The organism is Bifidobacterium catenulatum PV20-2 (assembly GCF_000800455.1).
Classification (GTDB): Bacteria; Actinomycetota; Actinomycetes; order Actinomycetales; family Bifidobacteriaceae; genus Bifidobacterium; species Bifidobacterium kashiwanohense_A.
Genome location: NZ_CP007456.1, coordinates 346,030 through 403,700 on the forward strand (window position 1 = coordinate 346,030; position 57,671 = coordinate 403,700).

Here is a 57,671-nt window from a genome sequence, read left to right on the forward strand (position 1 = left end):
GCAACGGCGGTGACGGTGGTTCCGTGATCTTCTTGGCCGACCAGAACGCCAACAGCCTGCTCGACTACCGTTTCATGCCCCACCGTGAGGCTGGAAGCGGCACCATGGGCTTGGGCGACACCAAAGACGGTTCCAAAGGCGCCGATCTGATTCTGCCCGTTCCCGTGGGCACCGTGATTTTCGAAGCCAAAGGGCCGCAAGGCAAGCCCAAGCATCCGGGCGAACAGCTCGCCGATCTTCGCCACGCCGGCGACAAGTTCGTCGTGGCCGCAGGCGGCAATGGTGGTCTTGGCAACGCCGCACTGGCCAACCGCACACGTCGAGCCCCGGGCTTCGCATTGCTTGGCGAGCCAGGTGAGGAACGCGATGTCATCCTCGAACTCAAATCCATCGCCGACGTGGCATTGGTGGGCTTCCCGTCCGCAGGCAAATCCAGCCTGATCGCAGCCATGAGCTCCGCCAAGCCGAAAATCGCCGACTACCCGTTCACCACGCTCGTGCCGAATCTTGGCGTGGTCATGGCAGGAGACATGCGTTACACCATCGCCGACGTGCCAGGCTTGATTCCGGGAGCCTCGCAAGGCAAAGGCCTCGGCCTTGAATTCCTGCGCCACATCGAACGCACCGAAATCATCGCCCACGTAATCGACTGTGCCACGCTGGAACCCGACCGTGATCCGATGAGCGACTACAAGGCGCTCGAACACGAGCTGGCCGAATATGCAGACAAGCTGGAACTGCCATTGGGCGCGATCCCAATCCCCGAACGCCCCCGCATCATCATCCTCAACAAGGTCGATATGCCGGAAGCCAAGGAATTGGCCGAATTCGTCAAACCGGAATTCGAAAAACTCGGCCTCAACGTGTATGTCATCTCCACCGCATCCCATGAAGGTTTGAAAGAACTCAACTGGGCGTTGGCAGCCATGGTCGCCGACATGCGCAAGGAAGTCGCCAAACGCGAACAGGCCGAAGAAGAAGCGCGTGTGGTTATCAAGCCGCTTGAAGAGCCTCGCAATCGTCGCCGTCGCAACGACGAAGGCGGCACCGCGCTTGACTTCACCGTGGAACGCAAGGAAGCCGGCAACGGCGACGTCTGGTATGAAGTGCTTGGCACCAAGCCGGAACGTTGGGTCATGCAAACCAACTTCGACAACGACGAAGCGGTCGGCTACCTGGCAGACCGCCTCGCCAAGCTCGGTGTTGAAGACGAACTGCGCAACAAGGGCGCCAAGCCGGGTGATGAAGTACGCATCGGCAAGGGTGCGCGAGCCGTGGAATTCGATTGGGATCCGACCATTGCTGCGGGCGCGGAAATGCTCGACGGTGCCCAGCTTGGCGCACGAGGCGTCGACCTGCGACTGCAGGAACAGGACGGTCGTTCGCAGCGCCGCACCAACGCGGAACGCCGTCGCCAGTACCACGAAATGATGGATGCACGCCAAGCCGTGCGCGAAGCCATGATGGCCGAACGCAAGGCCGGACACTGGGCCGATCCTTCCGTGGACGACGACCGACATGACGAAACCAGCTTCTTCGGACGCGGCGAAACCACCGAATCCGAAAACGTGGAACAATAGAAGCAGCAATACGCCCGCTGATGTGCCGATTGGCATGTCGGCGGGTTTTCTTTTCGGCCATTCGAACGCCTGGAGGAACCATGAACACGCCATCGCAAGCCCAAGTGCGCCGAGCCATCGCCGAAGCGCAAACCATCGTGGTGAAAGTGGGATCCAGCTCGCTGACCAAGCCAAGCGGCCACCTCGATCCGGAACGGCTCAACGCGCTTGTGGCGGCCATCGCACGCGTACGACTCATGGGCGGGCGTGTGGTGCTCGTCTCCTCCGGCGCCATCGCAGCCGGATTCGGTTCCCTTGGCTTCGACGCGCGACCAACCGACGTGGCTGACCAGCAGGCATGCGCGGCCGTAGGCCAAGGCCTGCTCATGGCACAATACGAGAACGCTTTCGCACACTACGGACTACGCGTCGGGCAGATCCTCATCACCGTATCCGACACCATCGCGCCACAGCAATACCGCAACGTGCGACGCACTCTCGAAAGACTGCTCGACCTGGGCGCGGTGCCAATCATCAACGAAAACGACTCGCTCGCATCCAATGAAATCCGATTCGGAGACAACGACCGCCTCTCCGCATTGATCGCCAACATCGTTGTCGCCGACGCCCTCGTACTCCTCACCGACGTGGATGCGCTCTACACGGCACCCCCAAGCGAACCCGGATCGAAACGCATCAGCTACGTGCCGAACGTGGAAGACGCGCTCGCCAACGTGCAGGTCGGCGGCACGGGATCAAATGTGGGCACCGGCGGCATGGTCACCAAAATGGAAGCAGCCCGCGTGGCGGCAGTTTCCGGCATTCCCGCAGTGCTCACCTGCGCGTCGAACGCAGGCCCGGCCATGATGGGAGACCCGGTCGGCACCGCATTCGCACCAATCAACGACCGTGGCTCTTCGCGCCGCCTATGGATTGGCTTCGCGGCCCACCCGCAAGGTACTCTGGTGGCCGACGCGGGCGCATCCAACGCGGTGCGTGGGGGAGCGGCCAGTCTGCTCGCAGCCGGAGTGCTCGAAGTGAAGGGCGATTTCGCCGCCGGAGACGCGGTGTGGATCGACAACGAAATGGGAGAGCATCTCGCAAAAGGCCTAGTAGGATTCGACTCCGAAGAGATTCCGCAAATGCTCGGCCGTAATACCGCCCAGCTCAAGCGTTTCCTCGGCGAAGAATACGCACACCCCCTAGTCCACCGCGACAATCTCGTTTTGGTGTAGAAATATTTATCGGCAGGTGTCCGGAGCGTGTCGCATGCCGACTTCTGCCAGTCCCTACCGGACACCAGACAAAGGAACGAAAAGGAAACAGAAAAATCAACCAAATTCTGCCAGAAGGTTGTTGTTTTTCGGGCGGGAGGGTTAGCATGGCAAGCATGACTATGGCTGATTGGCAGACTCTTTCCGAACGTATTAACCGCGTGGCTCCGAGCGCTACTCTGGCCGTTGATTCCAAAGCGAAAGCGATGAAGGCTGAAGGAATCGACGTCATTGGATTTGGCGCGGGCGAGCCGAACTTCCCGACTCCGGCTCCGATTGTCGCAGCTGCGGCCGAAGCGGTGCAGGATCCGAAGAACTATCGTTACACCCCAACGGCAGGTTTGCCGGAACTACGCAAGGCAATCGCAGAAAAAACGTTGCGCGATTCCGGTTACGAAGTCGATCCGAACCAGGTTATCGTAACCAACGGTGGCAAGCAGGCCGTGTACTCGGCATTTCAAATCCTGCTTGACGAAGGCGACGAAGTCATCATTCCGACGCCGTATTGGACGAGCTATCCGGAAGCGGTGAAACTGGCCGGAGGCGTGCCTGTCGAAGTGTTCGCTGGTGCCGACCGCAATTTCGAACCAAGTCTTGAAGATCTCGAAAAAGCGCGTACCGAACGTACGAAAGCCATCATCGTGAACACGCCGAACAATCCGACGGGTGCCGTATGGAAGCCGGAAACCGTCAAGGCGATCGGTGAATGGGCGGTGGAACATCATGTGTGGGTGATTTCCGACGAAATCTACGAGCATCTCAACTACGATGGCGCAAAAACCACGTATGTCGGCGCTGCAGTGCCCGAAGTGCGTGGTCAGCTGCTGGTACTCAACGGCGTGGCCAAAACGTATGCCATGCCCGGCTGGCGTGTCGGCTGGATGATCGCTCCTCTCGACGTGGCCAAGGCCGCGTCCAAGCTGCAGGGGCATATGACGTCCAACGTGAACAATATCTCCCAACGCGCCGCAATCGCGGCCGTGTCCGGCTCGCTCGATGCAGTGTACGAGATGCGCGAGGCTTTCGACAAGCGCCGTCAGACCATCGTCGCCGCGTTGAACGATATTGAGGGTGTGAACTGCCCGACGCCGACCGGTGCATTCTATGCGTTCGCCGATGTGAGCGCCCTGCTGAACAAGCCGCTCGGCGCAAGCAAGACCTCCTATGCGAGCACGTCCGAGCTGGCTGCGGCATTGCTTGACGAAGGCCATGTAGCGGCCGTTCCAGGTGAAGCGTTCGGTGCTCCCGGCTACCTGCGATTCTCGTATGCGCTTGCCGACGACGATCTGGTCGAGGGCATGAAACGCATGAAGCAGTGGGTCGAAGCCTGATACTGACCTGACTGAAGCTTTTCGTACGATTCGCACCACGGTGACATGCCGGGTGCGAATCTTTTTTTCGTTGGAAAATAGCGGTTTTGAGAGGTTTCTTTAAAAAACGGTTGGACTAAGTCGCAAATACCCGCTATTATTTCGACTTGGCGGTTTTGCCGCTTACTTCTTGCGTGGTTTTTCGCATAAAATCCTCGCCAGCAAGTAGAAACGGCAGAGTACACCTAGGGAAGTGGCGCAATTGGTAGCGCAACGGTCTCCAAAACCGTAGGTTGTGGGTTCGAGTCCCGCCTTCCCTGCCAAGCTTCTTGCAACAAGCTCAGCGGAGGATTATTATGGCGAAGGCAAAAAATAGCGAAAAGGCCGTTAAGCCGAACATCTTCATGCGAATTGGCTTGTTCATCAAACAGATTATCGACGAACTCCGCAAGGTCGTAACCCCAACCAGCAAAGAGCTGTTCTTCTGGGCGCTCGCCGTGTTCATTTTCGTGCTGTTCCTGATGGCACTGGTCACCGGCATGGACTACGGTCTGGGCAAGCTGACCCTGTGGATCTTCGGCTGAGCAACAACTTGAAGGTGAAACTGCATGACTGACGAAGTGTTTTCCGACAACCTCGACGAGGCTCCTGAAGCTGATCTCGAGGCCGTGGCCGCCGTTGAGGCGCTGCCGGCCGAAGGCGAAAGCGTTCAGGAAACCGCCGATGAGACCGTTGAGGCAGAGCCGACTGCCGAAGTCGCTTCCGATGAGTCCGAAGAGGGCGAGAAAGACGACGAACAGGATGCCGGCGCCAAGGCCGTCGAAGACTTCTCCAACAGCCTGCGCACCCTCGAAGGCAAATGGTATGTGCTGCACACCTACTCCGGCTACGAGAAGCGTGTGAAGACCAACGTTGAATCCCGTGTGGCGAGCTTCGGCATGGAAGACAAGATCTTCCAGATTGAAGTGCCGATGGAAGAGGTCGAAAAGCACACTGAAAAGGGCAAGAAGGTCATCACCCGCGTGCGTGTTCCCGGCTACGTGCTGATTCGCATGCTTCCGGATGAGAACGCCCGTCGTATCGTTCGTGAAACCGAAGGTGTCACCGGCTTCGTTGGCCCGACCAAGGAACCGGCGCCGCTGAGCCGCAAGGAAGTCGTTTCCATGATGGCTCCAATGATCGCCTCCGAAGCGCTCAAGAAGGCTGGCGACAAGCCGGCCGCCAACAAGAAGCGCGTCCTTGAAGTCTCCTACGCCGTTGGCGATCAGGTCACCGTCACCGACGGTCCGTTCACCACCATGGCAGCTGTCGTCTCCGACGTTGAGCCTACCACCCAGAAGCTCACGGTGCTCGTGTCCATCTTCGGTCGCGACACGCCAGTGGAGTTGGGCTTCAACCAGGTAGAAAAACTGTCCTGAAATTTAATAGTCGCACGCATTATTAAATTCAGTAAGCAATAAGGATTTTGAAAGACCCCGCATGGTGCGGGGTCTTTTTTGTCTGGGGGAGTGGGCACAATGGGAAAGCTTGTGTCTGGAGGGTTTGGCGTGCCTGAATGAGGGTACGGAATCCGCTAGCACAGCACAGCAATATACGTTGCGGAAGGAACCGGACGCGGGAGACCTACTCCGGTGCCGCTACCACCGCTTCTACAGAAAGAAGAACCATACAATGGCTCCTAAGAAGAAAGTCTCGGCGCTTCTCAAGCTCCAGATTCAGGCTGGCAAGGCCAACCCGGCCCCGCCGCTGGGCCCGGCACTGGGTTCCCATGGCGTGAACATCATGGACTTCTGCAAGCAGTACAACGCTGCCACGCAGGACAAGATGGGCCAGGTCATCCCTGTTGAGATCACCGTTTTCGAAGATCGTTCCTTCACTTTCATTCTGAAGACCCCGCCGGCGGCAGCTCTGCTGAAGAAGGCCGCGGGCATCCAGAAGGGTACCGAAAACCCGCTGACCCACAAGGTCGGCTCCGTCACCAAGGCTCAGGTCCGTGAGATCGCCGAAATCAAGATGGCTGATCTGTCCGCACGCGACGTCGAAGCCGGCATGAAGATCATCGAGGGCACCGCCCGCTCGATGGGTATCACGGTTACCGACTGAGAGGAGAGGGACAAATGGTAAAGCGTTCCAAGAAGTACCGCGAAGCTTCTGAGAAGATCGATCGCAACAATCTTTACACCGCTAACGAAGCCATCGCTCTCGTCAAGAGCATGCCGGAGTACAAGTTCGATCAGACCGTTGAGGCCGTGCTGCGCCTGAACGTGGATCCGCGCAAGGCCGACCAGCTGGTCCGCGGTTCCGTCAACCTGCCGAACGGCACCGGTAAGACCGCCAAGGTCCTCGTGTTCGCCCGTGGCCCGAAGGCCACCGAGGCTCTCGAGGCTGGCGCCGACATCGTCGGTGACGACGATCTCGTGCAGAAGGTCGCCAACGGCTTCCTTGACTTCGATTCCGTGGTGGCTACTCCGGACATGATGGGCAAGGTCGGCCGCCTCGGTCGCGTGCTCGGTCCGCGTGGCCTCATGCCGAACCCGAAGACCGGCACCGTGACCATGGACGTCACCAAGGCCATCAAGGACATCAAGGGCGGCAAGGTCGACTTCCGCGTTGACAAGAACGGCAACCTGAGCTTCCTCATCGGCAAGCTCTCCTTCACCGAGCAGGCTCTCGACGAGAACTTCAAGGCTGTTGCCGACGAAATCAAGCGTCTGAAGCCGTCCACCGTGAAGGGTCGCTACGTCACCAAGGCGACCATCACCTCCACGATGAACCCGGGCGTCCCGGTTGATCCGACGGTCATCGCCTGAGCAATATAGCTTGCAAATAGCTTCTATATAGCTTGCAAAAGACCCGCATCCTGCCCCAACGCGAGATGCGGGTCTTTTCGTATATATCTTGCGATTATCTATCTCATTCAATAAATAATGATCCTGCAATCGTCTGAATATCAAAGGATCTCAATGAAACCAGATATCAGATAGATATTAAAACAGAGAAGTGATTTCAACGATCGCGCATACGGCCAATTGCAAGCGCGGTCGTCAACACGTATGCGTCGCGCGGATCGGTCGCATCCCAACCGGTCGTTTCCGCGGCACGCTTCAAACGATAACGCACCGTATTCGGATGTACGTTCAAATCCTTCGCGGTGTTCTCCAATGAACTGCCGTTCCTTAAAAACGTGGAAACCGTCACAAATGTCGGATCGTCGGGATTGTCGCCATGAAGCACCCGATACACGTTCTGATACAGCTCCTCACGAGCGTAGTCATCGCCCAAAAGCGCCCTTTCAGGCAGCAATTCGTCGGCGCGCAACGGGCGTGACGGCGAGGCCAAAGCGGGAGCTGCCTGCAGCGAGAACAAGGTTTCACGCAACACATGCGAGGCACCGACGACGCCGGAACGTACCGGGCTCAAATACACCGGCTCATCCTCACTGAACGCGGACATGACAGACGTGCACGTCACTTCGGCGGTGGCGGCCCCCATCTGGCAGACCAACACCAGTAGAAAACTGCCGTACGTGCCGACGACCGCATGCTCCCCACCCAAATCACGCACAGCATTGCGCGCGACCAGCGAAGCCGAGGCGGGACTTACCTTCGGTGTGCCGCCAATCGCGAAGCAATCGAAATTTCCACGCCATCCGAGCACGTTCATCAACGAGGCGACGCGATCATCCGTAAGATTCGTCATCAGGCATTCAAAAGCGAGCCGTTCGATGGTCGAGTCGTCGGTGTGCCCTGCCAGAAGGTCGAGAATGTCTGTCTGATCGGAGTTCATAAGCGTCAAGTGTAGCCGTCTATCCAACGAATCGCTGAACGGGCGGCGACAACAAGGTGAGGCTCATTCGGGGAGTGCCGCTATTATGCCGCTTATGAGCGAAGTCAAAAAAACCGGAAAGCGTGGCGAAAAGGTCGGCATATTCCTCAGCTGGACGCTGGCCGTGCTGGCGTGCCTGTGGGTGGCATGGTGTTGCGCCATCGGGCCGTTATATTGGTTCGATGGCGGACTTTCCGATTTTGGCTGGCTGAACGTGCTGTATTTGGCGGTCGCTTTCGCAATATGTTTTTCGATTGTCATCGCGCTGGTCAGATTCGGACACGGCCGTCGCGTGCTTCCGCGATATTTCGTACGTCGGTATGAAAGACTATGCGACGAGATTGCGGGAACGCCAACCACTGTGCTTGGCATTATGTTGCGACACCTGCATGACGCTGCGCACAGTCGTCCAGGGCGTGCCCTCCATGCGATGATCGTATGGCTTGGGCGCAAACTGACCCGTTGCACCGACTGCTGGTGGAAACTCATGCTGGTGTTCGTGATCGGCTGGCTGTGGGTGCCGACCACGCTATTGGCCGCATTCGGCGCCGACATACGTTCGCAAATCCGCGAATTCAGCTGGGCGTTGAACCAGTGGATGGGTCTGAAGCAGCCGTATATCGGCTTCTTCTCGTTCGTACCCATGGATATCTACCCGACCGCGCATTATATGTGGCCGGATAATCCCACGTACCTGACCGATCAGCATAACGTTGTGCTCACCGTGTTCTACGGCGCGGTGGCGGCGGTTTCCCGCTATTTCACCGACTCCAACGATGCGGGCATTGTGGTGCTTGCCGCATTGCAATGGCTGTTCGCCGCATTCTGCTGTTCGGCGACCGCCAACCGATTCTTCAACCTGCCGTGGCGCAGGCTCGGCGTCGGCGCATTCGACTTCTCGCACCCGGAACGCCACGATTGCTGGAATATGCGCGATTACACGCATCCCGAAGCGGGCGTCGTGGCACGCCCCTCCAGACTGCGGGCCGGTGCGAAAACCCGATTCGTGATACTTCTGTTCTTCATGGTGTGCCCGCTTGCGGTGTTCGCCACGATTTCCCTGACGAAATCGCCGCTGTTCGCTTTCGCATTCGTATGGTGGTTCGGCGTGTGGTACGAACTGCATATGACGCACATCAAAGCGCTGTCCACCATCAACGGCAAGCCGACTCGTCTGCGCAAACGCTCGATAATGGCACTCACCATCTCGAGCTGTGTGATGCTCATCAGTGCGAAATACGCGTGGTACATCATTCTCTTCGCCCTGATCCTGGCGCTCATCAACGATCGAAAACGTTGGAAAACCTATCTTGTGGCACTGCTGCTGCCGATCATCCTCATTCATGGCGGCATCGTATTCCTCACCAACACGGGTGCCATCATCGGTGGCGACCCGATCGAAAGCCGGGGCATCCAACTGCAGCAGATTGCGCGCGTTGCCAAATACAATCCAAACGGCATTCCGGCGGACGCAGCGAAAAAGCTCGAACCCGTCTTCAACCTCGACCAAATGGCCGAAGCATACTCCTGGCAGGACGCCGACCCGGTGAAATCCTCCGGTATCCAATCGAAAAAAGTCAGCTACAAGTGGCGTACCGTCACCGAAGACGACATGAAGAACTTCAACAAGGCATGGCTTGAAATCGTCGTCGCGAATCCCGTGATCGCACTCGACGCGTTTTTCGCGGAGTGTTTCGGCTATTTCGACGTGGCCGACTTACCGTACGTGTCGATGGACTACTACGTGGACAACGATTACGTGCAGAGTGGCAATAAGTGGATACACTTGTACAACCACGATTGGCGCGATGCGGTGGCCGGTTTCGCCAAAGGATGGGGCAATATTCCCGTGATCGGCTGGGTGACGCACGGCAATCTGTACGTAACGTTAATGCTACTGGTCGGCGCTGCCGAAGTGGTGCTGCGACGGTGGCGTTCGCTGTCGTGGCATCTGCCCTTGCTGCTGCTCATGGGCGTGATGATTACCGCTCCGGCCAACAATTTCGAACGGCATATGCTGCCGGTCGCGTTCGTGTTCGGTTTCGTATGCCTGCAATTCTGGCGCGAGTCGCGTAATGCGCGGCTGGCGGCCAATGCGAACGTGGCCAGCGAGCATGAGGCCAGCCAAGTGCTGCAGGACGAATAGCGTCTGCGCGATTGTTGTGCTGGCTGTTGCGTTGCGTCGAACATACCATAGTAGATAGGGAGTAATGATGGCGATTTTGGATTCGGCAATGATTATGCCGCGTACTTGTGCTGCGGCGGATCAGGTGCTGCTGCTCGACACCGTGGGATCCACGAATACGTATGCCGCGGATTTGGTGCGCGAGGGAGTGCTGTTCGGTACGCACGGCGCGAATGGCGTGAATGCGGGGAAGTCTGCGTGGAGCGGGCATGAAATCGTGGCCATTGCGGCGAATGAGCAGACGGCAGGTCGCGGGCGTCTCGACCATACGTGGACGAGCGTTCCGGGGGAGTCGTTCATCGTGTCGCTGGTGGTAAGCGTTCCTGTTTCGATTATGCGCGATTTATCCGTCAGCGGTTGGCTGCAAATGATCGCCGGTTGCGAAGTGCGCGATGCGATTGTTGGTGCGGTACGCGATTGCGGCGGCGGTTTTGACGAGAATATCGGAGGTATTTCGTTGAAATGGCCGAACGATATTTTCGTGGACGGACGGAAGCTCGGTGGCGTTCTCGCTGAAATGGTGCCGATTACGGGTTGCGGAGATCGCGTCGCCATTGTGATCGGCGTCGGTTTGAATCTTGCCATCGCGCAGGAACGATTGCCGATAGACATGGCCATGTCATTGCAGTTGATTGTGCATAATCTGCCGGATGCTGCCGTTATGCGTGATGCGATCGCCGCACGTTGGGTGCAAGGATTGCGCTCGCGGTTGGCCGATTTCGAGGAGGATCCCCATCGTGAGGCCGTGCGCGCCAGAGAGGCCATGATTCCGATCTGTTGGACGCTTGGCAAATCTTGCGAAGCGCATTTTGTGGACGGAACCACCCTGCGGGGCAAGGCCGTCGCTTTAAACGACGACGCCTCCCTGACCATTGAGGATCAGGAAGGCGTGTTGCGTCGGGTGAGCACGGCTGATGTGGGCGTGCTCAGCAAGTGAGGAAACGTTCGTAACGAGTTCCACTCACTTCAGCTTGGCAAGACCTGCGACCACGGCGGAAGCGACAACGGCCTTGACCGCGTCGCCGGCAATGAATCCCATGGAAGCCATCGCGACGATCGGCAGCGCAACGCCGGTAATGGCGGACTGCACGATGAAGCCAAGCAGATAGTCAAGCACAATGCAGCCGGCGACGCAGGCGAACAGATAACGTGCGGCGGTCAGCGCACCGTGCTTCAGCGAATCGGTGCGGGCCTCGCCCTTGAGCAGCGAAGTGACGACGGCCGCCGGCAGGAAGCCGATCAGGAAGCCGGCGCTCGGGCCGACCAATGCCATGGTGGAAGCGCCGCCTGCGAACACCGGCAGGCCGACCGCGCCTGCCGCCAGATACATGAGCATCGCGGCACCGGCCTGCTTCCACGGCAGCATCAGCGCGGCCAGCATCACCACAAACGTCTGCAAGGTGATCGGCACGGGCGTGCCCGGAATCGGTACGGCGCCGGCCGCGGAAGCCGCCCACATGAGCACGGCGAACAGCGCGGGCTTAAGTACGGATCCAAGAGTGCCGCTGGTAGCGGTTTTCAGTGTGGTTTTGAGCGTCAGCATTGCGTTACGCACGATAATTCTCCTTGAGTTTGATTGCATTACTGTTGATGAATCGACGATTGGTGACGGCCGAAATGACGGCAATCGCAAAAGTGACGAAAATGCATGGTTTGTCAACTTATGCCCCCAATCGTAGGCTGGCTAAGTTTCGGTAACGTTTGTGGAGCCTTACAAAAAGATCGCGTGTCTTTTGTGGGAAACGAGTTCCCGATTTTTCGTTCGTTCGGCCAAACTTGACGTTATGCCTAAAAATGTCAACAAACTTCTGGTGGCGAATCGCGGTGAAATCGCTCTTCGCGTAGTGCGCACCGCACGTGAGATGGGGATTCCCACGGTTGCGGTGTATGCGGAACAGGATCGCCATGCGCAATATGTGCAGATGGCTGATGACGCATATCTGCTTTCCGGAGACACATACAAAGACACATATCTCAACGAGGATCTGCTGATCGACATTCTGCAGCGCAGCGGTGCCGACGCGGTGCATCCGGGCTATGGATTCCTTTCCGAAGTCGCTTCATTTGCACAGAAAGTGATTGACGCGGGCGCGGCTTGGGTTGGTCCCAATCCGGAAGCCCTCGTGGATTTGGGAGATAAGATCACCGCACGTCGTGTGGCGACGTTTGCGAAAGTTCCGCCGGTTCCCGGTATTTCCCAGTCGATTTCCGACATGCGATTGCTGCTTGATTTCGCGCATACGCACGGTTATCCGCTGATGCTCAAGCGCACCGATGGCGGTGGCGGCCGTGGCATCACGCTGGTGCATAATGATGATGAGCTGCGCGGCTTCTACATGAATCATGACGCTCTGCAGGGCGGCGATCTGAACGAGTACTTCGTGGAACGGTTCATCGACAAGGGGCGTCACGTCGAAACGCAGTGCGGACGCGACTCGCATGGCAACTTCACCGTGTATTCCACGCGCGACTGCTCCGTGCAGCGCCGCAATCAGAAGCTTGTTGAAGAGGCTCCTGCACCGTTCCTTCCCTCCGATGTGACCGACCAGCTGGAAACCTACTCCCGCCGACTGTTCGAAGCGGTCGATTACGAAGGCCTTGGCACCTGCGAATTCATGGTGACCGAACAAGGCAAAGTGTACTTCCTGGAAGTCAATCCGCGCCTGCAGGTGGAGCATACCGTCAGCGAGGAGGTCTGCGGACTCGACCTGGTGCGCGAGCAGCTGACCATCGCCAACGGTGGGGAATTGACCGTGAACCATCCGCTTCGTGGACACAGTTTCGAACTGCGTCTGACCTGCGAGGATCCGGCAAAGAACCTTGCGCCAAGCTCCGGCACGCTGACTTCGCTGCGTTGGCCGTCCGGACCGGGCATCCGCGTGGATTCCGGCGTGGTCGAAGGCGACACCATCTCGCCTAAATTCGATTCGATGATGGGCAAACTCGTGGTCACCGCATCCGACCGCGCCGCGGCCGTGGCACGTGTGCGCCGAGCATTGAGCGAACTGAAAGTGGAAGGCGTGCCAACTCCGGCAAGCCTGTTCGAACAGATTTTCAATGACGACGAATTCACCGCCGAGCACGGTGTCGCATACGATGTCAGCACCAAATGGCTGGAACGTAAGTACCTTAACAAAGAAGCTGCATCGTCCCAAGGAGGGCAGCCGGCATCCGTGTCTGGCACGACGGACTCTCTTGACGTCGATAAGAAGGAATCCAGCGAAACCTTCGTCATCGAAGTCAACAATCGCAGAGTGTCGCTGACCGTGCCAAACGACATCGTCGCCAACCTGACAGGCGGTGCCAAAGCACGCGACGCGAAACGCGCCATTCAGCCTCTGCGCGGGCAGGGACTGCATCATGCGCAGAAGAAACAGCAAAGCAACGACGGCCAATCCGGCGTGATCGCAAGCCCGATGCAGGCCGTCGTAACACGCATCAACGTGGCCGAAGGCCAGCAGGTGGCCAAGAGCGACCTGCTTGTCGTACTTGAATCCATGAAGATGGAAAACTACGTGTACGCGCCGGTCAAGGGCACCGTCACCAAGATTTTCGTGGGGCCCGCGGCAGGCGTGGAAGCCGGTGAAACGTTGATGACCATCGATGTGACCGGAGCGAGCGGTAACGGAAAGCAAACTGACGGAACCGCTGCTGGCAACACTGCAGAAGGGGGTAAGTGATGACCGATATCATCGCAAGCCCGGCCGTTAAAGAAGCCGTGAAAATCGTGATGGAACAGCAGGAACGACTCGGCAAAAACGCAGCTGAAGCCGTCTCTGCGGCCGCAACCGCCTCCGCAACCGACGTGCCGGGCGCATCCCAGCCAATCCGCGCATCCGTACTGCGAGCGGCACAACTCGCGCACGAGGCGGAAGACCATGCACGCAATCGCCAGCACGTCAAAGGCAAGCTGACGGCACGCGAACGTCTCGACCTGCTGCTCGACACCGGTTCTTTTGAGGAAATCGGACGATTCTGCGGCGGCGACATCAACGGTGGTCGTGCGGGAGCGGCGGTCATCACCGGTTTCGGCGAAGTATTCGGGCGCAAAGTCGCCGTCTATGCGCAGGATTTCTCCGTGCGCGGCGGCACTTTGGGAGTCGCGGAAGGCCGCAAGATCTGCCGATTGATGGACAAGGCGCTCGATTTGAAAGTGCCGATCATCGCGCTCATCGATTCGGGTGGTGCCCGCATCCAGGAAGGCGTGGCCGCACTGACGCAATACGGGCATCTGTTCCGCAAAACCTGCGATGCCAGCGGTTTCGTGCCACAGCTTTCGCTGATTCTCGGCCCTTGCGCAGGCGGAGCCGTGTACTGCCCGGCACTGACCGACCTGATCATCATGACCCGCGAGAACTCCAACATGTTCGTCACCGGCCCTGACGTGGTCAAAGCGGCCACCGGCGAAGTGATCAGCATGGACGATCTCGGTGGCGGCTATGTGCACAACGCCACCTCCGGCGTGGCTCACTATTTGGGCGAAGACGAAGCCGACGCGATCGACTACGCGCGAACCGTGCTCGCCTACCTGCCGTCTAACTCCGACCTGCAGCCGCCCACCTACGCGTACGCCGCAACCCGCTCCGACCGTGACGTGGCCAAACGACTCGCCACCATCGTGCCCGACAACGACCGCCAGCCATACGACGTGCTCGACGTGATCCGCTGCATTGTGGACTACGGTGAATTCGTGCAGGTGCACGAACTGTTCGCAAGCTCCGCAGTGGTGGGATTCGCCTGCGTGAACGGGCATCCGGTCAGCATTGTGGCAAACCAGCCGAACGTCAATGCGGGCATCCTCGACGTGGATTCCTCCGAAAAAGTGGCACGATTCGTGCGTTTGTGCGACGCGTTCAACCTGCCGGTCGTCACCTTGGTGGACACCCCCGGATACAAGCCTGGCGCCGAACAGGAACATGCGGGCATCATTCGCCGCGGTGCGAAAGTGATCTACGCCTACGCCAACGCGCAAGTGCCACTGGTCACCGTGATCCTGCGAAAAGCCTTCGGCGGTGCCTACATCGTGATGGGATCCAAAGCCATTGGAGCCGACCTCAACTACGCTTGGCCATCCAGCCAAATCGCAGTGCTCGGCGCAGCCGGAGCGGTGAACATCATCCACCGCAAAGACCTGCAGAAAGCCAAAGACGCAGGCAAAGACGTCGAAGCGCTCCGAGCCAAATACGTGGCCGACTACGAACGCACCACCGTCAACGCGAATCTTTCGCTGGAAATGGGTGAAATCGACGCCATGATCGACCCTGAGCAAACGCGCGAGACCATCATCGAATCGCTCAAACTGCTCTCCAGCAAGAAGCGCGTGCGCAAAACCACCAAACACCATGGCAACCAGCCGTTGTGACGGGTGCAAAGTGCGCGGATGAATCGTAAGCAAACGTAAACGCAAGAATCCATCGCAAGAACACATCGCAAGATTTTTGAAACAAGTAAGGAACATCATGAACACTTTTTTTCTTGATCGACTGAACGGTGAGCCGCACGCGCTCGCCTTCGCCGGACAATCCACTCCATGGCCGGTGGCGCTCGCCGACCAAAGCGCCAATCCGGTGCTCGACGAAGCGCTGCACGCCCATGCCGACGCAGCCCAGGCACTGCTGTACCCGGTGTCAGCCGACCTGCTCGCCACCACCGGCCGCCCGGTCGACCTGTTTGGATTCGAACCGAATCCGGCACGACTCGGCGCTGCCGCAGCGGCTTCCGCCAGCGTTCCGGGCATTGCTCTCGCCCAGTTGGGTGCGCTACTTGACGCTGCTTCCCTCGGCTACAATCCCGCCGTTGCCAAGCCGGTTGCCGTGCTTGGTCACTCCCAAGGCGTGCTCGCCGTGCACATGGTGCAGTCGATTGTCGAAGCGGGTTCCATTGAGGCGGCTTCCGCGCAAATCGATGAAATTCTTGCGATTGCCACGCTGATCGGCGTTGCCGGCACCCGTCAGGCGCGTCAGCTTGGTCTTGCCGCACGTCACGGCGAAGCCACGCCGATGCTGTCTGTCAAGGACATCACCCGCGCCCAGGTGGATGCGCTGATCAAGCGTGTTTCCGGCGCCCGCGGCCCGATCGCCGTGGCCGTCACCAATTCCGCCACGCATTATGTGCTCTCCGGCTACCCGGAGGACTTGGCCGCGTTCGGCGTGGAAGTGGCCAAGGAGCACAAGCACCAGGCCAAGCTGCGCGAAGAGAAGGTGCGTGGCGGTCGCGTGTTCGAACCGGTGCTCGAATACCTTGACGTGACCCTGCCGTTCCACAGCCCGCTTATGGCCGAGGCTGTTTCACAGGCTGTTTCATGGGCGGAATCCTGCGGAATCAACGCCGACCACGCTCGCGAGCTCGCCGCCGAAGTGCTGCTCAACCATGTGGATTGGGCCGCCCGCGTGCGTGCGCTCATGAAATCCACCGATCCGAGCGCCCTGTGGGTGTTGGACTTTGGCCCGGGAACCACCGTTGGCAAACTGTTCTCCACCGTTGCCCAAGGAACCGGCGTCGGCGTGGTGGAAGCCTCCACCGTGGCTGACCGCGGCGAACTCTCCACGCTGGAAACCCTGCCGGAGCGCACCCAGAACTGGACCCGCTTCGCACCAAGCATCATCCATACCTCCGCCGGAGACAAGGTACGCACCGCATTCACCGAACTGACCGGCAAGGCTCCGGTACTGCTCGCCGGCATGACCCCGACCACCGTGGAACCGGAAATCGTGGCAGCGGCCGCCAACGCCGGTTACTGGGCGGAACTTGCAGGCGGCGGCCAGGTGACCGCCAGCGTGTTCGACCGTCATGTCGCCAAGCTGGAAGAAGAGCTTGAAGAAGGCCGTACCGTTGAATTCAACGCGATGTTCATGGACCGCTACCTGTGGAATCTGCAGTTCGGATCCCAGCGTATCGTACCGAAGAAGCGTGCCAGCGGCACCCCGATCGACGGCGTGGTCGTGTCCGCGGGCATTCCGGAATTCGACGAAGCAGTGGAACTCATTCACAATCTCAACGCCGACGGATTCCCGTACGTGAGCTTCAAGCCGGGCACCGTCGACCAGATTCGCCAGGTGGTGCGTATCGCCAAGGCCGTCGCTCCGGTCAAGGTGCTCATCGAAGTTGAGGGTGGTTCCGCAGGCGGACACCATTCGTGGGAATCGTTGGATGATCTGCTGCTGAGCACCTATGCCGAAGTGCGTGAACAGGCCAATCTGGTGCTCGTGGTCGGCGGTGGTATCGGTACGCCGGAACGTGGCGCCGACTACATCACCGGCGAATGGTCCGCCGAATACGGTCGCCCGCTCATGCCGGTGGACGGCGTGCTCGTCGGCACCGCCGTGATGACCGCCAAAGAAGCGCACACCAGTCCTGAAGTCAAGCAGATGCTCGTCAACACCCCAGGCATTCCCGCCAAGGGAGCAGACGCCGATCCATTCGCTCCGCTGGGCGAACAGTGGGTGCCGAGCGGCCAAGCCAAGGGTGGAGTCACCTCCGGCCTGAGCCACCTGCATGCCGATATTTACGAGCTGGAAAACTCTTCCGCGCGTTGCGGACGCCTGCTGGTGCGTGTGATGAAGCATCCGGAAGAGCTGGAAAGCCGCCGTGAGGAAATCATTGAAGCGTTGAACGCCACCGCAAAGCCGTATTTCGGTGACCTGAAGGCCATGACCTATCTCGCATGGGCGCAGCGTTTCGCCGATCTCGCTTTCCCGTGGGCAGATGAAACCTATGCCGATCGTTTCCTGCACTTGCTGCAGCGTATTGAAGCCCGTGTCACCACGCAGGAAAGCGGCGAATTCGCATCGCTGTTCGCATCCCGTGCCGATGTGGAATCCGATCCGCATGCGGCCATCGCCAAGCTTGCCGAAGTCTATCCGCAAGCTGATGAACTGACCGTCACCCCGATGGATGAAGCTTGGTTCCCGGTGCTCGTGCGTGAATATCCGAAGCCAATGCCGTTCGTGCCGGTCATCGACAACGACCTGCTGCGTTGGTGGGGTCAGGATCAGCTGTGGCAGTCCGAAGACTCCCGTTACTCCGCCGATTCCGTGCGTATTATTCCTGGTCCGATCTCCGTTGCGGGCATCACCACCGTTGACGAACCGGTCGCCGACATTCTTGGCCGTTTCGAAGCGGCCATGGTCAAGCGTGTTTCCGCAGAATCGCCAAGCGCAGACAAAACCGCGTTCGCCCAGCTCGGCGCAGCATCTTCCGCAGAAGAATTCATTCGCAAATCCCCGAACATTTCGTGGGTGGGCCATCTCATGGCAAACCCGGCATACGGCACCAGCAACGGTGACGCCAACTACGAAATCCGCAAGATTTCCAGCGAAGGAAACGTCGAAAAGTACGATCTCGACATCCATCTCGATACCTACTGGGACAACGATCCGGACGGTGGCAAGTCCAAGCACGCCGTACGTGACATCGTCATTCCGCTGAACGTGGACGGCAACGAGTCCGGACTCTTCCCGGTGGTTGATCGTGACCGCCTGCCGGAACACGTGTACCGCATGCTTGCCGACACCGCGGGCATCGGCAACACCGCCATCACTGGCGACAAGCTCACCGCCATGCCCGTTATTGAACAGGTGGCAGACAAAGCCTCCTATCCGTTCGGCCAGGCGCATACCAGCTACACGCTGTCCGCCAACCTCGGCTTCGACCACGAAGCAGCCACCGGCGGCGCGCTGCCAAGTAACCTGGTGCCGTCTCGCATCGCGCCGGACGCGCTCGTCGGACCGGCATGGCCCGCCATCTACGCGGCCCTCGGATCCGTGTACGTCAACGGCTTCCCGGTAATCGAAGGCCTGCTCAACGCAGTGCATCTCGACCACCTCATCGAACTGGAAGTCAGTGAAGACGAACTGCTCAAGCATATCGGCGAACAGATTGCGCTGACCAGCTGGGCCGAAGACTACTTCGAATCGGCATCCGGCCGTGTGGTGACCATCCACGTCACCCACAGCACGCAAGACGGTACCGTGCTTGCCAACGAAACCGAGCGTTTCGCCATCCGTGGTCGCGCATACTCCGACGCATTGCCGCCGGAAGCGCCGGACTATGGCGGAATCGACGCGGAAATCGAAAGCACTCCGCGCCGACTGCTGCGCCGCGTCAAGGTGACCGCTCCGCACGAGATGACCGCCTTCGCCCGTACTTCCGGCGATTTCAACCCGATCCACACCTCGCATCGTGGCGCCGCTGTTTCTGGACTTGCGGCACCGCTCGTGCACGGCATGTGGCTCTCCGCAACCGCGCAATACGCGGTGCAGGCGCTTGATGGCAAGGGTGCGCACTACGAAATCGCAGGCTGGACCTACAACATGTACGGCATGGTGCAGCTCGACGATGAAGTGGAAATCTCCATCGAACGCGTCGGACGCGTGGCACACTCCGGCATGGTGCTCGAAGTGACCAGCCGTATCAACGGCAACATCGTGTCTCGTGGCACCGCCATCGTACGTGCGCCGAAATCCGCCTTCGTATACCCGGGCCAGGGCATTCAGCAGCAGGGCATGGTGCTCGACGAACGTGCCAAGTCCCCGGCCGCGCGAGACGTGTGGGAACGTGCCGACAAGGTGACCCGCGAGAAGCTTGGATTCTCGATCCTTACCGTCGTGCGTGACAATCCGAAGGAATTGACCGCCAACGGCGTGACCTACCGCCATCCGGAAGGCCTGCTCAACCTCACCCAGTTCACACAGGTGGCGCTCGCCACCGTGGCATTCGCCCAGACCGCACGTCTGCGCGAAGCTGGAGCCGACATTTGGCCGGCATATTTCGCAGGTCACTCGCTGGGCGAATACAACGCTTTGAGCTCCTTCGCCGGCGTGATTCCGCTGGAAACCGTGATTGAACTCGTGTTCCACCGCGGCTCCACCATGCATCACCTCATTCCGCGCGATGCGAAGGGCCGTTCCAACTACCGTATGGGTGCGTTGCGCCCGAACCAGTTCGGTGTGGGCGATGACGGCGTGCGCGAGTACGTCGAATCCGTATCGAAGGCTTCCGGCGAGTTCCTGCAGATTGTGAACTACAACTTGGCTGGACAACAGTACGCAGTGGCAGGCACCATTGCCGGTTTGAAGGCGCTGAAGGCCGATTCCGACCGTCGAGTGGCCGAATATGGCGGCAAACCGGCATTCATGCTGGTGCCGGGCATCGATGTGCCGTTCCATTCCACGTTGCTGCGCAAGGGTGTGCCGGAATTCCGCGACAAGCTTGACGCGCTCCTGCCACAGACCATCGATTACCGTGGCCGTTTGGTCGGACGCTACATTCCGAACCTGGTTGCTGAGCCGTTCGAAATGACGAAGGAATTCGCGGCCAAGATTCTCGAAGTCGTGCCGTCCGAGCGCATTCAGGCCGCTTTGGATGATCCGCAGATTTGGGATTCCTATGCTGCTGATGATCAGAAGCTCGGTCGATTGCTGCTTACGGAACTGCTGTCTTGGCAGTTCGCTTCTCCGGTGCGTTGGATTGAGACGCAGGCTCTGCTGTTCGGTTCCGCCGAACAGGGTGGCCTTGGTGTGGAAGAGTATGTTGAGGTTGGTCTTGGCAATGCTCCGACACTCGCCAATCTTGGTGCCAAGACGTTGCGTCTGCCGCAGTTCGCCGGTCGCGATGTGACGGTGTACAACGTTGGTCGTGATGAAGGTCGTGTATACATGACTGATTCCGATTCGTTGGTTCCGGAAGAAGAAGCTGACGATTCTGCAGTTACGGCTTCCGCTGCTTCTGCTGCAGTTGCGGCTTCTGTGGTTCCGGCTGCGGCTCCTGCTGCTGTTGCGGAAGTTCCTGTTGCTGCAGCTTCCGCTCCTGCAGATGCTCCGTCGGGTGCCGCCGTTGCGGATATTGCATTCAAGGCATCCGATGCGATTGCCACATTGCTGGCATATTCGGCTAAGGTTCGCCCAGATCAGATCGGTGAAAGCGATACCACCGATACGCTGACCAATGGCGTGTCTTCCCGCCGTAACCAGTTGCTTATGGACATCAGTTCCGAACTGGGTGTGGCTTCCGTGGATGGTGCTGCCGAAGCGACGGTCAAGGCGCTGAGCGCTTTGGTCAACAAGGTCGCTCCGAACTACAAGGCGTTTGGTCCGGTGCTGTCTGATATCGTGCGAGACCGTGTGCGTGGCATGTTCGGTGCCGCCGGTGTGAAGCTCGGCCAGATCACCAAGCGTGTGACCGATACATGGCAGCTTGGCGAAGGGTGGGCTTCCCATGTGGTGGCTGCGCTCGTGCTTGAAACCCGTGAGGGGGCCAGCTCTCGTGGCGGTGATCTTGCCTCGTTAAGCACGGATGCCGCTTCCAATGCGGCCGCTGCCAACGCGCTGATCGATGCGGCCGTGCAGAAGGTTGCCGCCGACAAGGGCATTGCTGTTGCCATGCCGAGCGCCGGTAGCGCAGCTGGTGGGGCAGTGGTTGATTCCGCCGCTTTGGACGCGTTCGCGGCCAAGGTGACCGGTGCCGATGGCGTGCTCGCCTCCACGGCGAAGTTCGTGCTGAACCAGCTGGGCGTTGCCGCTCCGGTTGCCGAAGAAACTGCTGATGAGAACGCGGCTGTTGTGGCTGCTGTCGAAGCTGAACTCGGTGCTGACTGGCCGAAGCAGGTCGAACCTCGTTTCGACGAGCGCAAGGCCATTCTGTTCGACGATCGTTGGGCATCCGCACGTGAAGACTTGGCGCGCGCCTACTACAACAACGATGAATCCGCGTTGAACGGTAGCTTCATCGGTCTTGGCAAGACCATTGCCGACGAAGCCGCTTGGTATGCAGGTAAGAGCGACAATGCGGATCTGAAGGTCGCGTTCAATCGTGTCGCTGCCGAAGCAGGAGAAAACGCTTCCGAATCGGCAGAAAACAGCCGTTTTGCTGGAGATATTGCAGTGGTGACCGGTGTGGCTCCGAACTCCATCGCAGCCCAGGTGGTCAACGGCCTGCTTGCAGGTGGTGCTACCGTGGTGGCCACCTCGCACAGCTTCAAGCCAAGCGTGAAGGCATGGGCCAAGCAGACCTACCGTGAGCATGCGGCGGGCGATGCCAAGCTGTGGTTGGTTCCTGCGAACCTGTCGAGCTACCGTGACGTGGACGCGTTGGTCGCTTGGGTCGGCAATGTGCAGAAGAAGACTTCCGGTGCGACCACCACGATCCTCAAGCCTGCTTACGAGCCGAGTCTGTTCTTCCCGTTTGCGGCTCCGCCGGTGCATGGCAGCCTCGCCGATTCCGGCGAACTGTTCGAATCTCAGGCTCGCCTCATGCTGTGGGGTGTTGAGCGTGCGATTGCCGGACTTGCGAAGATCGGTGCCGACACCGATGTGCAGCATAAGTTGCATGTGGTGTTGCCGGGATCGCCGAACCGCGGTATTTTCGGCGGAGATGGTGCTTACGGCGAAGTGAAGAGCGCATTCGATGCGATTGTGAACCGTGCTCGCGCCGAAAAGGTGTGGTCGAGCCGTGTGACCTTCGCCCATCCGAAGATCGGCTGGGTGCGTGGCACCGGCCTGATGGGCGGCAATGATCCGCTGGTCGAAGTGGTGGAGCGTCACGGTCTGAAGACTTACTCCACCGCCGAAATCGCGGTCGAACTGCTGAACCTTTCCACCCGCGAATCCCGTATCGAAGCAGCCAAGGCTCCGCTTGACGTGGATCTGACCGGCGGACTCGGTAACGAGCCGATCGACATCAAGGCACTGCGTGCGGAAGCCATGGCAGACGCGGCCCAAGCGGAAGCGGCGAATGCCAAGAACGCAATCGCAGGCAACGAATCCGATACCGAGGCCAAGACGCTCATCAAGGCGCTGCCAAGCCCGCGTGCTCCGCGTCAGGCCAAGGTCGATCTTGCCGATTGGCAGAACGTCACCGCCCGTCCGGAAGACGAAATCGTTATCGTGTCCGTGGGCGAACTTGGACCGTGGGGCTCCGGCCGCACCCGCTTCGAAGCCGAACTCGGCATTCACTCCGACGGTCAAGTGGACCTGTCTGCCGGCGCGGTGCTCGAACTGGCATGGAACATGGGTCTGCTGACGTGGAATGACAGCCCCAAGCCGGGCTGGTACGACGTTGACGGCAACCTCGTGCCTGAGGAGGATATCGCGGAACGTTACCATGACGCGGTCGTGGCTCGTTCCGGCGTGCGTCCGTTCGACGAAGGCATGGGCAACGACTACAAGGACGGCACTGACGAGGAAGAGGCCGAGGTGTTCCTTGACCACGATGTGACCTTCTCGGTTCCGACTTGTGAGATTGCCGAAGAGTACGTCAAGCTTGACGAAGCGCACACCAGCTTCGCGGCCGATGCCGAATCCGGCGAGTGGAACGTGACCCGCCATGCCGGCTCCATGATTCGCGTGCCTCGCCGCGCGGCCATGACTCGTACGGTCGGAGGCCAGTTCCCGAAGGGCTTCGACCCGGTCAAGTGGGGCATTCCGGCCTCCATGGTCGGCGACGTCGACAAGATCGCCTTGTGGAACATCGTTACCACGGTCGATGCCTACCTGTCCGCAGGCTTCACGCCGACCGAAATCCTCGAAGCGGTGCATCCGTCGATGGTCGCTTCCACGCAGGGCACCGGTTTCGGCGGCATGGCCTCCATGCGCAAGCTGTACTTGGATCGCTTCCTCAACCATGAGATTCCGACCGACATTCTGCAGGAAGCTCTGCCGAACGTTGTTGCAGCTCACGTGATGCAGTCCTACATCGGCGGCTACGGCAACATGGTCCAGCCGATTTCCGCCTGCGCCACGGCAGCCGTCTCTCTGGAAGAGGGCGCCGACAAGATCGCACTCGGCAAGGCCGACTTCGTGGTCACCGGCGCAATCGACGACATCGGCGTGGAATCCGTGATCGGCTTCGGCAACATGAACGCCACCGCCAATTCGGAGGAAATGTACGCCAAGGGCATCGACGCGCGCTTCTTCTCCCGCGCCAACGACCGTCGTCGTGGCGGATTCGTGGAATCCCAGGGCGGCGGCACCATCCTGCTGACCCGTGGCGATATCGCGTTGAAGCTCGGTCTGCCGGTTGCCGGCGTGATCGGATTCGTGCACTCCTACGCCGACGGCGCGCACACTTCCATCCCGGCTCCGGGCTTGGGTGCGCTTGCAGCGGGCATGGGCGGCAAGGATTCCAAGCTGGTGCGCGATCTGGCTCGTCTTGGCGTCGCTCCGGACGACATCGCCGTGGTTTCCAAGCATGATACGTCCACCAACGCCAACGATCCGAACGAATCCGAACTGCACAACACGTTGGCCCACGCCATTGGCCGCGCTGACGGCAACCCGCTGTTCGTGATCTCGCAGAAGACGCTCACCGGCCATGCCAAGGGCGGTGCCTGCATCTTCCAGGTCAACGGTCTGACCCAGCTGTTCAAGTCCGGCGTGATTCCGGCCAATGCCTCCCTTGACTGCGTTGATCCGAAGCTCATGCGCGACGACCACATGGTCTGGCTGCGCGAACCGCTGAAGGTCGGCTCCGTCAAGGCGGGCCTGGCCACGTCGCTCGGTTTCGGCCACGTGTCCGGCTTCGCTGCGATCGTCAATCCGGGCGCATTCGAAGCGGCAGTGGCCAACACCGCGGGCGCCGAGGCATTGAATGCATGGCATGATCGCGCCAACGAGCGTTTGGCTGCCGGCCAGCGTCGCCTCGAGGAAGGCATGATGGGCCGCGCCGCGCTCTACGAGCCGATTGACAACCGTCGCTTCCATGAGGATGGCCGCGGCTACAACGCGCACGAAGTGGAGAAGGCCATGCTGCTCGATCCGAACGCGCGTCTGAGCGCCTCCGGCTACTTCGAAGCCTGATTCCCGCGTTTGGGCGCCTGAAATTTCTGGCGCTCAGACGCACAGTCATCAAATCCCGTATCTGTCGCGATCTCAGTATGTCGCGGCAGATACGGGATTTTCATATTCTTGAATCACTTTACTTTCCGTCTGCACGACTTCCGTTTGGTGCCGTATTTTCACTTGTGCAGACGTGAAACGAGGGGAGCGCAATGCGGGCGGCAGAGGATGAAGCGCTTAAGTATGATGGTATCCTTGCATGAAAACGAAGTATCGCCCGCCTGTTGTGCGGAAGTCGACATGGTTCGTTTCTTTCTGAAAACTTTCGAAAGGCTGGAAAATGCTGGGTTTGGGGCATGACATCGTGGATGTGCCTGCGTTCGCCGAGCAACTGGGCGAACCTGGGTCGCGCATGCGAAACCTGTTCTCCACACGCGAGCTATGGCAGACCGCTCAACGGGCGCGGGTCAAGCGGGATAGCGAGGCGGTGCATCTTGCGGCCCGCTGGGCGGGCAAGGAGGCCTTCCTCAAGGCGTGGTGCGAGGCGATTTCGTGTGGGGCGAAAGGCGATGGCGACATTGCATATCCGTACACGCTTGACGATTTTCCTTGGTCGCGCATCGAAATACTTGACGATTCCCACGGCGTGCCCCACGTCATGCTCTCGCCCGAGGTGCGATGCAAGTTGCGGCAATCGTTGGGGCTGCCGGTTGACGGGGATGACCAATCGTGCGAAATACATATTTCCATGAGCCATGACGGATCTGTTGCGTCCGCGGTGGTGACAATAGATTGCGATTTCGACTTGCGATTGTTGAGGGAGTGTGTATAATGGCTCAAGTCGTTTCGTGTCGGCTTCGGCGGGCATAGACGGTGCGCGGATGTAGCTCAATGGTAGAGCCTCAGTCTTCCAAACTGATTACGCGGGTTCGATTCCCGTCATCCGCTCCACACAATCGTTAGAGAAGAAGAAAGGCGTGCTTAATGGCACGCCTTTTGCATACCTGCCGTACGATTGCTTCGACGACTGGGTATGCTGGACGTGTCGCGACAGCGGCGTGACGGTCGCAGCAGGCGGTAATCGCAATACAACGGAGCGGGTATGGCACAAACGCAAGGCAACAAGGTGACGGAAGTCGTCGACGGCGTGATCGAACAGGTCGACGTTTCCAAGCATCCGACGGCGTCCATTGAAGCGTCTGATCTTTCCTTGGCCGACATCGAGCGTCGTAAATCGCATCCGGCACACTGGGTGCTGTTCATCGCGCTGGTGCTGGTGGCTCTGATCGTGCCCTACTGGTGGGGACGTTTTCTCGCGGTCAAGGATGCGGCTTGGATTGTCGACAACCTCGGTTTCCTTGATCCCAAGGGTGTTGCGTTGATTTCGTGGACTGTCACCATCATGGCGATGACCGGCTTGGGATTGATGGTCGCCGATGTGAAGAAATGGCTGTGGGGCACGGTTTTTGTGGTGGGACTCGCCGCCGAGCAGTTCGTTGCCGGCATGTGCCTGCTGAGCTTCAACTTCTGGAACGCCACTTATGTGATGTATGGCGATTCCTCGGGGCTTGCCAACGCCGCGAATCTTGGCATTATCGCGGCCGGATGCGGTGTCGCCGTCTACGCGGTGCTGTGGGTTGGACTGCTGGTCTGCATCAAAAAGGAATCGAAATTCAATGTGCTTACGCGCAGTTGGGCGTCGTTTTTGCTGTTTTTCGTGATCGAGAGCATTTCGCTCGCGGTGGTGCTGTTCGGCGGGCTGCTGAACGTGGTCTGAAGCGTCGCTTGCGGAATGGTCTGATTTGGTCTGCCCCTCGTGTATGATTTCCCTTTGGCGTATTTCGCCCGCGGATAGAGAGCGCGCCGGTATTGGACCGGCAGCACCGCGCAGCAACATAAGGAGGATGCCGTGGCACTTACGGCTGAGGAAAAGCAGGAAATCATCAAGACTTACGCTACCCACGAGGGTGACACCGGCTCCCCGGAGGTCCAGGTTGCTCTGCTGACCAAGCGTATCGCTGATCTGACCGAGCACCTCAAGGAGCACAAGCATGATCACCACTCCCGTCGTGGTCTGCTGCTGATGGTCGGCGATCGTCGTCGTATGCTTGATTACCTCAAGCGCGTTGACATCAACCGTTACCGCTCCCTGATTGAGCGTCTGGGTCTGCGCCGATAGTTAAATTCTTCCGCCCGAATGCCTTCCTTGGCGTTCGGGCGTTTTGCATGACAGCCGCGTTGAGGAAAAGACAGTTTGAAAGCCCGAGGTTTAGGGCGCATGAGGTCTAGAATCTAAAGATGAGGAAGCGACGAAGGTAACGTCGCGTCACGCATGCAGAAATCGGTTGGAGTCCGCTGAAGAGGACTGCCGATAGTTGGTAAAAGAAAAAAAGGAGGAACCCTATGGAGGGTCCCGAAATCAAGGCTGTTGAAGCCGTAATCGATAATGGTTCATTTGGTAAGCGCACGTTGCGCTTCGAGACCGGTCGTCTCGCCCAGCAGGCGGATGGTGCCGTTGCCGCCTATCTTGACGATGATTCGATGATTCTGTCGACCACCACCGCCGGTTCCAGCCCGAAGGAGAACTACGACTTCTTCCCGCTGACCGTGGACGTGGAAGAGAAGATGTACGCCGCCGGCAAGATCCCGGGCTCGTTCTTCCGCCGTGAAGGCCGCCCGAGCTCCGAAGCTATTCTCGCTTGCCGTATCATCGACCGTCCGCTGCGCCCGTTGTTCCCACACACGCTGCGCAACGAAGTGCAGGTTGTGGAAACCGTGCTCGCCGTCAACCCGGACGATGCGTACGATGTTATCGCTCTGAATGCTGCTTCCGCTTCCACCATGATTTCCGGTCTACCGTTCGAAGGCCCGGTTTCCGGCGTTCGCCTGGCTCTGATCGACGGCCAGTGGGTCGCTTTCCCGCGTTGGAGCGAGCGTGAGCGCGCCGTGTTCGAAATCGTGGTTGCAGGCCGCGTAGTGGAGAACGGCGATGTCGCCATCGCTATGATCGAAGCCGGCGCAGGTAAGAACGCCTGGCACCTCATCTACGACGAAGGCCAGACCAAGCCGGACGAGGAAGTCGTTGCCGGTGGTCTTGAAGCAGCCAAGCCGTTCATCAAGGTGATCTGCGAGGCTCAGGCCGAACTCAAGAACATCGCTGCGAAGGAAACCAAGGAATTCCAGCTCTTCCCGGAGTACACCGAAGATCTGTACAATCGTATCGATGAGATCGCCCACGCTGATCTCGACGAGGCTCTCTCCATTGCCGAGAAGCTGCCGCGCCAGGATCGCATTCATGAGATCAAGGAAGGCGTCAAGGCCACTCTCGCCGGCGAATTCACTGACATGGACGATGCCGAAAAGGAAAAGGAGATCGGCAATGCGTTCAAGGAGCTGCAGCGCCAGATCGTGCGTCGCCGCATCCTGACCCAGGATTACCGCATCGATGGCCGTGGCCTGCGCGACATCCGCACCCTGTCCGCTGAAGTGGACATCGTTCCGCGCGTGCACGGTTCCGCACTGTTCCAGCGTGGCGAAACCCAGATTCTGGGCGTTACCACCCTGAACATGCTCAAGATGGAACAGCAGATCGACGCACTGTCCGGTCCGCAGTCCAAGCGTTACATGCACAACTATGAGATGCCGCCGTACTCCACCGGTGAAACCGGTCGCGTTGGCTCCCCGAAGCGTCGCGAAATCGGTCACGGTGCTCTGGCGGAGAAGGCTCTCGTGCCGGTGCTGCCGAACCGCGAGGAGTTCCCGTACGCCATCCGTCAGGTCTCCGAAGCCATTGGCTCCAACGGTTCCACCTCCATGGGTTCCGTGTGCGCTTCCACCCTGTCGCTGCTCGCCGCAGGCGTGCCGCTGAAGGCTCCGGTTGCCGGCATCGCCATGGGCCTCGTGTCCGGTGATGTTGACGGCCAGCACATTTTCAAGACCCTGACCGATATTCTCGGTGCTGAAGACGCATTCGGCGATATGGACTTCAAGGTCGCCGGCACCTCCGAGTTCATCACCGCTCTGCAGCTCGACACCAAGCTCGATGGCATTCCGGCAGACATTCTTGCCTCCGCTCTGCAGCAGGCCAAGGAAGCCCGCACTACCATTCTCGAAGTCATCAACGAGTGCATCGACGGCCCGGCCGAGATGAGCCCGTATGCTCCGCGCATCATCACCACCACCGTTCCGGTCGACAAGATCGGCGAGGTCATCGGACCGAAGGGCAAGATGATCAACCAGATCCAAGAAGAGACTGGTGCGGAGATCGCCATCGAAGATGACGGTACCGTGTTCATCTCCTCCGAGGGTGGCGACGGCGCTGAAAAGGCCAAGCAGATCATCGAACAGATCGCCAACCCGCACGTTCCTGAAGCCGGCGAAACCTACAACGGCAAGGTTGTGAAGACTACCTCCTTCGGTGCCTTCGTGAATCTGACACCGGGAACCGACGGCCTGCTGCACATCTCCCAGATCCGTAATCTGGCCGACGGCGAGCGTATCGACGCCGTCGAAGACGTGCTCAAGGAAGGCGACACCGTTGAGGTGATCGTGCAGGGCGTTGACGATCGCGGCAAGATCTCCTTGGCCATTCCGGGCTTCGAAGATCAGGAATCCTCCGCTCCGCGTCGTGAGCGTTCCGATCGCGATGACCGTCGCGGCAGCCGTGGCCGTCGTGATGATCGTCGTTCCGATCGTGACGATCGTGATTATGATGATCGTCCGCGTCGTCGTCGTTCCGATCGCGATGACCGTGATTATGATCGTGATGATCGCCGTTCCGATCGTGACGATCGTGATTATGATGATCGTCCGCGTCGTCGTCGTTCCGATCGCGATGATCGTGATTATGATGATCGTCCGCGTCGTCGTCGTTCCGACCGTGACGATCGTGATTATGATCGTGATGATCGTCGTTCCGACCGTCGCCGCAGCAGCCGCCGCGACGACCGCAACCCGCGTTACGCAGCCGACGAGAACTACGACGAGTACCGTGCCGATCGCGAAGAGCGTTCCGAGCGTCCTCGCCGCCGCGTCCGCCGCGACTTTGATCCTTTTGAGGACTGACGTCCGCAAAAGGATCCCTCGCAGCATAGCTGACTGACTGAAGTGCCCTGTACCGAAAGGTGCGGGGCACTTTTCGTTTCATGTAGAATGCATGAAAATGAGACACGGGTATGAGTTTTGTCATAACGTACCTAAATGCATGCGAGAATGGTTTGAGGAGCCATTAACGAAGGAGTCGTCATGGTCTTTGGCATTATCATTGCCGTCATTGTTGTACTTATTGTGCTTTGGGCCGTCAGCGCCTACAACGGGCTGGTCACACTACGAAATCGTGTGAAGAACGGCTGGGCGCAAATCGATGTGCAGCTCAAGCAGCGTACCGATCTTATTCCGAACCTGGTGGAAACGGTCAAAGGTTATGCTGCCCACGAATCCCAAGTATTCACGCAGGTCACACAGGCCCGTGCCGGCGTGGTGCAGGCCACGCAAAGCGGTGACGTGGCGCAGCGCATCGCCGCGGAAAACCAGCTGAGCCGCGCACTCATGAATCTGCAGGTTGTGTCTGAAAACTATCCGCAACTGCAGGCCAATACGAATTTCATGGATCTGCAGAGTCAGCTGAAATCGTTGGAAGAGAAGATCGCTTACGCACGCCAGTTCTACAACGATGTCGTGCAGAAGTACAATACCCAGACCGAGGTTGTGCCGACCAATATTATCGCCGGCTTGTTCCATTTCGAACAGGCCCCCTACTTCCAGGTGGACGAAGCGGATCGTCAGGTTCCGCAAGTTAAGTTCTGACATGCATGTAAAGCCCCGTCCGATAATGATGGGGCTTTACTGTTCAATTCGGTTTGTACGGCCATCTGTTGTGTATGGCCATCTGAGGGAAGAAGAAGCGAGAAAGAGGGATTATGGCGGCCAAACAGCATGCGTTACGAGCAGTGCGCAGCTTCGGTATTGCAATCGTTGTTACCGTTGGTATTGTAGCGGCCTTGCTGCTGTTCATGGCATCGGATGACGGTGGTGCCGATCTGAGCTACAAAACGCTTGACTACGATGTGCAGGTGCAAAGCAATGGCGATTTGAAGGTCACCCAGCATATCGACATGAAACTCGCCGACCGCAGCGACGATGATGGTGATCATCCGTGGAAGCAGCTGTACCAGCAGTACACGCTGAAGGAAAGCGATCTGACCAATATTACCGATATCAGCGTGCGCAATGTAACAACGGGGGAAACCTACCAGCAGGGCGATATCGCAATCCCAAGCAGCTACAGCACCGACGAATGGAATCGAGAACATGCGAAGCAGTGGTACATCGCCGATGTCTCGCAAGGCGACAGCAATCCACAGCCGTTCGATCCCGCAAAAGACGGTCTTGTTTCCGGCAATACCGACGATCGTTCCAAGAAGATCGAAATCGGGTGGAACATTCCCTCCATCACATCGACAAGCAGCCTGAAATTCGACGTGACCATGACCATGCAGGGCGTGACCACCGCCTATCAAGACATGGCCACGTTCCAATGGGAGCCGCTCGGCGTGAGCAATCAGATTCCCATCGGCAAAGTCACCGGCACCGTCACGTTCCCGGATGGCATCACGGCAGATAATTCATGGGCTTGGCTGCACACCGAACGCACATCCACCACCGAACGTGGTGATAAAGGGTCGCTGCAGTTCACCGTGCACGACGTTCGTGCCGGCGACTATGTTGACGTGGTCGCCATGTTCGACGTCGGTGCGACCAGCGGTGTGGCACGCACTCGTGATACCACCATCAAAAACGGCCTGATGGAAAGCGAGGCCCAACAGGAGCAGCAGTGGCGTGACCAGCAGCGCACAAAAGCGCGTATTCGCCTGATCGCAGGAGTCGCCATCGCTGTGATAGGCCTGGTGTTGTGTGTAATCGCCGTCGTGCTCGCATTGCGCAGTTTCAATCGTTCGCAATACCACGGTGGCGTCGAGTATTGGCGTGACGAACCGGAAATGAGTCCCGCCAGCGCCGCAGAACTGCTGTATATCGTTGACAACAAGCATTCGAAAACATTGTCGAGCCGAAAAATGTCGGCTTCCGTGCTCTCGCTCGCCTCGCGTGGAGCAATCGCCATTTACCCGGGGCCGGCCGCCATGTATCGGGGCATTGATATGAGTCGGTCTCGCAATGCCGATATCGCGCAGCTGATTTCCAATGATCCAGCCCGTGCGCGTGATGCAGGCAAAACCAGCACCATCGTGATACTGCCGGTGGTGTTCGATAACCCGCAGTCGTTGGCGTTGAGCCAGAGCGAACGTACCGCGCTCGACCTGCTGGTGAAGGCGTCCGAACGCATTGGTTCTCCGGTGTTCGACCTGAAACAGATGGACAAGAATTTCTCCGATTGGTCGAAAGGCTACAAGTATCAGGAAAAGTTTACGAATGCGTGCAGTAGCGAATTCTCCATGTTGGGTGCCACTTCGGCATGCGGTGGGGGAGCGTTCGCCGCAGGTATCTGCGCTGCGATTCTGTCGTTCCTTTCCATAGTATATTTTGGCGTGATCGGCAATCTTGCGTTGGTCATGCTGATTTCCGCGCCGATGATGCTCGCGTCCGTGTTTGCGCTGAGCTACCTCAAATTGAAGGGGCTTAACGACAATGGTCAGCGTCTTGCCGGTCAGGTGGTCGGTTTGAAACGGTATATGGAGGATTTCAGCGACTTCCGTGATCGTGGCGTGGCTGATATGACGTTGTGGGGTCGCTACATGGTGTATGCCACTGCGTTCGGCATTTCCGAAAAGGCGATGAAGCAGCTGTTGAAGGCGTATCCGCAATTGGCCGATCCGAATTGGCTTGATGCCAACGCTTCCGATTCGCTGCTCTACTGGAGTTACCGTTCATGGTATTTCAATCATTATTACGGTGGTCCTGGTTCGATCGATGTCAATGCGACGGATTTCTCGCCGAGTGCCAATTTTGGTGATATTGGCGCGCAGTTGGAATCAGGTTTCGCTGATATTCAATCGACGATTTCGGCGGCATCACCGTCCGGAAGTTTCAGTGGTTCCGGCGGCAGTTTCTCCGGTGGCGGTTTCGGCGGTTCGTCCGGCGGTTCCGGTGGCGGCAGCTTCGGCGGTCGCTGACTTGCAGCATTACGTATCGCAACGTATTGCATCGCAACACAATCCATCAAATCATGATTAATCAAATCGTAATTTGACAAATCGTAATTTGTATAATTACGATTTGATGTATGACGTTTATAGGCAGACAAGATGAACTGGCGTTTCTGGAAGACTGCTATGCCAACAACAAAGCGCAACTGGTAGTGCTGTATGGTCGTCGCAGAGTGGGAAAAACGGAACTGCTGGCGCAATTCGCGCGAAACAGGCAGCATGTGTTCTTCGCATCTCCATCGGCGACCAAAGATGAACAACTTGCTGCTTTCTCGCGTCAGATGTTCGAAGCGGGAGCACCGGCAGGCCGATATCTGCAACAGTATTCCGATTGGGAATCAGCGCTGGCTGACATAGTCAATCTTCCCACGCAAGACGGAAAACGCAGATTAATCATCATCGATGAATTTCCCTATCTCGCGAAAAGCGATTCCTCCTTGCCTTCCGTACTGCAGAATCTTTGGGATCACACATTGAAGGATTCCAACGTCATGATGGTGCTGTGCGGCAGCTCCATGAGCTTCATCGAAAAAGAGATGCTTTCGGAAAAATCGCCATTATACGGGCGTGCCACCGGCGTGCTGAAGCTCCTGCCGATGCCGTATTGGGATGCCGCGCAATTCTTCCCCGATTACAGTGCGCAAGACAACGCGCTCGCGTATGCCATACTCGGCGGAATTCCGCATTATCTGGCGCAATTCGATCCTAGCGAAAGCGTCGAAAACAATATTCGGCGGACGATCCTGCGTCGCGGCATGCCCTTGTACAGCGAAACGGAATTTTTGATGCATCAGGAATTCCGTGAGCCGGCAACCTACAACACCATTCTGCAGGCTGTGGCGTTGGGGGCCACCCAACTGAACGATATAGCCCAGCGAACCATGCTTTCCGGTTCGGCGGTGAGCACGTACCTCAAGAACCTTATGGAAGTGCATATTGTGGAGCGTGAGTTTCCAGTGGATGCCAAGCCTGTGGAGCAGTCCAAGGCCATGCGCGGACTCTACCAGGTGCCTGACAGTTTCTTCCGTTTTTGGTATGCGTTTGTAGGGTCGAACCGTTCGGAACTGGAAATGGGGGATGCGAAAGGTGTGTACGAATACGAGATAGCGCCATATTTGCATGATTTTGCGGCGGCTTCATTTGAACGCATGTGCGCGGATTGGCTGCGTCGAAAGAGCATGCAAGGCGAGCTTGGTTTCCGTGCGAGTCATGTTGGGCGTTGGTGGGATTCCACGCGTGAAATCGACGTTGTTGCCATCGACAAGACGAACGCACATGTGCTGGTCGGCGAATGCAAATTCCGCAACAAGCCCATGGATAACGCCATGCTTGAGTCGTTGCGCAACAAATCGTTGGCGCTTAAGGGGAGCGATCGCGCATACTATCTGTTCTCGTTAAACGGTTTCGATAGGGGAGTGCAAGCCGTAGCCGATCGCGATCCAAGCGTGAAACTCATCGGCATCGACGATTTGTACGACCTGTAGCAGGATAACGGTTTAGCTGTGGGGCTGTTGATTGGGGCGACTGGTAAGGTTGCGTTGGAAGCATTGTTATGTTGTTGAAGGAGATCGGGATGGCTTTGTTCCGTAATCTTGGACCGTTCCACACCACGGCTATCGGTCATGGCGAAATGCCGTTGACCATTGAAAACAATCGTGGTCACGATGTCGGTATCGAAACATTGCACGCCTCGTTGGATGCCGGATGCCGTCACATCGACACCGCTTGGGCGTACTACACGCCGGGCGAAGAGGAACAGACCGGCGAAAAGCTGGTGCGTGAGGCGCTTGACTCGTGGAAGGGCCCGCGTGAGGAAGTCACCGTGGCCACCAAGGTGGGCTTGCGCCGCGCTTGGGAGGGTGACAAGCCGGTTTGGCCGCGTGACGGCAAGCCGGAGCATCTGATCGAATACGGCAAGCAGTCCGCGATGGCGCTTGGCGTTGACAGCATCGATCTGCTTTACCTGCACCGTCATGATCCGGAAGTGCCGTACAACGAGTCCTGCGAAGGCATCAAGGCGTTGCTTGATCAGGGCGTGGCCCAGTGGGCCGGTGTTTCCAACGTGAGCATCGAACAGTTGAAGATCGCGCAGGAGATCCTCGGCGACAAGCTTGTGGCCGTGCAGAACCAGTATTCTCCGATTCATCTGGACACCCAAGACACGCTTAACTATTGCGCCGAGCAGGGTCTGGCATTCGTGTGCTGGAGTCCGTTGGGCGGCTACCGTCACCCGTACGACGAGCACCTGTTCGATCCGTTCCGCGAGGTGGCCGAAGCCCGTGGCGTGAGCTACCAGCGTGTGGTGCTCGCATGGGAGCTGGCCAAGGGCGACCACATGTTCGTGATTCCCGGTGCCCACCGACCGGAAACCATTCTCGATTCCCTCAAGGCCGACGAGCTCGAACTCACCGAAGAGGAACTCGCCAAACTCGGCTGAGTGTCAGATTCGCAATGATTTGCGTCAAGGCGTCTGTCTCCACGATGGACGCCTTTGTTTTTCCGCATGTGTTTTTCCTCGTATGTATTTCCCGGATGCGGCAGAAGTGTCCCGTGAATAGTTGAGAATATAGAGCGGAAAAATCGAGTAAGAGGAACAAGCGTGCAAAGAAGAAACAAGCCTGAAGTATTGGCTCCCGCAGGCAATCTGCGAGGACTGAAAACCGCCGTCGATTACGGTGCGGACGCCGTCTACTGCGGAGGTAAGGCGTTCGGCATGCGTTCGGCGCCGAAAAACCTGAGCTTGGAGGATTTCGAAGAAGGCTCCCGGTACGCGCATGAGCGTGGCGCCCGCGTGTATGTGACCTGCAATGTGTTGCCGCGCAACAACGAAGTCGAAGCGATGCGCGAATACATCGGCCAGCTCAAAGACACCGGCGTGGACGCACTGATCGTTTCCGACATTGGTGTGATGCTCATGGCCCGCGAAGTGGCGCCGAACCTGGAACTGCATGTGAGCACGCAGGCGGGAGTCACCAACTATCAGGCAGCGAACGCCTTCTACCAGTTGGGTGCACGCCGTGTGGTGCTCGCCCGCGAAATGGATCTGCAGGCCGTGCGAGACATTCGCGCACGCATCCCCGACGATCTTGACATCGAATGCTTCGTGCATGGCGCGATGTGCATGGCGTTCTCCGGTCGTTGTCTGTTCTCCAATTATCTGACCGGACGTGACGGCAATCATGGCGAATGCGCTCAACCGTGCCGCTGGAAGTATTCCATAGTCGAGGAAAAGCGCCCCGGCCAGTATTTTCCGATAGAACAGACTAAGGAAGGCGCGTATCTGTTCAATTCGCAGGATATGAACATGCTTGCGCATATCGACGATCTGCTTGATTCGGGCGCTACCAGTCTGAAAATCGAAGGTCGTTCCAAGAGCGCCTACTATATTGCGGCGATGACGAACGCTTACAAGACCGCCGTTGACGCATACATGGTGCAACGCGGTTTTGAAGACGAGGATGGCACTGTGCTGAAGCCGTTCCACGATCGTGTGATTCGTCCGTCCGATCCGGATTACGGCAAGCCGGAAACCGCCGATTCAATTATGGAACATGCGGATGGCGCATTCGCGGGAAAGCCGGATATTGCGACCGTTCCCGTCGCTTCTGCCGGCGAACCGGATGATCTGAGCTACCATGCCCGCAGCACAAGGCGTAAGTCGAACACGGCTGCCGAAATCCTGCCGGAAGGCTGGTATCACGCCGGAGTGCGCCCCGCGGAGCATGTGTCTCTGCCTGACTGGCTGCTGGACGAGCCAGACAAGGTGGCGCACCGCGACTATTCCACCGGCTTCTACTATCCGGAGCACAAAGTGCAGCAAAGCACCGATCGTTCCGCGTATTTCCGCGCATGGCTGGTGGTCGGCGAAGTGCTTTCGTGGAGTCCGGAAGACGGCGGTCGCGTGACCATTATGAGCCGCAACAAGATCGAAGCCGGTCAAGAGGTTGAATTCGTGCTGCCGGGCGCGGCTCCGCTCGCCTATACCATTCCGGCCGGCGGATTCCGCGACGCCGATGGGCATTGGGTCGAAGCCATCAACAATCCGGCGCATGTGTTCTCCATGCCATGCCCGCAGGAAGTGCCGGTGAACGCGGCCATCCGATCGCGCACCAAAAAGCCGACACTCAAAGCGGAATAATTGCGAAAAACATCGTATAGGTGCAGAAAATCAGCAGAAATTAGTTGAAATAATCGTAGAACAATCAAGGAAAACAGAAAAATATGACTGACAAGCAGTATGACGACGCGATTCTTGACAGCAATGCGATCGACCCGACCGACGTGGACGGCAATCCAATTCCGGTGACCATTCCAATCATGCTTGCGCCGGGCGTCAAAGTCGTGTACACCACGCGACTTGGCGGCACCAGCGAAGGAGACTATGCGCACTGCAATCTCGGGGGTAAAACCGGCGATGATCCGAACCATGTGCTCGCCAATCGTGTGGCGCTCTCCAACGCCATCGATGCGAAACTGAGCCTGGTCAGCCAGGTGCATTCCGGCGTTGCCGTCGATGTGGACGAATTGTTCGTCATGAACCGTCCGTTTGGTTTCGACGTGTCCGGCAGCAAGGGCGAAACCGCTCAGCAGGTGGGCGAAACCGCGGATGGGCCGGCAGTGGTCGAGGCCGACGGCCAGGTGACCGCGCAGAAGAACGTGGCGCTCGGCATGTTCGCGGCCGACTGCCTGCCGGTGCTCATGGCCGATGCGGAAGCCGGTGTGATCGGTGCCGCGCATTGCGGGCGTCGTGGTCTGCAGAACGGTGTGATCGGCGCCACCATCGAAAAGATGGTGGCCAAGGGAGCCAAGCCGGAACGTATTGTCGCCACGCTCGGCCCGTGCATCTGCGGCGACTGCTACGAGGTTGGCGGAGACATTGCTGACGAATTCGACGCGCAGTTCCCTGGAACCTTCACGCTGAGCCGTTTCGGCCAGCCGGGCATCGATATCGCGGCCGCCGCGCTGCAGGAGCTTGCCAAAGCCGGTGTTCCGGCTGATAACGTCGTTTCCTCCCGCGCCCGCGTCAACGCAGCCACCCAGTATCTTTCCGAAGACGAGGAATTGGCGGAAATCTGCCAGTCCGATGGTGAAGGCGAACCGTGGCTCGCGGAACGTTTCAAGAAGATCCGCCGTAGCCTGTGCACGCTGGAAAATCCTCTCTGGTTCTCGCATCGCCGTGCCACCATCGCAGGCAAAGCGCACGAAGGCCGCATGCTTGCGCTGATCGTACGCGAATAGTGGGAGAGCGGCGCGCTGTTGCGGATTGCGTGCAGAACGTAAGGCAAAACGCGTTGCAAACCGATTCGGGGGTTTACGGTGGGACGTATGAGTGAGAGAGAGCAGATGCAGGAACAGAAGATGCCGGTTGTGGCCGTGGTGTTGGCGGCCGGTTTCGGCACGCGATTCGATGAGAACAATCCCAAGCAGTTGGTTTCGGTGGGGGATAAGCCGATCGTCTGCTGGAGCATCGAGGCATTCGAGCGTAACGATCGCGTGAGCGACATCATCGTCGTGGTCAACGAGCGTGTCAGCAATATGGTGAACATGCTCATCGACGAAGCCGGCTATACCAAGGTGCGTGCCGTGATTCCGGGTGGCTCCGAGCGTGTGGACAGCACCCGAGCCGCGCTTGACCTGCTCAAGCAGGCAGGCATTCCCGATGGCGCGAAAATCCTCATCCACGATTCCGTGCGACCGTTCGTCGAACAGCAATCCATCGACGGTTGCATCGACAGCCTCGACCAGTTCAACGCGGCGACCGTGGCCTACGCGTCCACTGACACGATTCTGCTGACCGAAGATCTTGGAGAGCGCAAGGTGGTGCGCTCCGTGCCCGATCGTACGAACGCATTCCGTGCGCAAACCCCGCAGGCCTTCCGTTTCGGTACCATCACCAAAGCCTACGAGCTTGCCACCGCCGATCCCGACTTCCACCCGACCGACGACACTCGCGTGGTGGTGGACTATCTGCCGAACGAGCCGGTCGCCATCGTTGCCGGATCCGAAACGAATCTTAAAATCACCACGCAGGCCGACATGCCGATCGCCGAGAACATAGCGCGCAGCCTCGACCCGGAACACGCCAAACAAGAAGCGAAAGCGCGCATGCACGCGGTGTTCGCCGAAGCATTCTCACAAATGCATAAGCACTGATCGTAAACGAACCCACCTTTCGACCACGTACACTGGAACACATGCAGCAGATCAACATCGTCATCTCAGGTTTCACCCCGTACGACGGCATCGACGTGAATCCGGCCGTACTTGTTCCCGTGGCGCTCGCCGAATATTGGAATGATCCATCTCAATCCGTGGCGCTGTCCGACGATCTTCTGCAGGATGTTTCCATTAGCGTGACGACGGTGACGCTTCCGGTCAGTTTCGCCAATGCCTGGCCCATGTTGCTGAACGCCATCGAACAGGCGAATCCCGATATTGTCATCGCCACCGGTTTGAAGCGGTCCGCCCGCGGCGTGTTGCTGGAGCGATGCGCCACGAATCTGATGGACGCGGCCAAGCCTGACGCCGACAATGTGATTCCGCCTCGCCGTCCGATCAATCCAGAAGGCCCGGCAGCATATTGGACGCGCTTGCCGTTGCGTTCGATTCTGCGCGATTTCGCCAAACATGAGATTCCCGCCGCGCTGAGTTCTGATGCGGGCACGTTCGTCTGCAATTCGCTGTTCTACCATCTGCTCGACTGGTCTGCCGCGCAGGAAAAGCGTATTTTGTCGGGTTTCGTAAGCCTGCCGATCGTCAACGAGCAGTCACATCCGCAACATGGACTGTCGATCGCGCAGCAAATCGCCGCAGGTAACGATGTGATCCGCGAATCGGTGCGTTATTATCTGCAGCCATCCTCAAGTGAGATTCTGCTCGGCTGAACGGCGTCGGCGTTTCCTCGAACGATTTCTGTGCTCTCTGTGAGAATTATGCGACTGCCGTGTGCCGAACGTTTTTCCTGCGCTAAAGTTCAAGACGGATAGGCGCGGGCAAGATGCGCGATGGAAGGGAATTCGTGAAAGGAATACCATGGTTGAGCAGTTCCCAATCGTGTTGAGGGGGTACGACAAGGAAAGGGTCGATGAGGCGTTCGCTTCGGCTCAGGAGACGGTGGACCGTCTGCGTGAGCAGGTCAAGGCCGACGATCAGACCATCCTTGAACTGCAGGCACAGCTGCAGGAAGAGAAAAACAAGAAGGCCAACCCGAATTCGTTCGCATCTCTGGGCGCCAACGCGCAGCAGATGCTCGCCAGCGCGGAACAGACCAGCGCCGAGCTGCTCGACCGTGCCAAGAAAGACGCTTCCGCAGCACGCGCCACGGTGCAGCTTCAGGCCGAAACCCTGCTGAACAATGCCAAGCTCGACGCCAAGCGTATTCTCGACGAGGCCAACGCCAAGGCCGAAGCGGTGCTGTCGAAGGCCAATAATGATGCCGACACGCTGAAGTCCAACGCCCAGCGCGAAGCGGACCAGCTGCGTGGCGAAGCGCAGAAGGCCGTGGTGGCGCAACGCCAGACCGTCGATCTGGAGTTGACGAACTCCCGTGAGGAGCATGACAAGCGTCTCGCATCGGAGCGCGCCACGCAGGAGCGCGAGCTCTCCGATATGCGCGCCGAAGCCACCGAGCAGATCGCGGCGCAGCGCAAGAACGCCAATGACGAGATCAACCGCATGAAAAGCGAGACCAACGACCAGATCGAATCTGCGTTGGCCGAAGCCAACAAGAAGCTGGCCGACGTGCGTGAGCAGGTGTCCAAGATGATGACGGACGCGCAGCGCCGTGCCTCGGAAATCACGGATACCGCCAAAGCCAAGGCACAGGAGATCACCGACGAGGCTGAAGTGCATCGCACCAAGACCATCAGCCAGGTCAATGCCGAGGTGGAGCAGATCCGCGCCGACATTTCCGCCCAGCAGGATGAGGCTACGAAGAAGGTCAACGAGCTGCTCGCCGACCTGAACGAACGCCGTGAAACCGCCAAGAAGCAGTCCGACGAGCTGATCTCCGAAGCGCAGCATACACGCGATGAGGCCGAGGCATACGCTTCCGACAAGCGTGAGGCAGCCGACAAGCAGGCTGCCAGCATTCTCAAGCAGGCCACCGAAGAGGCCGACGAGCAGATCAACAAGCGTCGTGAGGCAGCCAAGAGCGAGCTTGAAGGTGTGCAGCAGCGCATCGCCGACCTGCAGACCCGTGAGGCGCAGATCACGCAGCGTGTCAGTGAACTGCGTGCCATGTTTGCCAACGCGTTCTCCGGTTTCGGCGCGAACGGCCTGTCTGTGGTCAATTCCATCGACGGCGAACAGCATGATTCCGCAGCTGAAGTTGAAACTCCGGCGGAATCGCACGACGAGAGTGGCGAAACTGTTGCGGGCGAACCGGAAGTGACTTTCGATGAGGATGTTGTCTCCGACGAACAGCAGAATAATGACGACTTTGAAGAACCGTCCGAAGACGAGCAGTCTGACCAGGGCGAGGAAGCACAGGAGGAACAGAACAATGACTGACATCACGCCGTTGAGCGCTGATGCATTGGCAACGCTGGTTGAGGATTTCGAAGCCAGCGACCACAACCGTATGGCCATGAACGCGGTCACCGCGGCGGGCATCAACAAGGTGGCGCGCAACTATGACCGCGCCCGCCTGATGCAGCGCAGATTCTCCACCATTGTCGACAATGGCACCGCCACCCATCAGGATCGTTCCGGCCGTTGCTGGCTGTTCAGCTCGCTGAACGTGGCTCGTTTCGTGGCCAAGAAGAACATGGGGCTGAAGGAATTCGAGTTCTCCCAGAACTATGCCATGTATTACGACAAGCTCGAGCGCGTCAACTACTTCCTGCAGGACGTGGCCGAACTGGTGAAGGCCGGCGAGCCGTCCGACTCCCGCCTGATCCAGCATCTGCTCGCCGATGTGATGGGCGACGGCGGTCAGTGGACCATGGCCATGAACGTGTACAAGAAGTACGGTGCCGTTCCGAAGGATCTGTTCCCGGAAACCGAATCCTCCAAGAACACCGGCGAAATGAATGTGCAATTGCGTCGCCTGCTGCATACGGCTGTCGCGCACATGTATGCCGATCCGGCTTCGATCGAATCGGTAATCGCCGAAGCGACCGCCGCCGGCCACCGCATTCTGACGATTCACTTGGGCGAGCCGCCGAAGAGCTTCGACTGGGAGTGGACCGACAAGGACGGCGAGTTCCACCGCGATGGTGAGATCACGCCTGTGGAATTCTGGCAGAAGTACGTCGGTTCCGCCGATTTGGAAAGCTACGTGTGCTTGGTCGACGATCCTCGTCAGGAGCATGCGAAGGGCAAGAAGATCGGTATCGAGCACTTGGGTAATGTGGCCGGGGGAGACCCGACCGAATATCTGAACGTGCCGAACCAGTTCATGAAGGATTGCGTGCGTCAGATTCTCGAAGAGCAGGGCATTCCAGTATGGTTCGGTGCCGACTGCCACCCGATGATGGATCGTGAAAACGGCGCTTGGGCCACTGATCTGTTCGAATACGGCAAGGTGTATGGCGTTGATTTCGACCTGAACAAGGAAGATCGCGTGCGTTTCGCCGATTCCGCAATGAACCACGCTATGGCGTTCGTCGGCGTGGACGTGGCCGAAGACGGCACGACCACCCGTCGTTGGCGCGTGGAGAACTCCTGGGGAGACAAGATCGCAGACAAGGGCTACTTCACCATGAGCGACGACTGGTTCACCGAATACGTGTACGAGGTCGCCGTGCCGAAGGCGCTGCTCCCTGCCGAATATCAGGCCGCTCTTGACGAGCCGGCCACCATGCTTCCCGCATGGGATCCGATGGGCGCTCTGGCTGACTGATACGTAAACCGACAAGCCGATTGACGAATGCCGACTGCATGGGACTTCGCAAAAAGTCCAGCATGCAGTCGGCATTCGTGTTATTCCATTTTTATCCGTTAAGGTGACTTCGGTGATTATCATCCATGCACAGTATGCATGAAGCAGGTATGCAGGTATAAGGAGGAGCAGAAGAGATGTCAGGTCTTCGCGGTCCAGATAGTTCGAGGGATGCACAATTGTTGGATAACGCTGTGTTTCCGGAGACCGTGGATGTCAATATTCGACAGTTGGACCCGATTCCCGCTCCCCGATATTTTCTGAAGGAAATCCCGCTTACCGACGAGATGAGCGATCTGGTGTTGAAGTCCCGTCAGGAAATCCGTGACGTGCTGAACGGCAAAGACGATCGTTTGCTCGTCATCGTCGGCCCCTGCTCGATTCATGATCCGAAAGCCGCACACGAATACGCCGCAAAGCTCGCGGCCGTCAAAAAAGAGCTGGAAGACCAGCTGGTCATCGTGATGCGCGTGTATTTCGAAAAGCCGCGCACCACCATCGGGTGGAAGGGACTGATCAACGATCCTGATCTCGACGGCCAGTTCAACATTCGCAAGGGCATGTGGCTTGCACGCAAGGTGCTGGCCGATGTGCTGAGCCTTGGACTCCCGGCAGCCACGGAATGGCTTGACCCGATCACCCCGCAGTACATCTGCGACCTGATCAGCTGGGGTGCGATCGGCGCTCGCAATACCGAAAGCCAAGTGCATCGCGAGCTCGCGTCGGGCATGTCGATGCCAATCGGCTTCAAGAACGCCACCGACGGTTCGATCAAGCCGGCAGCGGACTCCTGCTTCGCGGCCGCCTTCGAGCATCATTTCCTGTCCATCAATCTTGACGGACGTGTGATTTCCGCCGAAACCAAGGGCAATCCCGATTGCCACCTGGTGTTGCGCGGTTCTTCGCACGGTCCGAACTACGACACCGAATCCGTGGCGAAGGCGTTGGCCGATCTGAAGGTTTCCAAGGCTTCCGGACCGAGCGAACACGGCATCGTCATCGACGCGGCGCACGGCAACTGCGGCAAGAACGAAGTGCGCGAAGCTGAAGTGATCGAAAACATCGCATCCCGCATCGCAGCAGGCGAACAGGGAATCAGCGGTATTATGATGGAAAGCTTCCTGAAAGCCGGCAATCAGAAGCCCGCTCCGCTCGACCAGCTGGAATACGGCAAGTCCATCACCGACGCCTGCGTGCCGTGGGAACGTACCGAACAGCTGCTGCACGCGCTTGCCGAAGCGGTCGAAAGCCGTCGCAAGCTTGCCGAATAATCGCAAATAAGCGTAAATAATCGTCAATAGAAAAACCGTGCGAAAACCGCGTAATCTGCGTAATCGCACGGTTTTTGCATTGTGATTGCTATTCTTGGGAAAGATAGTGATTTCCAAGGAGAGCAGTGAGATGCAGCAGCAGCTGAACACGCCTGAAGAGCTTCGTGCCATCCGTCAGGCCATGGATGAAGGTAAGAATCCGCTGGTGGTTACGGATGTGCCGCGATGGGAAGATCAGGTTGGCATCAGCCGCATCGTGAACCGCCGAGTGCTTGAATTTGAGGTGCTTCCCACACCGGCGCAAGTGTTGGGCGATCTGCCGCTCAGCGATCAGGCTCAGGAAATCGTTGCCTATTCTCGAGATGAGATTCGCGCCTGCCTATATGGTCAGGATGATCGATTGCTGGTGATTGTAGGCCCATGTTCCGTGCATGATCCTGCTGCAGCGCTCGATTACGCCCGTCGTTTAGCCGCGTTGAAAGACGAGTTGGGCGGCGAATTGCTGATTGTGATGCGCGTGTATTTCGAAAAGCCGCGTACCACAGTCGGTTGGAAGGGTCTAATTAACGATCCCGACATCGATGGCAGCTGCAATATCAAGAAGGGTTTGCTGTTAGCCCGCCGTACACTGCTTGGCGTATTGGACGCCGGTTTGGCTGCGGCCACGGAATTCCTGGAACCAACCAGCCCGCAGTACATTTCCGACGCGGTCAGCTGGGGTGCGGTCGGCGCTCGCAATACCGAAAGCCAGGTGCACCGTCAGCTCGCTTCGGGCATGTCGATGCCGATCGGCTTCAAAAACGCCACTGATGGTTCCATCAAAGCGCCGACCGATTCATGTTTTGCTTCGGCACAACAGCACACGTTCTTCGGCGTCGATCACATGGGCCGCGCGGCCGTGGTCAAAACGCTCGGCAATCCCGACTGCCACGTGGTGTTGCGCGGTTCGAGCAGAGGCCCGAACTATGACTCCGAATCCGTGGCGAACGCCATGAAGCTGATCCGTGAAAAAATGCCGGCTGAGTCCGCGGCCGCGCACGGCCTGATCGTGGACTGTTCGCATGGCAATTCCGGCAAAGACGAGCATCGTCAGGCCGAAGTGGTGCGCAATATCGCAAGTCGCATCGCCGACGGTGAAGAGGGCATCACCGGCATCATGATGGAAAGCTTCATCGAGGGTGGCAGCCAAAAACCGGCACCGCTTGCCGAGTTGACGTACGGTCAATCCATCACCGACAAATGCTTGAGCTGGCAGACCACGGAACAGCTGCTGCGCGAACTTGCGCAAGCCGTGAGCAAGCGCCGCTGGAAGTGAGCGAAGCAAAAATAAGCGAAACCAAGCGAAAAGCGTGAAGCGTGAAGCAATCGAAAGGAACGAACGCATGAGCACAATCGCCATCATTGGCGCCATGGACGAGGAAGTCGCCAATATCGCATCCGCATTGAGCGACATCACCGTAACGGAGGAAGCCGGCGTCAGCGTGACGCGAGGCACCATCGAAACCAACAAGGGCACTCGTGTCAACGTTGCGGCAACGGTCGGCGGCATGGGCACCGTCAATATCGCCGCCACCACGCAGCATCTCATCGACGCGGACCAGCCTGACGCCGTGATCTTCTCCGGCATCGCAGGCAATCTCAACACGCATCTGCACATCAACGACGTGGTGCTTGGCGGCACGTTGCGCTACCTCGACACTGACATGCGTCTCGTCGGCCAGTGGAAGCCAGGAACTGCGGACCAGCCGGTGGAGGAATTCCACTCCGACGACCGCCTGATCGAAGTTGCCGATAAGGTGCTGACCGATCTGAACGTGCATCACATTACCGGCATCATCGCCACCGGCAACTATTTCGTGGACGATCCGAAGAAAGTGGAGCAGGTGATTCGCGAAACCGGCGCGGACGCGGTCGAAATGGAAGGCGCCGCGGTGGCACATATCGCGGCACGCAACGACCTGCCCGTGCTGGTCATTCGCGCGTTGAGCGACAATGCCGACACGGATTACGTGGAATTCAAGGAATTCGACATTTCAGAATATGCCGACACTGCGGCGAAAATCGCAGTGAACATCGTCAAGCGCATGTAAGCGCAGCACGGCCTGTCCAGCGCATCGATCGCCGGACAGGCCGTCTCATATTTCGGTATGGCGAATCTCATGAAAGTGAACTGCAGGGAAACTTCCGATGGCGTGAGGGAATCGCGCACGGAAATCGCTTTCCGGAACCGCTACTGTTGAAGAAGAATGACGGATTATCGGAAGGTTAACATATGACGCTAGAGCACGTGGTGATGGCGATTGTGGTTGTCGCCGTCGCTGTGGTCGCCTTTCTTCTGGGGCGTGCCCGAGGCGTTCAGCTCGAGGAGGATGAGATCGCCCCGAACGATCCAAGCCTGTTCGGCGCGCAGAAGAACATGTCGCTATTCGGTCCGCGCGTGCCTGTGCAGTCCACGGAACGCCAGCTTATTGCCGTCATGCCGGAGGCGTTGATCGTCGTCGATTCGCTGGCGTCGGTCAAATATGTGTCCCCGGGCGCGCAGCGTTTCGGCATTGTTGAAGACCATGCGATGACGCTCGCCGAAATCCGCGATATTCTGCGATTGGTGTCGACCGACAGCGTGGTGCGTGAGCGTGAATTGTCGATTCCGTTGGACCGCTCCGCCCGTGCGGCCGCGAAGAACACCGACGGCAAGGGCATTGAGGCGGGCAAGTTCCGCCCTTCCGACACGCTGTATCTGCATGTGCGCGTCGGCCAGATTTCCGATGATCTGTTTGCGATTTTCATTTCCGATATGAGCGAGCAGCGTCGTTTTGAAATCATGCGTCGTGATTTCGTGACGAACGTTTCGCACGAATTGAAAACCCCGGCAGGTGCGATTTCTCTGCTTGCCGAAACGATTGGCGATGCTGCAGACGATCCCGATATGGTGAAGTATTTCGCTGGTCGTGTGTCCAAGGAATCCGAACGATTGACGGAATTGGTACATCGCTTGATCGACTTGCAGAAGGCGCAAAGTGCGGCTGCGGTGCTGAACGCGGAACGGCTTTCCGTACTTGCGTTGGTACGCGAGGCGATCGTCGAAAACCAAGTGAAGGCCGAATCGAAGCATATCAATCTGGTGCTTTCGTTGAATGGCAAGCAGAAGCTGGTGCACGTCGAGGGTGCCGTAAACGCTGTCGATGAGGATGATGTGTTCATCAACGCCGATCATGAAACCATCAAAACCGCGGTGAAGAATCTGGTGGAGAACGCCGTCAACTATTCTCCGGAACACACCACCGTCGCAGTCGGCGTCGGCAGTAGCGATGGCAAGGTTTCGATTCGTGTCGTCGACCAGGGCATTGGCATTCCGGAATCCTCGTTGGATCGTATTTTCGAGCGATTCTACCGTGTCGATCCCGCGCGCTCCCGCGAAACAGGGGGTACGGGATTGGGCTTGGCCATCACCAAACATTGCGTGCAGGATTGTGGAGGCACTATTGCCGTGTGGTCGCGTGAGGGGGAAGGGTCGACCTTCACCATCACCTTGCCTCAGGCGGAATCGGAGCAAGACGAGGAATCTGCGAAATCTGAAACCGTGGAAATTAGTGAATCAGAGCAGCTTCCAATCGAATAATTCAAGCAAGAACGAATAATTCAAGCAAATAACCAAACCAATCAACGTTCCAATCAACAAGAGCACAGAGGAGAAGCACTGATGACGCGAATTCTGATCGTCGAGGACGAGGAATCGTATCGAGAGCCGCTGGTCTACCAGCTCACCCGCGAAGGCTACGACGTGTCCGCCGCGGCCACCGGCGAGGAGGGGCTGGAACTGTTCACCAAAGGCGGCATCGATCTGGTGTTGCTCGATCTGATGCTGCCGGGGCTCGACGGCACCGCACTATGTCGCAGAATTCGTGAGCAAAGCCGTGTACCGATCATCATGCTCACCGCGAAAAGCGCAGAAATCGACAAGGTGGTCGGTTTGGAAATCGGCGCGGACGACTACATCACCAAGCCGTACTCGTTCCGCGAGCTGCTGGCGCGGGTGCGTGCGGTGCTGCGACGCAACCAGATGGTGGCCGACGCGACGGAATCCTCCGACGACGATATTCCGCTGATCTGCGGTGACATTTCCATGAAGATCGGCCAGCATGAGGTGATGGTGCGCGGAGAGAACGTGTTCTTCCCGCTGAAGGAATTCGAGCTTCTCGAATATCTCATGCAGAACAAGGGCCGTGTGATGACCCGCCACCAGCTGATCGACCGCATTTGGGGGTCCGATTACGTTGGCGACACCAAAACGTTGGATGTGCACGTCAAGCGTGTCCGTTCCAAAATCGAGGAGGATCCGGCGCATCCGAAATATCTGACCACCGTGCGTGGCTTGGGCTATAAAATTGACGTTCCTGCGGAATAAAGTGGAAATATCGCGATAGCTGGAAATATATAAGATAAAACACTGTGATTCCAGTAACCATCGTAAGTTGCAGAATAATTGATTATTGATTGATAACTGAATGTAAGACCGTGGTATCACGGTAGTCGCCGAAGATCGGTGAATGGAAATGACGGAAACGTCCGAAGTGTCGTAGAGTGTTCATCTTCCGTTCACCGATTTTGGTTTTGCGGGACTAAAACCACCAATAGGCTTGACAGTGTCATGAAGAACGATGGCGACAACAGAATATGAAATGTCAGAAACATACGCCATCAGAATGTTGACAGAGGGAAAAGAATAATGCGTAATTCCATTCTCGTACGCTCCATTGCAGCTGTGTCCGGCATTGTGATGCTGGCTTCTGTCGCGGCTTGCGGCGACAACACTGCTTCCAACACTGATTCTTCGGCTAGCACCGACACCAAGACCACCGAAGCCGTGTCCGGCAACTTCTCCGGCGCTGGCGCTTCCTCCCAGCAGGCTGCTGTGGAAGCCTGGATTGCCGGCTTCCAGGGCACCAACCCGGATGCCAAGGTCGCTTACAACCCGTCTGGTTCCGGCGCTGGCGTTTCCACCTTCCTGACCGGCGCCACCGCATGGGCCGGCTCCGATGCCGCCCTGTCCAATGACGAGGTCGAGCAGTCCAAGAGCGTGTGCGCTTCCGGCAACGCCTTCGACATCCCGGTCTATGTCTCCCCGATCGCAGTGGTCTTCAACCTCAACGGCATCTCCGGCAAGGGCAAGACCCTGAACATGGACGCCGACACCATCGCCAAGATCTTCGACGGCAAGATCACCAAGTGGAACGATGACGCCATCAAGCAGCAGAACCCGAAGGTTGACCTGCCTGATCTCGACATCACCGTGGTGCACCGCTCCGACAAGTCCGGCACCACCAAGAACTTCCTGAGCTACGTCAAGGATGCCGCTGGCGACGCTTGGGGCTATGAGCTCGGCGAGAACTGGCCGAACGAGGTTGGCCAGGGTGCCAAGGGCACCTCCGGCGTGATTTCCACCGTGCAGCAGGCTGACGGCACCATCGGCTACGCCGATGCCTCCCAGGCTGGCGAGCTCGGCACCGTTGCGGTGAAGGTTGGCGACAATTACGTGCCGTTCTCCGCTGAGGCCGCCGCCAAGGTTGTGGATGCCTCCCCGCTCGACGAATCCGCCACCGGCGACAACCGTGTGGTCGTCAAGCTCGACCACAACACCACCGAGGCCGGTGCCTACCCGATCGTGCTTGTCTCCTACGACATCGCCTGCCCGGCATACAAGGATGCCAACACCGCCAAGTTCGTCAAGTCCTGGCTCACCTACGTGGTCAGCGACGAAGGCCAGCAGACCGCTGCCTCCGCAGCAGGCTCCGCTCCGCTGTCCAACACCATGCGCCAGAAGGTCCTCAAGTCCATCGACGCCATCGAAACCAAGTGAGCTTTGGTACAGTAAGCGATAAGCTCTCGGTGAACGGCAACTGACCGTCTGTTTCAGGCCGCAGCCGCAACATGAAAGCGGGTGCGGCCTGAAACGGTACTTGTAGGTGAAACGGAAAGCGTAATCATCGAACGTCATCATCGCAAGTCATCGAACGTCATCGTAGACCTGTTCAAGCAATCGCAAGTTAAGGAGAACCCGTGAGTTCGCAAAGCAAAACGGCACAGCAGCCGGTGAGCGGCAAAAACGCGGATAAGGTGTTCCGGGGCGTGGCTTACGCCTGTGGCATCCTGATCCTCGTAGTGCTCGCCGCCGTCGCGCTGTTCCTGCTGTTCCGCGCATGGCCGTTGATCGGCGGCGATCAGCAGGCTAATAGCGAAACCATCAGCAACTTCACCGGCGGCAAGGCCTCCAGCTTCTGGGGCTATGTCGGACCGCTACTGTTCGGCACCGTGCTGATCTCCGCGCTGGCACTGTTGATTTCCTTCTTCGTGTCGGTCGGCATCGCACTGTTCATTTCGCACTATGCGCCGAAGAAGCTCGCCACCGCCTTGAGCTATGTGGTCGATCTGCTTGCCGCAATCCCGTCCGTTATCTACGGTCTGTGGGGCGGTCTGGTGCTGGTGCCTGCCATCTACCCGTTCTGGAATTGGGTGGCCAAGTATCTTGGCTGGATTCCGCTGTTCGCAGGTCCTGCCGCCAATCCTTCCCGTACCGTCGCCACCGTGGCCGTGGTGCTCGCAGTCATGATCCTGCCGATCATCACTTCCATGTCTCGCGATATCTTCCTGCAGACTCCGCGCCTTCAGGAAGAGGCTGCGCTCGCATTGGGCGCCACTCGTTGGGAAATGGTCAAGCTTGCGGTGCTGCCGTTCGGCAAGTCCGGTGTGGTGTCTGCTTCGATGTTGGGCTTGGGCCGCGCACTTGGCGAAACCATGGCCGTGCTCATGATCCTGTCTCCGGGCCTCAACTACTCCATCAAGCTGCTGCAGGCCTCGCAGAACCAGACGATCGCAGCCAACATCGCCGCACAGTATCCGGAAGCCAACGATCTCGGCGTGTCCGTGCTGATCGGCACCGGCCTGGTGCTGTTCCTCATTACTTTCGTGGTGAATTTCATCGCCCGTAAGCTTACCGAGAAAGCGAGTGCGTGATGACCGCAGTGAATAACAACGCTTCTCCGATGGACGGTGCCCCCGTCATCGATTTCGACAAGTTCAAGCCGACGCGTTCCTTTACCGCTGCACGTAAGCGCAAGGATCTTGCGATGCGCGTGCTGATCGCTCTTGCGTTCATTGTGGCGCTGATTCCGCTGTTCTCGGTACTGCTCACCACCATCGTCAACGGTGTCAAGAGGCTGAACCTCAACTTCCTGAGCTATAACATGACCGGTGTGGTCGGCGGCAATCCGACGCCGTCCGGTGGTTACGGCGGTATTCAGCACGCCATCATCGGTACGCTGGAAATCACGTTCGGCGCTATGGTCATTTCCATTCCGATCGGTCTGATGTGCGCCGTGTACTTGGTGGAATATTCCAACCGTGGCAAGCTGGCTCGCGTCATCACCCTGCTGGTCGACGTGATGAGTGGTATTCCGTCCATCGTCGCAGGTTTGTTCGCATTCTCGATGTTCACGATTCTGATTGGACCTGGCACCATCAACGGTTTCGAAGGTTCCGTGGCACTGTCGCTGCTGATGCTGCCGACCGTGGTCAAGTCTTCTGAAGAAATGTTGAAGATCGTGCCTCACGACTTGCGTGAAGCGTCGTATGCTTTGGGTGTTACCAAGCAGCGCACGATTACGAAGATTGTGTTGCGTACCGCTTTGCCGGGCATTGTTTCCGGTGCGATTCTCGCCGTCGCCCGTGTGATTGGTGAGACCGCTCCGTTGCTGATGACCGCAGGCTACATCGCCTCCACGAACGTCAACCTCTTCTCCGGCCAGATGACCACCCTTCCGGTGTACGTCTACCAGGAGTACTCCAAGCTCAACGCGAATTGCCCGGCTTCCGCCGACGCTTCCTGCGTGACCACCATCCCGATGGAACGCGCATGGGCCGCGGCTCTCGTGCTGATCCTCATCGTGCTTATCCTCAACCTTATCGGTCGACTCGTGGCGAAGATCTTTGCCGTCAAGTCGGAACGATGAGCGGTAGTCTTACATACAGAAACAACATATAAGGAACCAAAATGGGACAACGTATTGATGTCAATCATCTGAACATCTACTACGGCGACTTCCTGGCCGTTGAAGATGTGAACATCAACATCGAAGCCAACAAGGTCACCGCTTTCATCGGACCTTCCGGCTGTGGCAAGTCCACGGTGCTGCGCACGCTCGACCGCATGCACGAGATCATTCCGGGCGCTCACTGCGAAGGCGAGGTGCTGCTGGAAGGCAAGAACCTGTACGACAAGGATATCGACCCGGTTGCCGTGCGTCGCGATGTCGGCATGGTGTTCCAGCGTGCGAACCCGTTCCCGACCATGTCCATCCGCGAGAACGTGCTCGCTGGCGTGAAGCTCAACAACCGCAAGATCTCGAAATCCGATGCGGACGATCTGGTCGAGTGGGCTTTGCGTGGCGCCAACCTGTGGAACGAGGTCAAGGATCGTCTTGACAATCCGGGCATCGGCCTTTCCGGCGGTCAGCAGCAGCGTCTGTGCATCGCCCGCGCCGTGGCCGTGCACCCGCAGGTGCTGCTGATGGACGAGCCGTGCTCCGCTCTTGACCCGATTTCGACGCTGGCTGTCGAGGATCTGATCAACGAGCTGAAGAACGACTACACCATCGTGATCGTGACGCATAACATGCAGCAGGCTGCCCGTATCGCCGATTACACCGCCTTCTTCAACCTGAAGGCCGTCGGTCAGCCGGGTCACCTCGAGTACTTCACTGATACGACCACCATGTTCAACAACCCCCAGAACGAAGAAGCCGAGCGCTACGTATCGGGACGCTTTGGCTGATCGGCAAAGCCGATTCGCCAAAGCGTAGCGTCGGTCCAGAGGACCGACGCAAGCGAGCTTTAGCGAGCCAGCAAATTGTGCTTCGCTTTGCGAAGCTCTGTAATTGCACGCGGCTGATCGGCAAACATCTCTTACTCCCGCTTGCGGGGGATTGTCGTACGAATGTGCGGTCGAAAGTGGTTGCTTCACTAACCATTTCGATCTCATTCGTGGCGGCCGTTCCTCTGAGCGGGAGTTTTTGTATGTGGTGTCTGATTGCGACACGCTCTATTGATAATGATTCTCAATTAGGTTATGATGACGTTATATCACGTTAGAGAGGATCTATCATGCACCGTATTGCGAGAATTGCGATTGCCGCACTTGCTTCTGTAGGAATGCTTGCGTCGGTTGCTGCGTGTGGAAGCGGCCAATCAACATCCGAAAAAAACGGAACCATCGAAGTGGTCGCTTCCGTGAATCAGTGGGGTACCGTGGCGAAAACCCTGGGCGGCGACAACGTCAACGTAACCAGCATCATCAATTCCACCAATGTGGATGCGCATGATTACGAGCCAACGACGTCGGATATCGCCAAACTGCAGAAAGCGCAAGTCATCATCGTCAATGGAGCCGGCTACGACGCTTGGGCGGTCAAAGCGGCGCAATCCGTCAACGCAACCATCGTCAATGCCGCTGAAGTCGGCGGGGTGAATGACGGCGAAAATCCGCATGTCTGGTTCTCCGCCGATGTGCGCAAGGCAGTGGCACAGGCGATCACCGAAGCGTACGAACAGGCCGACGCCACGAAAAAGAGTGATTTCGACAAGCTGCACGATCAGTGGAAATCTGAAGAAGGCAACGTCGAAAGCAAAATCGCCGAAGTGAAACAGAAATCGGATGGATTGGCGTACGCCGCAACGGAATCCGTGGCAAGCTATCTGGCGGAAGATATGGGTCTGACCGACGCAACGCCAAGCGGGTACGCGCGAGCCACCGCGAACGAAAGCGAGCCGACGCCAACGGATATCAAGCAGTTCACCGATGCGCTGAAGGCGGGCGAAATCAAACTGCTGGTGGTCAACACGCAAGAGGAAAGCGAGCTGACAGGAAAAATCACGGACGCTGCGAAATCCGTGAAAGTGCCCATGGTCGAACTGACCGAGCAAATGCCGGAACAATACGATTCCCTGACGGCATGGATGGAAGGTCTTGTTGACGCCTTTTCGCAAGCCATTGCGTAAGTCGGTTACATAGCAAATAATACGAAGCAAGCAAAAAGATAACAAGAGGGGCGACTCCGCAGTGAAAGCGGAATCGCCCCTATCGTATTTTCACATCAGTCGTTTCCATGGATACTGATGTGAACCGACATTCGGAATTACAGGATTGCGGTGATGATGAAGTCCAGAATGAACAGCAGCGACACAACCCAGATCACCGGATGTACTTCCTTGGCCTTGCCCTTGCAGGTCTTGATCAGGCAGTAGGTGATGAAGCCGCCGGCGATGCCGTAGGAGATGGAGTAGCTGAACGCCATGAATACGGAGGCGAAGAACGCCGGCACGGCCTCGGAGATATCGCCCCAGTCGATTTCCTTCAGCGAGGACGCCATCATGCAGCCCACCACCACAAGCACGCCTGCGGTTGCGGCGGACGGAATGGCGGAGATAACCGGGGAGAGGAAGGCGGACAGGGCGAAGCAGATGGCCACGACCACGGAGGTCAAGCCGGTGCGGCCGCCAGCGGCGATACCTGCGGAGGATTCTACATATGTGGTGGTGTTGGAGGTTCCGCAGATGGCGCCGATGGAAGTTGCGATCGAATCGGCGAACAGGGCCTTGTCCATCTTGGAGGAGAAGCCGGAACCGTTTTCGAGGGCTTCCTCGTCTTCTGCGGAGAAGATGCCGGTGCGGCGGCCGGTGCCGATGAACGTGCCGATGGTGTCGAAGGTGTCGGACATGGAGAATGCGAAGATCGTCAGCAGAATGATCGGCAGCTTCGACATGTCGGCGAACAGCGATGGGAAGCCTTCGGCACTGAAGATCGCGCCAAAGGTCTGCGGCAGCTGGGCGAAAGTGTCGCCGATGGAGATGGAGTTGGCCATGGTGGTCTGACCCATCGGAATGCCGGCGATGGCGGTGACTGCGATGGCGATCAGCATGCCGCCGCGCACTTTGAGCACGGTGAGGATGATGGCGAGGAACAGGCCGATGATGAACAGCCAGATGGTCGGATTGTTCATGACTGCCAGACCTGGGGTGGCCTGCACGGTGTCGCCGTTCTTGGCGTCGGCCTTGGTGGTGAAGGTGAAGAAGCCGACGTTCAGGAAGCCGACGTAGGCCACGAACAGGCCGATGCCGCCGCCGATGGCGTTCTGCAGCACTTCCGGAATGGCTTGGATGATGATCTTACGAATCTTGGTGACGGTGATCAGAATGTTGATTAGGCCGCACAGGAACACCATGCACAGGGTCTGCTGCCAGGTGAAGCCGAGGCCGAAGCAAACGGTGTAGGTGAAGAACGCGTTGAGGCCCATGCCGGCGGCCTGAGCGTACGGAACGTTGGCGAACAAGCCCATGACGAGCGTACCCGCGATGGCTGCGATGATGGTTGCAAGGAACACGCCACCCCACGGCATTCCCGTTTGCGACAGGATCTGTGGGTTGACGATGATGATGTACGACATTGCGAAGAACGTGGTCAGACCGGCCATGACCTCGGTGGACACGGCGGTGCCGTTCTCCTTAAGATGGAAGAACTTTTCCATATCTCTCTATCTCTATCTTTCTTGGGTTGGTAGGAACGTTCCGACTATTGCGTGGCGCGTTCCGGCGAGAATTGCGACTCGCCTTATGGAATCATAGGATTCCGAACAAAGCTTAACCGTAACATTTAAGCAAGTCATGAAGATTTCGTGAAGTGCGACACGCCCGGATGGCGGCAAGTCCAAGCATGACCGTAAGTTGTTCACCTGTAAACCACAGACCGTTGGTTGGAGCGTGCAAGCGCTCACGAAGTTTGGTTCGCCAAGCCAACGCAGGTTGAAGAACATACGCCCACCAAGGGCTTTCCGCTTAGCGGTCGAATGTTGCTCTGCCTGCGTGCAGGGCTTTTTTTATTGCCCGGCGAAACGTTCCTGCTTCACAGTCAATGGTTGACTAAGGAAGGAACGCCATGAAGAGGCCCGAAAAGGAAGCGGTGGTCGCCCAGCTTACGGATAAGTTCCGTGAAGCTGACGCTATCTACCTGACCGAGTACCGCGGGCTTACCGTTCCGCAGATCTCTGAACTGCGCGAAAAGCTAGGCCGCGATACTTCCTACACTGTGGCTAAGAACACGCTGATTCGCATCGCAGCCAAGGAAGCTGGCATCGAAGGTCTCGATGAGATCCTCGCCGGCCCGACCGCTGTAACCTTCGTGAAGGGTGACTTCATCGAAGCTGCGAAGACCCTGCGTGACTTCGCCAAGACCAATAAGGCACTGATCATCAAGGGCGGCTTTGCTGATGGCACCGTCTACGATGCTGAAGGCGCCAAGAAGCTGGCAGACCTCAAGTCTCGCCCGCAGCTGCTCGCCGAGTTCGCCGGCGACATCAAGGCTACGATGTCCAAGGCCGCGTACCTGTTCAACGCTCTGCCGACCAAGGCCGTGCGTACGATCGATGCGCTCCGCGAGAAGCAGGAAAAGGCCGCCTGATTTCATTGCGGTTAGCCGCGTGAATGATAGTGACCATAAAAGAAAAAATAATTGTTTTAGGTGGCGGTCACCTCTTCAATCAAACCGTCGCCAAGAATGAAAGGAAGCCATTATGGCTAAGTACACCAACGATGAGCTGCTCGAAGCTTTCGGTGAGATGACCCTGGTTGAGCTCTCCGAGTTCGTCAAGGCTTTCGAAGAGAAGTTCGACGTCGAGGCTGCCGCTCCGGCTGCTGTCGCCGTTGCCGCTCCGGGCGCTGCTGCTCCGGCTGAGGAAGAGAAGGACGAGTTCGACGTCATCCTCTCCGCCGTTGGCGACAAGAAGATCCAGGTCATCAAGGCCGTCCGCGCTATCACCTCCCTGGGTCTGGCTGAGGCCAAGGCTCTGGTCGACGGCGCTCCGAAGGCTGTCCTGGAGAAGGCCAAGAAGGAAGACGCTGAGAAGGCTAAGTCCCAGCTCGAAGAAGCCGGCGCTACCGTCGAGCTCAAGTGATTCGCGCGGCTTGAAGCCGCAGATCACGATTTTGAGTGGAAACCCCGTTCGCCACAAGGCGGCGGGGTTTCCGCATATTCACGGGATTTTCTTTCGCTGACAATCCAATAAAACCCGATTTGAGCGTGAACGCTTCCATATCGTGCCATACAATGGAGGAATTAGGCGAAAGTTGTCAATTAATCGCGTCATAATCCTGAAATACGTGGCAAGGCATGACACAATGGCAGATAGTGTTGTGTGTGAAAGGAAGGCCGACAACGGTGAGCGAAGATCAACGAACGGCGCAGCAGTGGACCGTCAAGGTTGATGGAACCGAACTCAAGAAGCTGGGCAACGGCGACAGCGTGGAAATCGGCCGTAAGCCGTTACGCCCTCTGGTGGATGATGGATTCGCGCGCCTTGACATCATGGACGCAAACAAATCCATGTC

General features: G+C 58.1%; 41 protein-coding genes, 2 tRNA genes and 2 pseudogenes (2 of these 45 only partly in view). 42 read left to right on the plus strand and 3 right to left on the minus strand.

Translation table 11 applies throughout. The features are described 5' to 3' along the window. The 8 genes from obgE to rplA form a co-directional block, all read left to right on the plus strand. Positions 1-1,580: the 3' portion of a GTPase ObgE gene (gene obgE / locus AH68_RS01360; protein ID WP_039196950.1), read on the plus strand. The gene continues 112 nt to the left of window position 1, outside the view; only the last 1,580 of its 1,692 coding nucleotides appear in the window; its start codon lies off the left edge, out of view; it ends in the stop codon at positions 1,578-1,580. Between the two features lie 80 nt (positions 1,581-1,660). Further along, entirely contained in the window at positions 1,661-2,794 is a 1,134-nt protein-coding gene (gene proB / locus AH68_RS01365; protein WP_039196955.1) for a glutamate 5-kinase, read from the plus strand. 146 nt (positions 2,795-2,940) lie between these two features. Next, positions 2,941-4,164, plus strand: coding sequence for a pyridoxal phosphate-dependent aminotransferase (locus AH68_RS01370; RefSeq protein WP_039196957.1), 1,224 nt, complete (start codon positions 2,941-2,943; stop codon positions 4,162-4,164). 226 nt (positions 4,165-4,390) lie between these two features. Then, positions 4,391-4,466 (plus strand) — tRNA-Trp (locus tag AH68_RS01375). A gap of 33 nt (positions 4,467-4,499) precedes the next feature. After that, positions 4,500-4,727, plus strand: coding sequence for a preprotein translocase subunit SecE (gene secE / locus AH68_RS01380; protein WP_003836126.1), 228 nt, complete (start codon positions 4,500-4,502; stop codon positions 4,725-4,727). A 24-nt stretch (positions 4,728-4,751) separates the two neighbouring features. Next, positions 4,752-5,561, plus strand: coding sequence for a transcription termination/antitermination protein NusG (gene nusG / locus AH68_RS01385; RefSeq protein WP_039196962.1), 810 nt, complete (start codon positions 4,752-4,754; stop codon positions 5,559-5,561). A 253-nt stretch (positions 5,562-5,814) separates the two neighbouring features. Continuing rightward, a complete protein-coding gene (gene rplK, locus AH68_RS01390) occupies positions 5,815-6,246 on the plus strand; it encodes a 50S ribosomal protein L11 (protein WP_022245020.1) in 432 nt (143 codons plus the stop codon). Between the two features lie 14 nt (positions 6,247-6,260). Next, positions 6,261-6,953 carry a 50S ribosomal protein L1 gene (gene rplA, locus AH68_RS01395; protein ID WP_039196963.1) on the plus strand — a complete coding sequence of 231 codons (693 nt, stop codon included), beginning with the start codon at positions 6,261-6,263 and terminating at the stop codon, positions 6,951-6,953. 196 nt (positions 6,954-7,149) lie between these two features. Here the strand turns inward: rplA and AH68_RS01400 are convergent, their stop codons facing one another. Continuing rightward, positions 7,150-7,929, minus strand: a complete 780-nt coding sequence (locus AH68_RS01400) for a PucR family transcriptional regulator (RefSeq protein WP_039196965.1) — start codon at positions 7,927-7,929, stop codon at positions 7,150-7,152. Between the two features lie 85 nt (positions 7,930-8,014). On the opposite strand from AH68_RS01400, the gene AH68_RS01405 reads away from it, so the two are divergent. Then, entirely contained in the window at positions 8,015-10,114 is a 2,100-nt protein-coding gene (locus tag AH68_RS01405; RefSeq protein WP_039196966.1) for a DUF6020 family protein, read from the plus strand. Between the two features lie 64 nt (positions 10,115-10,178). After that, the gene (locus AH68_RS01410; protein WP_081995846.1) at positions 10,179-11,090 is read left to right on the plus strand and encodes a biotin--[acetyl-CoA-carboxylase] ligase; all 912 of its coding nucleotides are present in this window, start codon (positions 10,179-10,181) and stop codon (positions 11,088-11,090) included. Positions 11,091-11,114: 24 nt separating this feature from the next. Here the strand turns inward: AH68_RS01410 and AH68_RS01415 are convergent, their stop codons facing one another. Further along, complete coding sequence (locus tag AH68_RS01415; protein WP_039196970.1) at positions 11,115-11,696, minus strand: biotin transporter BioY; 582 nt, start codon at positions 11,694-11,696, stop codon at positions 11,115-11,117. Positions 11,697-11,937: 241 nt separating this feature from the next. Here AH68_RS01415 and AH68_RS01420 point away from each other — a divergent pair, with 241 nt between their 5' ends. From AH68_RS01420 to AH68_RS01555, 29 genes and pseudogenes are all read left to right on the plus strand, one after another. Continuing rightward, on the plus strand, positions 11,938-13,833 hold the full coding sequence (locus AH68_RS01420; RefSeq protein ID WP_039199669.1) for an ATP-binding protein: 1,896 nt from the start codon (positions 11,938-11,940) through the stop codon (positions 13,831-13,833). Then, the gene (locus tag AH68_RS01425) at positions 13,833-15,515 is read left to right on the plus strand and encodes an acyl-CoA carboxylase subunit beta (RefSeq protein WP_039196972.1); all 1,683 of its coding nucleotides are present in this window, start codon (positions 13,833-13,835) and stop codon (positions 15,513-15,515) included. Before AH68_RS01420 ends, AH68_RS01425 begins: the two co-directional genes overlap by 1 nt. 97 nt (positions 15,516-15,612) lie before the next feature. Continuing rightward, positions 15,613-22,860 (plus strand): annotated as a pseudogene (locus AH68_RS01430) (fatty acid synthase subunit beta domain-containing protein); the annotation flags it as partial. A 72-nt stretch (positions 22,861-22,932) separates the two neighbouring features. Further along, positions 22,933-24,945 (plus strand): annotated as a pseudogene (locus AH68_RS11240) (beta-ketoacyl synthase N-terminal-like domain-containing protein); the annotation flags it as partial. Between the two features lie 319 nt (positions 24,946-25,264). Continuing rightward, entirely contained in the window at positions 25,265-25,756 is a 492-nt protein-coding gene (locus tag AH68_RS01435) for a holo-ACP synthase (RefSeq protein WP_039196976.1), read from the plus strand. 45 nt (positions 25,757-25,801) lie between these two features. Further along, positions 25,802-25,875: transfer RNA gene (locus tag AH68_RS01440), tRNA-Gly, on the plus strand. Between the two features lie 151 nt (positions 25,876-26,026). Further along, entirely contained in the window at positions 26,027-26,701 is a 675-nt protein-coding gene (locus tag AH68_RS01445; RefSeq protein WP_039196978.1) for a hypothetical protein, read from the plus strand. A gap of 132 nt (positions 26,702-26,833) precedes the next feature. After that, positions 26,834-27,103 carry a 30S ribosomal protein S15 gene (rpsO, locus tag AH68_RS01450; protein WP_003807806.1) on the plus strand — a complete coding sequence of 90 codons (270 nt, stop codon included), beginning with the start codon at positions 26,834-26,836 and terminating at the stop codon, positions 27,101-27,103. 224 nt (positions 27,104-27,327) lie between these two features. Further along, the gene (locus tag AH68_RS01455; RefSeq protein ID WP_039196983.1) at positions 27,328-29,988 is read left to right on the plus strand and encodes a polyribonucleotide nucleotidyltransferase; all 2,661 of its coding nucleotides are present in this window, start codon (positions 27,328-27,330) and stop codon (positions 29,986-29,988) included. A gap of 180 nt (positions 29,989-30,168) precedes the next feature. Then, positions 30,169-30,729, plus strand: coding sequence for a LemA family protein (locus tag AH68_RS01460; RefSeq protein ID WP_039196986.1), 561 nt, complete (start codon positions 30,169-30,171; stop codon positions 30,727-30,729). Between the two features lie 113 nt (positions 30,730-30,842). Continuing rightward, entirely contained in the window at positions 30,843-33,053 is a 2,211-nt protein-coding gene (locus AH68_RS01465; protein ID WP_039196988.1) for a DUF2207 domain-containing protein, read from the plus strand. 110 nt (positions 33,054-33,163) lie between these two features. Beyond that, positions 33,164-34,570, plus strand: a complete 1,407-nt coding sequence (locus AH68_RS01470) for an ATP-binding protein (protein WP_039196991.1) — start codon at positions 33,164-33,166, stop codon at positions 34,568-34,570. Between the two features lie 89 nt (positions 34,571-34,659). Beyond that, a complete protein-coding gene (locus AH68_RS01475) occupies positions 34,660-35,523 on the plus strand; it encodes an aldo/keto reductase (protein WP_039196993.1) in 864 nt (287 codons plus the stop codon). 162 nt (positions 35,524-35,685) lie between these two features. Then, positions 35,686-37,224, plus strand: a complete 1,539-nt coding sequence (locus tag AH68_RS01480) for a peptidase U32 family protein (RefSeq protein ID WP_039196994.1) — start codon at positions 35,686-35,688, stop codon at positions 37,222-37,224. A gap of 83 nt (positions 37,225-37,307) precedes the next feature. After that, the gene (locus tag AH68_RS01485; protein WP_039196996.1) at positions 37,308-38,324 is read left to right on the plus strand and encodes a purine nucleoside phosphorylase YfiH/LACC1 family protein; all 1,017 of its coding nucleotides are present in this window, start codon (positions 37,308-37,310) and stop codon (positions 38,322-38,324) included. 87 nt (positions 38,325-38,411) lie between these two features. After that, positions 38,412-39,239: an IspD/TarI family cytidylyltransferase gene (locus AH68_RS01490; RefSeq protein WP_004220089.1), complete on the plus strand. Its 828-nt coding sequence runs from the start codon at positions 38,412-38,414 to the stop codon at positions 39,237-39,239. Positions 39,240-39,280: 41 nt separating this feature from the next. Further along, positions 39,281-39,970, plus strand: a complete 690-nt coding sequence (locus AH68_RS01495; RefSeq protein ID WP_039196998.1) for a pyroglutamyl-peptidase I — start codon at positions 39,281-39,283, stop codon at positions 39,968-39,970. Positions 39,971-40,118: 148 nt separating this feature from the next. Next, positions 40,119-41,597 carry a cell division protein gene (locus tag AH68_RS01500; protein WP_052189119.1) on the plus strand — a complete coding sequence of 493 codons (1,479 nt, stop codon included), beginning with the start codon at positions 40,119-40,121 and terminating at the stop codon, positions 41,595-41,597. Further along, positions 41,590-42,930: a C1 family peptidase gene (locus AH68_RS01505; RefSeq protein WP_033500774.1), complete on the plus strand. Its 1,341-nt coding sequence runs from the start codon at positions 41,590-41,592 to the stop codon at positions 42,928-42,930. The genes AH68_RS01500 and AH68_RS01505 overlap by 8 nt, the downstream gene beginning before the upstream one ends. Before the next feature lie 176 nt (positions 42,931-43,106). Further along, positions 43,107-44,240: a 3-deoxy-7-phosphoheptulonate synthase gene (locus AH68_RS01510; RefSeq protein WP_039197002.1), complete on the plus strand. Its 1,134-nt coding sequence runs from the start codon at positions 43,107-43,109 to the stop codon at positions 44,238-44,240. 130 nt (positions 44,241-44,370) lie between these two features. Further along, the gene (locus AH68_RS01515; protein ID WP_052189120.1) at positions 44,371-45,555 is read left to right on the plus strand and encodes a 3-deoxy-7-phosphoheptulonate synthase; all 1,185 of its coding nucleotides are present in this window, start codon (positions 44,371-44,373) and stop codon (positions 45,553-45,555) included. A gap of 67 nt (positions 45,556-45,622) precedes the next feature. Further along, the gene (gene mtnN / locus AH68_RS01520; protein ID WP_003836078.1) at positions 45,623-46,330 is read left to right on the plus strand and encodes a 5'-methylthioadenosine/S-adenosylhomocysteine nucleosidase; all 708 of its coding nucleotides are present in this window, start codon (positions 45,623-45,625) and stop codon (positions 46,328-46,330) included. A 182-nt stretch (positions 46,331-46,512) separates the two neighbouring features. After that, positions 46,513-47,859 (plus strand): sensor histidine kinase, encoded by a 1,347-nt coding sequence (locus AH68_RS01525; RefSeq protein ID WP_039197004.1) that lies wholly within the window; start codon positions 46,513-46,515, stop codon positions 47,857-47,859. An 81-nt stretch (positions 47,860-47,940) separates the two neighbouring features. Beyond that, positions 47,941-48,645, plus strand: a complete 705-nt coding sequence (locus AH68_RS01530; RefSeq protein WP_004220077.1) for a response regulator transcription factor — start codon at positions 47,941-47,943, stop codon at positions 48,643-48,645. Positions 48,646-48,966: 321 nt separating this feature from the next. Further along, positions 48,967-50,097, plus strand: a complete 1,131-nt coding sequence (gene pstS, locus AH68_RS01535) for a phosphate ABC transporter substrate-binding protein PstS (protein WP_039197007.1) — start codon at positions 48,967-48,969, stop codon at positions 50,095-50,097. A 200-nt stretch (positions 50,098-50,297) separates the two neighbouring features. Continuing rightward, positions 50,298-51,251, plus strand: coding sequence for a phosphate ABC transporter permease subunit PstC (gene pstC / locus AH68_RS01540; protein ID WP_039197009.1), 954 nt, complete (start codon positions 50,298-50,300; stop codon positions 51,249-51,251). Then, the gene (gene pstA / locus AH68_RS01545; protein ID WP_004220070.1) at positions 51,251-52,246 is read left to right on the plus strand and encodes a phosphate ABC transporter permease PstA; all 996 of its coding nucleotides are present in this window, start codon (positions 51,251-51,253) and stop codon (positions 52,244-52,246) included. Before pstC ends, pstA begins: the two co-directional genes overlap by 1 nt. A 41-nt stretch (positions 52,247-52,287) precedes the next feature. Further along, positions 52,288-53,067, plus strand: a complete 780-nt coding sequence (pstB, locus tag AH68_RS01550; RefSeq protein WP_003836065.1) for a phosphate ABC transporter ATP-binding protein PstB — start codon at positions 52,288-52,290, stop codon at positions 53,065-53,067. A 329-nt stretch (positions 53,068-53,396) separates the two neighbouring features. After that, positions 53,397-54,290 (plus strand): metal ABC transporter solute-binding protein, Zn/Mn family, encoded by an 894-nt coding sequence (locus AH68_RS01555; RefSeq protein ID WP_039197012.1) that lies wholly within the window; start codon positions 53,397-53,399, stop codon positions 54,288-54,290. Positions 54,291-54,427: 137 nt separating this feature from the next. On the opposite strand, the gene AH68_RS01560 is transcribed toward AH68_RS01555, so the two are convergent. After that, a complete protein-coding gene (locus AH68_RS01560; RefSeq protein WP_039197014.1) occupies positions 54,428-55,816 on the minus strand; it encodes an NCS2 family permease in 1,389 nt (462 codons plus the stop codon). Positions 55,817-56,223: 407 nt separating this feature from the next. Between AH68_RS01560 and rplJ the strand changes: the two genes are divergently transcribed. The 3 genes from rplJ to AH68_RS01575 all read left to right on the plus strand — a co-directional run. Next, positions 56,224-56,745 (plus strand): 50S ribosomal protein L10, encoded by a 522-nt coding sequence (gene rplJ / locus AH68_RS01565; protein ID WP_039197016.1) that lies wholly within the window; start codon positions 56,224-56,226, stop codon positions 56,743-56,745. A 112-nt stretch (positions 56,746-56,857) separates the two neighbouring features. Beyond that, on the plus strand, positions 56,858-57,238 hold the full coding sequence (rplL, locus tag AH68_RS01570; RefSeq protein ID WP_003836061.1) for a 50S ribosomal protein L7/L12: 381 nt from the start codon (positions 56,858-56,860) through the stop codon (positions 57,236-57,238). 263 nt (positions 57,239-57,501) lie between these two features. Continuing rightward, positions 57,502-57,671, plus strand: partial view of an FHA domain-containing protein gene (locus AH68_RS01575; protein WP_472924258.1) — the beginning only. It continues 1,240 nt past the right edge of the window; the window shows 170 of its 1,410 coding nt (coding positions 1-170); its start codon is at positions 57,502-57,504; the stop codon falls past the right edge of the window.

Coding starts and splice junctions, on each gene's coding strand:
- AH68_RS01435 (WP_039196976.1), top strand. CDS start 25,265: ATGCTGGGTTTGGGGCATGACATCGTGGATGTGCCTGCGTTCGCCGAG.
- AH68_RS01530 (WP_004220077.1), top strand. CDS start 47,941: ATGACGCGAATTCTGATCGTCGAGGACGAGGAATCGTATCGAGAGCCG.
- secE (WP_003836126.1), top strand. CDS start 4,500: ATGGCGAAGGCAAAAAATAGCGAAAAGGCCGTTAAGCCGAACATCTTC.
- AH68_RS01445 (WP_039196978.1), top strand. CDS start 26,027: ATGGCACAAACGCAAGGCAACAAGGTGACGGAAGTCGTCGACGGCGTG.
- AH68_RS01420 (WP_039199669.1), top strand. CDS start 11,938: ATGCCTAAAAATGTCAACAAACTTCTGGTGGCGAATCGCGGTGAAATC.
- AH68_RS01405 (WP_039196966.1), top strand. CDS start 8,015: ATGCCGCTTATGAGCGAAGTCAAAAAAACCGGAAAGCGTGGCGAAAAG.
- AH68_RS01455 (WP_039196983.1), top strand. CDS start 27,328: ATGGAGGGTCCCGAAATCAAGGCTGTTGAAGCCGTAATCGATAATGGT.
- rplA (WP_039196963.1), top strand. CDS start 6,261: ATGGTAAAGCGTTCCAAGAAGTACCGCGAAGCTTCTGAGAAGATCGAT.
- rplL (WP_003836061.1), top strand. CDS start 56,858: ATGGCTAAGTACACCAACGATGAGCTGCTCGAAGCTTTCGGTGAGATG.
- AH68_RS01415 (WP_039196970.1), bottom strand. CDS start 11,696: ATGCTGACGCTCAAAACCACACTGAAAACCGCTACCAGCGGCACTCTT.
- pstS (WP_039197007.1), top strand. CDS start 48,967: ATGCGTAATTCCATTCTCGTACGCTCCATTGCAGCTGTGTCCGGCATT.
- AH68_RS01555 (WP_039197012.1), top strand. CDS start 53,397: ATGCACCGTATTGCGAGAATTGCGATTGCCGCACTTGCTTCTGTAGGA.
- pstB (WP_003836065.1), top strand. CDS start 52,288: ATGGGACAACGTATTGATGTCAATCATCTGAACATCTACTACGGCGAC.
- AH68_RS01470 (WP_039196991.1), top strand. CDS start 33,164: ATGACGTTTATAGGCAGACAAGATGAACTGGCGTTTCTGGAAGACTGC.
- AH68_RS01495 (WP_039196998.1), top strand. CDS start 39,281: ATGCAGCAGATCAACATCGTCATCTCAGGTTTCACCCCGTACGACGGC.
- AH68_RS01460 (WP_039196986.1), top strand. CDS start 30,169: ATGGTCTTTGGCATTATCATTGCCGTCATTGTTGTACTTATTGTGCTT.
- AH68_RS01560 (WP_039197014.1), bottom strand. CDS start 55,816: ATGGAAAAGTTCTTCCATCTTAAGGAGAACGGCACCGCCGTGTCCACC.
- rplK (WP_022245020.1), top strand. CDS start 5,815: ATGGCTCCTAAGAAGAAAGTCTCGGCGCTTCTCAAGCTCCAGATTCAG.
- AH68_RS01370 (WP_039196957.1), top strand. CDS start 2,941: ATGGCAAGCATGACTATGGCTGATTGGCAGACTCTTTCCGAACGTATT.
- AH68_RS01485 (WP_039196996.1), top strand. CDS start 37,308: ATGACTGACAAGCAGTATGACGACGCGATTCTTGACAGCAATGCGATC.
- proB (WP_039196955.1), top strand. CDS start 1,661: ATGAACACGCCATCGCAAGCCCAAGTGCGCCGAGCCATCGCCGAAGCG.
- AH68_RS01465 (WP_039196988.1), top strand. CDS start 30,843: ATGGCGGCCAAACAGCATGCGTTACGAGCAGTGCGCAGCTTCGGTATT.
- AH68_RS01510 (WP_039197002.1), top strand. CDS start 43,107: ATGTCAGGTCTTCGCGGTCCAGATAGTTCGAGGGATGCACAATTGTTG.
- AH68_RS01490 (WP_004220089.1), top strand. CDS start 38,412: ATGAGTGAGAGAGAGCAGATGCAGGAACAGAAGATGCCGGTTGTGGCC.
- AH68_RS01425 (WP_039196972.1), top strand. CDS start 13,833: ATGACCGATATCATCGCAAGCCCGGCCGTTAAAGAAGCCGTGAAAATC.
- AH68_RS01500 (WP_052189119.1), top strand. CDS start 40,119: ATGGTTGAGCAGTTCCCAATCGTGTTGAGGGGGTACGACAAGGAAAGG.
- nusG (WP_039196962.1), top strand. CDS start 4,752: ATGACTGACGAAGTGTTTTCCGACAACCTCGACGAGGCTCCTGAAGCT.
- AH68_RS01410 (WP_081995846.1), top strand. CDS start 10,179: ATGATGGCGATTTTGGATTCGGCAATGATTATGCCGCGTACTTGTGCT.
- AH68_RS01515 (WP_052189120.1), top strand. CDS start 44,371: ATGCAGCAGCAGCTGAACACGCCTGAAGAGCTTCGTGCCATCCGTCAG.
- pstA (WP_004220070.1), top strand. CDS start 51,251: ATGACCGCAGTGAATAACAACGCTTCTCCGATGGACGGTGCCCCCGTC.
- AH68_RS01475 (WP_039196993.1), top strand. CDS start 34,660: ATGGCTTTGTTCCGTAATCTTGGACCGTTCCACACCACGGCTATCGGT.
- AH68_RS01505 (WP_033500774.1), top strand. CDS start 41,590: ATGACTGACATCACGCCGTTGAGCGCTGATGCATTGGCAACGCTGGTT.
- rplJ (WP_039197016.1), top strand. CDS start 56,224: ATGAAGAGGCCCGAAAAGGAAGCGGTGGTCGCCCAGCTTACGGATAAG.
- AH68_RS01400 (WP_039196965.1), bottom strand. CDS start 7,929: ATGAACTCCGATCAGACAGACATTCTCGACCTTCTGGCAGGGCACACC.
- mtnN (WP_003836078.1), top strand. CDS start 45,623: ATGAGCACAATCGCCATCATTGGCGCCATGGACGAGGAAGTCGCCAAT.
- AH68_RS01525 (WP_039197004.1), top strand. CDS start 46,513: ATGACGCTAGAGCACGTGGTGATGGCGATTGTGGTTGTCGCCGTCGCT.